The organism is Prescottella defluvii (genome assembly GCF_000738775.1).
GTDB lineage: Bacteria > Actinomycetota > Actinomycetes > Mycobacteriales > Mycobacteriaceae > Prescottella > Prescottella defluvii.
In genome coordinates, this window is record NZ_JPOC01000040.1 from 57,672 (window position 1) to 112,187 (window position 54,516).

Consider the following 54,516-nt stretch of genomic DNA (forward strand, 5'->3'; position numbering starts at 1 on the left):
CGTGAATCCGCGCGGGTTGGTGCAGGCCGAACTGGCCGCCGCGGTCGCCCAGGGCGCCGTGCTGGTCCGCGACGTGGTCGACAGCGTCGAACGCACGGAGCAGGGGGTTCGCGTCGTCTCCCGGTCGGGACCAGCCTGGCGTGCCGGAAAAGTGGTCATCGCAACGGGTGCCGCGACCAACGTCGGTGGTCTCCTTCCGAAGTCGCTGGACATGCGGACCTACGGTGCGACGGTCGTCCTCGTCGAGGTGTCGGATCCGGCCGAGTTCGACATTCCAGCCATGATGTACCTGAAGGCATCCGGTGAGGAGATGGTCTTCGGCGGAATCGTCATGTCGCCGCTGCAGTATCCGGATGGCCGGTGGTATCTGAAGTGTTCCGGTAGAAGCCTTCTCGACAACCCGCTCGATTCCGCCGAGGCGATCGCGCGCTGGGTGCGCACCGGCGGCCGCCGGCAGGACATCGACGAATCACTGGATCTGCTCGCCGAACTGCTCCCGGGAAAGACCCTCGGTGCCGCCCGTACGCGGCCGTGCATGGTGTGCGAGACGCCGACCGGACTGCCCTACATCGATCTGGTGGACGAGCGCACGGTTGTGGCGATCGAGGGCGAGCGGGGTGCAATGGCCGCCGACGAAATCGGCCGACTCACTGCAGGTCTCGCGATCGACGGGGCATGGACCGACGGGATACCGCACGCGGCCTTCCAGGCTCGGTGGGCAACGGACGTCGTGTCCCCGCTGCGGGAGGTCGCCACGGCCTGACCCGGTCAATGTACCCACCTAGAAAAGGACCCCCAGATGTTGTCTTCGAACGGCCCAATCGTGCCTCCGGAGTTGGACCACGTATACCGGCACTGGCATATCGCTCCTGCCGTCCGAGCCGGGGACTTCGTCATTTGCTCAGGAGTGCTCGGGCAGCATCCCGACGGCACCATCCCGAATGACCCCTCGACGCAGTTCACGCTGGCTTTCGAAAACCTCGAACGTATCCTCGCTGCCGCCGGCGCCGTGCTGGCCCATGTGGTCGAACTGGTGACCTTTCACACGGACCTGGAAGGCGACCTGCGCGCCTTCACGGCGGTCAAGGAACGGTTCATTCGCGAGCCGTACCCGGCGTGGACCGCGGTCGGAGTAGCCCATCTCGGAGCCGGCTCGGCCGGGAACCCGCGAGTCGAGATGAAGGCCACCGCCTATCTCGCAGACGCCTCCTGACTGCTCGAGCCTTCCACTTCTCGGCGATGCTCCACCGCCTCTCTGTGCCGGCACGCGTACCGGCACAGAGGGGAGGTCGCTGACTGCCCTTGTGCAGCAGTAATTGTCGGCGAACGATCCATGATTTCGCGATCGCGCCTACCCGCGCCTACCGATCTCTGATCGGCGGTTCCATCGCTCTGTCCCACGCTCGTGCCTTCCTGCACGAGTGGGGTTGCACCGATCCCTCATCAAGGTTGAAAGGCCCGCTTATGGATCCCGCATTCCACGGTGGTGACACTATCGTCGCGACCGGACACCCCGCAGCTTCCGGCATCGGAAGCTGGACACCACGACTCGTGCTCTCGTTCGTCTCCATGGTGCTGGTACTGGAGATGCTCGCCTGTAGCTACTTGATGGTTTCTGTTGCACTGCCGCAGATTTCGTCGCACTTCCACACCACGCAGGGGGTGTGGATCATCACGGCCTTCCTGTTGGTCGGGGCCGTGGCGTCGCCGCTGCTCGGAAAGCTGGCCGATACCCACGGGAAACGGAAGGTGCTGCTCGCCTGCGTTCTGCTCGCGGCTGTCGGTGCGCTGGTCGCCGCGGTGGCTCCGACGCTTCCGATTCTCGTGCTGGGCTGGGCCCTGACCGGACTCCTCAGCCCGTGCCTGTTCCTGGTGTATGCGCTGATCCGGGACGTGTACCCGCCGCGGACGGTCACGATGGCGGTGAGCATCTCCACCACCGGTATGGGACTGATCGCGGTACCTGCGCCCTTCCTCGCCGGTTGGATCATCGACAACTTCGGATTTCGTGGCGTCTTCTGGTTCTTCGTCATCGGGCTCTCGCTGTTGGCGGTGATCATCCGAGCCACCACGGAGGAGTCGCCGATCAGGCTTCCGGCGCGAATCGATTTGATCGGAGCGATGCTCCTCGGGATCGGCCTCGCCGGACTGCTGCTCGGCATCAGCTTCGGACCCGACTGGGGGTGGACCGCACCCGCCACGCTGGCCTGGCTGGCCGTCGGACTGATGTTCATGCTCGCCTGGTACATATCCGCCGGTAAGCTCCGCGACCCAATCATCGATCTCTCGATCCTGTCGCAGCGCCCCGTCGCGCTGACCTCGCTCAGCTCGGGTCTGTGCTGGGCCGCCATCGCAGCCTTCGTCATGTTGCTCCCGATGATGGTCATGACGCCGGGCGACATCGGTCTCGGCTACGGATTCGGCGCCGACGCAGGAGAATACGCGTGGTTCCACGCTCCCGAAGCAGCGATGACCTTGGTGGGTGGATTCATCGTCGGTGCTCTGGTCCCGCGAGTTCGCCCCAAATCGATGATGGTCACCGGACTCGTCCTGATCACTGCGGGAAGCGTGCTCCTCGCGGTCACGCACGACTCCAAGACCATTGTCATCCTGCTCGCCGCAGCCGTCGGGCTGGGTGGAGGGATGGGATACGCGGCCACCCCGAATCTGCTCATCGAGGCTGTCCCACCACAGCTTCTGGCCACGGCCGGCGCCATCTCGTCCACCGCGGGCAACCTGCTTCCCGCGATCCTGCCGGTACTCGTCTTCGCGATGTTGAACTCGCACATCGCGATCGCTGCCGAAGACGGCGTGCTGTACTCGAACGCCGGCATCTCCATCGGATTCGCGATGGTCGCCGGTGCGGCGCTACTCGGCGCCCTGGCTGCCATCGCGATTCCCCGATCGATCCGGCAGGCGGACGCGCCGTCTGCAGCCGTGGCCGACTGACCGCTAGCGTGGAGGTGCTCTGTCGGTAGAGGGGGTCGGCCGTGTCATCGTGGGACGGTCGAGACTGCGTCACAGGAGGCTGTCATGGGGTTCTATACCGATCGGATCGTCCCGCACCTGGTGGAGGCCTCGTGTGGGATGTCGCTGACCGAATCGTCGCGGAAGCGGGCGTGCGCGGGCCTGCACGGCCGCGTGCTCGAGATCGGTTTCGGGTCGGGACTCAACGTCCCGTTCTACCCGGCCGCCGTCGACTCGGTCAGCGCCGTCGAGCCGGCCGACGAGGCCTGGAAACTCGCCGGCCGGCGACTCGCCCGATCCGGTGTCCCTGTCGAGCGGTCCGGCCTCGACGGGCAGTCGCTGCCGTTCCCCGACAACACGTTCGACACCGCCCTGTCGACCTGGACGATGTGCACGATCCCCGACGTGGATGCTGCGCTGCACGAGGTGCGTCGAGTCCTGAAACCCGGGGGCACCCTGCACTTCGTCGAACACGGGCTCGCGCCGCATTCCAAGGTGCAGCGTTGGCAGCGCAGGTTCGAGCCGATCCAGAAGACTGTCGCCGGTGGCTGCCACCTGACCCGCGACATCCCTGCCCTGGTTCGCGCCGCAGGCTTCGAGATCGCCGATCTCGACAGCTTCTACGAGAAGGGCGCGCCGAAGATCATGGGCGCCCTCTCACTCGGTGTCACAGCGCCCGTTCCGGGCTGATCCGAAGCGTCGCGGCGGGGCCTCCGCCCTGCCGCGGCACTGCTGCGCGATGCCGATGCGTCGGCACTTCATCCGAAAGGTGTGAGTTCTCGGTCCGATTCAGCGCTTACGGTGCTGACAGGGCCGATCCGGCTCAAAACCTCGAGGAGATGATCATGGCAGGAACATTGACTGTCTGGAAGTTCGCATCCCCGACCGGAGCGGACACGGCGATCGCGACGTTGGAGGACCTGCAGAAGCAGGCATTGATCATCGTCCACGACGCGGCGGTCGTGAGCTGGCCGGAAGGGAAGAAGAAGCCGAGAACCCGCCAGCTCACCAACCTCGCCGGCGCGGGTGCCCTCGGCGGTGCCTTCTGGGGGTTGCTGTTCGGCATCCTGTTCTTCATCCCGCTGATCGGGGTTGCCGTCGGCGCCGCGGTCGGTGCGCTGAGTGGGGCACTGACCGACGTCGGAATCGACGACGACTTCATCAAGCGGCTGAAGGAACAGATCACCCCTGGTACGTCGGCGCTGTTCGTGCTCACCTCCGACGCGACCCTCGACCGGGTCCATGACGAGTTCCACGGTCAGCACGGGGAACTGATCTCCACGAACCTGTCCCACGAGCAGGAAGCGCACCTTCGTGAGGTGTTCGCGGACTGATAGGCAGCGGAATCTGCTCCGGGAGGAACGATGACGGGATCACACGAATTGCGAGCCGACCGGGTCACACCCGTGGTGCCGGTGCCTACGTTGACACCAGCACCCTGGGCGATACCCCGAGGCCTGATCGTGTTGCTCGCGGGTGCAGGGGCGGTGGTGTCGATCGCGGGGATCAAGGTCTTCGCCGGAATCCTCGGTCCGGTGTTCCTCGCGCTCATGCTCACCATCGCGGTGCAGCCGATTCAGTCCTGGGTGCAGCGTCGCAGGCTTCCCGCGTGGACCGGGATGATCACCGCACTGATCGTGGTGTACCTGATTCTCATCGGGCTGATCGGGGCGCTGGCGTTGTCTGCGGCGCAACTCGCCACCCAACTGCCGCAGTATGCCGACACCGTCGACGATCTCCTGGACGGTCTCCGGTCGGTGCTGGCCGGCGCGGGCGTGAGTTCCGAGCAGATCCACAACGCGCTCAGCAGCATCGACGTCGGCAAGGTCGTCGGGCTGATCGAATCCGCACTGCAGAGTCTTCTCGGGGTGTTCTCCAACCTCTTCTTCATCCTCGCTCTGCTGTTGTTCATGGCGTTCGACGGGATGAGTATCGGCAAGAAGATGCAGATCGTTGCGCGTAGCAGGCCCGAGATCGCCTATGCGCTTACGACTTTCGCCGCAGGAACACGTAAGTACCTGGTCGTGTCCACCGTGTTCGGCCTCATCGTTGCGGTACTCGACGGTGGCGCCCTGTGGCTGATGGGGGTGCCGCTGCCGGTGCTGTGGGCGCTGTTGTCGTTCATCACGAACTACATTCCCAACATCGGTTTCGTGATCGGGGTGATCCCGCCCGCGCTGCTCGCGCTGCTCGACGGCGGACCGGTCCTCATGATGTGGGTCATCGTGGTCTACTGCGTGATCAACTTCGTCATCCAGTCGATCATCCAGCCGAAGTTCGTCGGCGACGCCGTCGGTATCAGCGTGACGATGACCTTCCTGGCACTGGTGTTCTGGGCCTGGGTGCTCGGTCCGCTGGGTGCGCTGCTGGCGATTCCGATGACCCTGCTCGTCAAGGCGATGCTGCTCGACATCGACCCGGCCACTCGCTGGGTGAACGTCCTCATCGGCGAGAAGGCGGAGGACGTGCCGGATCCACCGGAGGTCGACATTCCGCCTCCCACGCCGGAAGCCGTCGACCGGAGTCCGGCACCGGAACCCGTCGTGCCGGCCACGTGAGACCCGGGGTGTCATCGCGGTGGTCCGGGTTCATCCCGAACGGGTGATGTGGAAGGCAGACGAAGGGCGCAGCCTGATCTCACACGGACGGAACGACATACGGAGCGAACAAGGAGATTTGTGATGCCGGATTCGAAGCCGAACATTCTGGTGATCTGGGGAGACGACATCGGGATCACCAATCTCAGTTGCTACAGCGACGGATTGATGGGTTACCGGACCCCGAACATCGACCGGCTCGCCGAGGAAGGCATGAAGTTCACCGACTCGTACGGCGAGCAGAGCTGCACCGCCGGCCGCGCGTCGTTCATCACCGGTCAGAGCGTGTACCGGACCGGCATGAGCAAGGTCGGGTTTCCCGGCGCCGACATCGGATTGTCCGCCGAGGACCCCACCATCGCGGAACTACTCAAGCCACTCGGCTACGCGACCGGGCAGTTCGGCAAGAACCACCTCGGTGATCTGAACAAGCACCTGCCGACCGTCCATGGGTTCGACGAATTCTTCGGTAACCTCTACCACCTCAACGTCGAGGAGGAGCCCGAGCTGCCGGATTACCCGCACGAGGAGCAGTTTCCACGGTTGTACAACCTCCAGAAGCCTCGTGGGGTCCTTCGTTCGTGGGCCACCGACGAGGACGATTCCGCCGAGGACCCGAAGTTCGGCCGGGTGGGACGACAGAGGATCGAGGACACCGGTCCGCTGACGAAGAAGCGGATGGAGACCGTCGACGACGAGATCGCCGATGCAGCTGTCGATTTCATCCGTCGCAAGCATGCCGAGGACGCGCCGTTCTTCATGTGGGTGAACTTCACCCACATGCACCTGCGCACGCATACCAAGCCCGAGAGCCTGGGGCAGTCGGGCATCTGGCAGTCGCCGTACCACGACACGATGATCGACCACGACAAGAACGTCGGCCAGGTCCTCGACGTCCTCGACGAACTCGGCCTGGCCGAGAACACGATCGTCATCTACAGCACCGACAACGGGCCGCACGCCAACACGTGGCCGGACGGGGCGACCACGCCGTTCCGCAGTGAGAAGGACACCAACTGGGAGGGCGCATTCCGGGTTCCGCAGGTGATCCGATGGCCCGGCAGGATCCCGGCGGGAGCGGTCTCCAACGACATCGTCCAGCATCACGACTGGCTGCCCACGTTCCTCGCCGCAGCCGGCGACGCGGACATCGTGGACAAGCTGAAGGCCGGGCACACCGTCGACGACAAGACGTTCAAGGTGCACATCGACGGCTACAACCTGCTGCCGTACCTCACCGGCGAGGTCGACACGAGCCCACGCCGCGGGATGGTCTACTTCTCCGACGACTGTGATGTCCTCGGCATCAGGTTCGAGAACTGGAAGATCGTCTTCATGGAGCAGCGGGCCCAGGGAACCCTCGGTATCTGGGCGGAGCCGTTCACTCAACTACGCGTCCCCAAGCTGTTCAACCTGCGAACCGATCCGTACGAGCGCGCCGACGCCACCTCGAACACCTACTGGGACTGGTTCCTCGACCACGACTACATCGCCTTCTACGGAACCGCGATCACCACCGCATTCCTCGAGACGTTCAAGGAATTCCCGCCCCGGCAGGAAGCGGCCAGCTTCACGATCGATCATGCAGTGAAGAAGCTGCACACCTTCCTCACTCGGGACTGAACGCAATGGCAGACTTTCTTGCGTCCTGGTCCGACGGGAAAACCCGCACCGCGATAGTGGATTTCGTCGAACGGGTCGTCGACCCGGCCGGACCCGACTATGTGGAACCCGAAGGCCGCGTTGCCGTGTTCGACAACGACGGCACCCTGTGGTGCGAGAAGCCCATGCCGATCCAGCTCGACTTCACCATCCGACGGTTGGCGGAGATGGCGGAGGGTGACGCGTCACTGCGGTCGCAACAGCCGTGGAAGGCGGCGTACGAGAACGACATGCAGTGGCTCGGTGCCGCGATGGTCAAGCACTATCACGGCGACGACGGCGATCTGAAGTTGTTGATGGGAGCGATCACTCAGGCATTCGGAGAGGTCACGGTCGAGGATTACGACGCCCGGGTGACGGCGTTCTTCGGTGACGCCGACCATCCGACGCTGGCCCGGCCGTACCGCGGGTGCGGTTACCCCCCGATGGTCGAGTTGCTGCGCTACCTCGAGGCGAACGGATTCACCACCTACATCGCGTCCGGTGGCGACCGGGACTTCATGCGTCCGGTCGCCGGGCAGCTGTACGGGGTTCCGCCGGAGCGGATCATCGGCAGTGCCCTGGGGCTCGAGTACCGGGAGGGGGAGGGCGCGACCGACCTGCTCTACAAGGCCGCGATGGACTTCTTCGACGACGGCCCGGAGAAGCCGATCCGGATCTGGAGCCGGATCGGACGCCGGCCGATCCTGTCCGTCGGCAACTCCAACGGAGACCTTCCGATGCTCTCGTTCTCCGGGCAACCCGACCGCGCGTCCCTGCGGATGCTGCTCCTGCACGACGACGGGGAGCGAGAGTTCGACTACGTCGCCGGCGCGGAGGACGTCCTCGAACACGCGCGTCGAAACGACTGGACCGTGGTGAGCATGAAGGATGATTGGCTCGAGGTGTTCGCGCCCGGCACCGCCTGAGCAGGAAGGAATCTCGTGACGACCGGTACCGTCATCCTGACCGAACTCCGAAACATCCCCGCCCAGACCTTCACGATGGGCTCCGACACCCACTATCCGGAGGAGCGGCCGGCGCATCGCGTCGAGGTCGAGGCGTTCGCCATCGAGACCCGGCAGGTCACCAACGCCCAGTACGCGTCCTTCGTCGCGGGCACCGGGTACCGGACGGTCGCCGAACGTCCCCTGGACCCCGCAGACTTCCCGGGCGCACCCGCCGAGAACCTGCAGCCGGGGTCGATGGTGTTCGTGGGGACGCCGGGCCCGGTCGATCTCCGCCACATCGACCAGTGGTGGCGGTGGACGCCGGGGGCGTCGTGGCGCCGGCCGGAGGGTCCGCGGTCCACGCTCACCGGTCGCGGCGAGCACCCCGTTGTGCACATCGCGCACGAGGATGCGCAGGCTTACGCCGAGTGGGCCGGGCGGGCGCTGCCCACCGAGGCCCAGTGGGAGGCGGCGGCCCGCGGTGGGCTCGATCATGTCGAGTTCACGTGGGGTGGCGAACCCGAACCTGCCGGCGAGCGCCTGGCGAACTTCTGGCACGGCGACTTCCCCTGGCGCGCGGCACCGGGATACGGCAGCACGACGCCGGTCGCGTCGTACCCGCCGAATCCGTACGGGCTGTACGACATGGCCGGCAACGTCTGGGAATGGACCGACGACTGGTACGCCGACGGGCACGACACCGGACACTCGTGCTGCGCGCCGCGGAACCCGCGCGGCCCCGGCATCGAGGACAGCTACGATCCGCGGCAACCGCAGTTCCGGGTGCCCCGCAAGGTGATCAAGGGCGGCTCGTTCCTGTGCGCCGACAGCTACTGCCGCCGCTACCGGCCCGCCGCCCGCCGGCCGCACATGGTCGACACGGGCATGAGCCACATCGGGTTTCGGTGCATCGCGCGGTGAAAGCGTGCGGGGTGCAGACGACGCTCGTGCGCCTCGACGCGGTGTAGGCCGCCCTATACTCGGCGGGTGGACAACGCAGGGCACGAGTCCGACTTCACCGGCCGGCTGACGTTCCGGACCGTGTACGGAGGCCCGGACATACCGGGGGAGTGGATTGCCGCCGTCACCAGGGTGAAGCGCCGGCTGGGCGTGCTCCGTTTCGCCTACGATCTCGACGTGCTGCTGCACGTCGGGGGATCCATCTCGTCGACGGACGGGCCGCCCGGATTGCGGCACCCGCGCGTGTCGGTCGCGAAACGCTCCATGACCGCGCAGATCCACATCGGTCGCGCCGATGTCCGGACGGCGTCGGATCCCGATGCGTTCGTGCGCGAGACGATCACGCGTGCGGTCCGCCAGATGATCGAGCGCATCGCAGCCAAGGATCGCGGGGTGGATGCGGCGACGGAGGACTCGAAGCTGGGAATCGTGTTCGAGGCCGAGGAGGCGTAGCCCGCCCGGTGGCGGCCTGTGGGCCTGCGCGTCGACCGGTTCAGCGAGTCGGCACGTGCTCGTCGAGGAACTGCTGCGTCGACTCGGCGATCGCCGCCGCGTGGGCGTGGAACAGGTAGTGATGACCCTCCATGACCGTGACCTCCTGGATCTCCGGGTTGCTGATCGCGGCGCGGTGCGAGGGCTCCCATTCCGGTTCCACTTCGAGTGACGACGCGGCGAGGATCGACAGGGCCGGCAGGTTCGGCGGGAACACGGCGCCCTCGGCCGCCTGCACGTTTTGTGCCCCGCGGGCCATCTCGTCGAGCACGGTCGGGTTCAGCACCCACGAGTACGCACGCAGGTAGAGATCCTGCTGGTCGGAGGTGTATTCGGCGGCGTCGCCGAGACTCTGTCGGTAGTCGGCGACAAGTCCCAGGTAGTCGGTGCTCTCGTCCAGTGCGATGAGGTCTCGGGTGCCCCCGACGGCGTTGACGATCGCCATCCAACTCGGCCAGTCCGGGGAGCCCTGGGCGCCGTCGTCGGTATAGCGCTCGTCGTCGAGTCCCACCACGGCGGCGACCTCCTGCGGGTGGTGAGTGGTCCACCACATCGCATACAGGCCCGAAACGGAATGCGGCATGAGGACGTACGGGCCCTCGATGCCCAGTGTCGCCAGCGCGGTGCGGATCTCGCCGACGATCGCCTCGCTGGTGCGGGGGGAGTCGGTGCCGTCGCTGAGGCCCAGCCCGAAGGGTTCGACGGTGACGACCGTGTTCTGCTCTGCCAGACGTCCTGCGAGAGGAGCGAAGCCGAGGATCGGCTCCGGCGTGGCCAGGCCGGGCACCAGGACGATGGTCCGCGGTCCCGAACCTTGCACCGCCACGCTCATCCGGTGCCCGTCCACCTCGACATACCGGTGTTCGGCGCCGATCAGTTGTTCGATGGCCTGCTTGTCGTGTGGCGTCTTCCACCAGTGGTAGGCCGCCGAAAATGATACTGCCGCAACGAGACCGGCGGAAATCCATCGCACCGCGCGAAGCAGCCGGCACCGCGGCTTCCGGGTCTGCGATTCGCCTGTTCCGCTTGGTGGTTCACTGTCGCTCCGCCCGTCTGGTGCCCCGCCCACGGTAATCGGACCAGTCCTCCCCGGTGTCCCCATGAGGTCAACCTATCCCTCGTCGGTCTCACGGCGGAGTCTTTTTACTACATTGCGTAGTAGTGGGGCGCCGGCGACCGGCTCGCACACCGGGTGCCAGTACGTGCCACAACGGCAGATCGTGTCATCCTGCTACTGTGCGCCAGGACACATTCAGGGGTGGCTGGCGGAACGCCTCCGGTACGGGTCGGCCGAGTGGCCGCGCTGTCGGTGCGGCGCCTGGATGTCGACCGAAATGCTTGATTATCAAGAACATCGGAAGAAACTCGAAGGTAGAAACGGAGACACGCATGACCCGGTCACTCGTACGCAGCATCGTCGTCGCGGCCGACGCGGACAGCGTCTGGTCCCACATCGGCGACTTCGACGGCCTGGGCGCCTGGCATCCCAGCGTCCCGCCGTCCGAAATCGAGGGCGACCCGACGCATGTCGGCTCGATTCGTACCTTCTCGGTCGACGGCCGCGTCGTCGCGCGGGAGGAACTCGTCGCCCGCGATCCCGCGGCCCGCAGCTACAGCTACGAGGTGCTCGACCCGATGCTGCCGATCCGCGACTACGTCGCCACCCTCGCGGTGACCCCGCAGGGCGACAAGTCCGAGATCCTCTGGAGCGCACGGTACGAATCCGAGGACGACGCGGTCGCCACCGTGGAACAGATCTTCGGCGACGGCGTCTACGTCGCGGGCCTGCAAGCGGTGCAGGCGCGCTTCGCCTGACCTGCCCCGGCCATCAGCTGAAGGGTCCCTTCACGCGCTGACAGCGCATGAAGGGACCCTTCAGCTCTACTCGGGGTCCGGGGCGGCGGCGGGAATCGGCATGCAGAGGAACGGGACGAGGGCCCGGTTCGCCGGATCGGCGTAGGGGTCGGGTTGGATCCAGTGGACGCGGCCGCGGGTGCGGGTGTCGAGGTTCACCGATTCGCGTGTGCCGCTGGGGGATTGTGCGGTGAGCCCGCCGTGGGCGATCCATTCCGTGCCGCCGGCGCCACGGGCGATGTCGGCGCGGGTGGCGGCGGCACGTACCCGTGCGACGGTGGTGGGATCGTCGACCGGGATCAGTCGGCGCGCGTCGTCGAGCACGCGGACGGGATGGGGTGGTGGGTCGACGCGCACCGTCCCGTACCGGCGGTCGTGTCGCATGTGCGGCTCGGTCGTGTCGAGTAGATACAGGTGTCCGTCGTCGACGACGCTGCGCCCGCCCTCGGTGCACAGGCGCTCGACGGTCACCGACCCATCCGCGCCCAGATCGCAGCGGAACACGTCGTGCTCGGACGTGATCCAGCAGCCGTTCGCGTCGGCGTGGACGGCGCGGGTCCAGTGGTCACGCGGCCGCTCGGCGGTCATCGGCAGCAGGTATTCGACCACCCGCGGCGGTATGGCCGCGGTATCGGCATGCAGCAGAACGGGATCGGCTCGGTCCATCACCCACACGTCGGTCCCGGAGATCGACACCGCACCCGCCACGAACTCGGAATCGGTTGCGGGGACGTCGTCGAGGTCCAGGTCGACGAGTACGCCCGTCAAGACGTACGGGTCGTCCTCCGATGCGGGCTCCTGGCTCGACCAGAAGATGCGCGGCGTCGCCTCGACGTCGGTCAGGCGCTCGCTGCCGTGGACGAGGCGGGTGCCGGTCGGTGTCCGTTCCCGTCGGTGGCTCACTACGCGCACCCGCCGTACACGTCCGCGCACCGGCAGGGGATCGCCGGATCCCATATCGAAATCGGCGAAGAGGGCCCCGTGGACCTCGACCCGGCTGGTGGTCGGCCGATCCGCGTACCACTTCGCGGCCCAGCCGTCACCGGACAACTCGTGCAGCCAGTGCAGGCCGCTCTCCGGATCGCCTCCGGGCATGTGTCCGTACGCCGGACGCGCGGTGGCGCGGAAGGTCTGCGCATACGACGCGGGTGGGGTCTCCGCCTCGCCGAACGTGAGGTGCGTTTCGACGAGGTCGCCCACTGCCGGCGGGGCGAGGGAACGGTCGTCGAGGATCCAGCCGGGAACGAACATGGTGAGCGTGCGATGGGCCGATGCGGTTGTCATCGAAAGAACCCCGCGCACTCGGAAGACCGACGGGCGACGCCGTCGGGCGCGGGGCTACCTTGCGTGCGAGCGTAGCGGAACGGTGGTCTCTCCGAAACCCGTCACGGGCGGCGGCCCGAGCAGTCGATGCACGTCGTGGCGGCGGGGAGTGCGTCCAGGCGTGCCTCGGCGATCGGTGTCCCGCAGTGCACGCAGACTCCGTAGGCGCCGTCCTCGAGGCGCTGCGCCGCCTCCGCCAGGTCGTCCAGATCTCGTCGAGCCTCCGCGAGCAGCGCCGAGACCTGGGCCCGCTCGAAGGCGATGGTCGACCCTTCTGGGTCGTGCTCGTCGTCGTCCGTCGTGAACTCGGACCCCTCCACTATTCCGGTGAACCGCGCGGTGAGCGCCGCGATCCGGCGCTGGGTGTCGGCGCGTTCCCGGTCGATCCGGGCGCGGTGCCGGACAGCACTCGCTTCGGCGTCCGATTCCGGGGTGGTGTCGTCCTTCATGGGAGCCCATCTATCTGGATCTCATCGTTCTTTTGACTTATTCCAGAAAAGTGGCATGCTGGAGCCATGCAACAAGGAGAGCACGACTTCGACCCCCGCGCCCGGCTACGGGACGCGGGTCTGCGGGTCACGGCTCCACGCGTTGCGGTCCTGAACACCGTTGCCGCCAATCCGCATTCGGGTGCGGACGAGATCGCCACCGAGGTGCGCCGTCAGCTCGGGGCGGTCTCGACCCAGGCGATCTACGACGTGCTCGGGGCCTGCGTCCGGGTGGGGTTGCTGCGCCGGATCGAGCCTGCGGGCTCGCCGGCGCGGTACGAGACCCGCACCGCGGACAACCATCACCACCTGGTGTGCCGCTCGTGCGGCACGGTCGTCGACGTCGACTGCGTCGTCGGCCACGCTCCCTGCCTGGAGCCCTCGAGCAGCCACGGCTTCGAGATCGACGAGGCCGAGGTCGTGTTCTGGGGTTTGTGTCCCGATTGCCGAGACGATTCGGCGAAAACCGGGGCGCAGGCCGTTACCAGCTCACAGAATCAAGACGATGTGCCCGGATCGGGTGGGTCGATCACTTCGAAGACAGCCACAGCCCAGTAGTGCCAAGGAGGCTTCGCAAAATGACGTCCGCACAATCACGTCCGACGACGAACAACTTCGGAATCCCCGTTGCCAGTGACGACGAGTCGCTCACCGCGGGGACGCAGGGCCCGATTCTTCTGCACGACCACTACCTGATCGAGAAGCTCGCGCAGTTCAACCGCGAGCGGGTGCCGGAGCGGATCGTGCACGCCAAGGGCGGTGGCGCGTTCGGCGAACTGGTCATCACCGGCGACGTCAGCAAGTACACCAAGGCGAAGTTCCTGCAGCCCGGCAAGAAGACCGAGTCGCTGGTGCGCTTCTCCACCGTCGCCGGCGAGCAGGGCAGCCCCGACACCTGGCGCGACCCGCGCGGTTTCGCGATGAAGTTCTACACCGAGGAAGGCAACTACGACCTCGTCGGCAACAACACGCCGATCTTCTTCATCAAGGACCCCATCAAGTTCCCCGACTTCATCCGCTCGCAGAAGCGGCTCCCGGGCTCGGGCCTGCGCGACCACGACATGCAGTGGGACTTCTGGACGCTGCGTCCGGAGACCGCGCACCAGGTGACGTGGCTGATGGGTGACCGCGGCATCCCGAAGACGTGGCGTCACATGGACGGTTTCGGCTCGCACACCTACCAGTGGGTGAACGCGGCCGGTGAGCGCTTCTGGGTCAAGTACCACTTCAAGACCGACCAGGGCATCGAGTTCCTCACCCAGTCCGAGGCCGACACCCTCGCCGGCACCGACCCGGACTACCACCGCGCCGATCTGTACGACGCGATCGACCGCGGCGAGTTCCCGAGCTGGACCATGAAGGTTCAGGTCATGCCGGTCGCGGAGGCGGAGGGCTACCGCTTCAACCCGTTCGACCTGACGAAGGTGTGGTCGCAGAAGGACTACCCGCTCATCGAGGTCGGCAAGTGGACGCTCAACCGCAATCCGGAGAACTTCTTCGCGCAGATCGAGCAGGCGTCGTTCGAGCCGTCGAACGTGGTGCCCGGCATCGGGTTCAGCCCCGACAAGATGCTGCTGGGCCGCGTCTTCTCGTACGCCGACGCCCACCGCTACCGCATCGGCACCAACTACGCCGATCTGCCGGTGAACGCGCCGAAGTGCCCCGTGAACTCCTACTCCAAGGAGGGCGCGATGCGGTACAGCTTCAACTCCGCCGACACCCCGGTGTACGCGCCCAACTCGTACGGCGGTCCGCACGCGGATCCGTCGGCCGCCGGCGACGAGGGCCTGTGGGCGTTCGACGGCGAGGCGGTGCGAGCCGGGTACATCCAGCACCCGGAGGACGGCGACTTCACGCAGGCCGGAACCCTGGTCCGCGAGGTGCTCGACGACGCAGCCCGCGAGCGTCTGGTGAGCAACATCGTCGGCCACGCGCTCGGCGGTGTCAGTGAGCCCGTGCTGCAGCGGGTGTTCGAGTACTGGAAGAACGTGGACGCCGAACTCGGCAAGAAGGTCGAGGTAGGCGTGCGCGCCGGCCAGAAGTAGCCCGACGCACCCGATGGGCCCGTTCCGGACAATTCCGGAACGGGCCCATCGGCATTGGCGAACCTGCCGGCGTCACCGACTCGTCAGGGGAGCAGGCCCCACCAGTAGATGACCGTTGCTGCCAGCCATAGAAGCACCGTGTCCATAACCGCCTCCCAAGCACTCGAGGACTGCCTTCATCATGCCCCTCGGCGTCGGGTCTGAACAAACACGGCAAAGCCGTACACGCGTGGGCCGTCGGGCGACACCCCGCTGGTGCTCGGCCTGCCGTGCGCGACGCTGTGCGGGTGACGGTCACGGCTCGAGGAACCGTGCCAGGAACTCGATCAGCAGTCGTTGGGCGACCGCCGCCGGCAACGCCTCGATCAGGGCGAGGACGTCCGCCTGGGGGCCCGTCAGCCCGGCCTTCGGGTCGAGTCCGGCGAGCCCGAGGACGGCGGCGCTGACCTCGCTGGTGAGGTCGGCGGGATCGATCTGTGCGGCGGCCGCGACCAGGTCGGCGGGGGCCTGCGCGCCCGGGACCCCGCGGGTGTGGTCCGCCGCCTTCTCCAGCGCCGCGATCAGGTCGTCGACGACCCGTTCGGTCACCGGCGTGATCGTCAGGTGCGTGGTGCGCGGCAGCACGGTGCCGTCCGACTGGGTGTGCTGGGGCTGCGGTTGCAGCGCCCACCCGTCGTTGCTCGCGGCGTCGGACCAGCGGTGCGGGTCGACGCGGCGCTCCGGGGGTACCGCACCGTCCGCCGCGATCGCCAGCAGTGGGCCGACGGGATCGCCGACGACCCGCAACCCCTCGATGCCCGCGACCGCGTCACGGATCCGAGCGGTCGCCCGCGCGATCGGCCCGACCAGTTCCGCGAACCCCTCCTCGCCGAGGGCCTGCGTCACCGCCCAACCGGCCGCGATCGGCATGACGCTGCGCGAGCCCAGCAGCGTCGGATTGACCACCGAGTAGCCGGGCCACGACGTGGTGGCGAACCAGTGCGCGCGGTGCCGGTCCCGGTCGCGGTAGAGCAGCAGAGACACCCCCTTGGGGGCGTACCCGTACTTGTGCAGGTCCACCGACAGGCTGGCCACTCCCGGCACCGTCAGGTCCCACGGCGGCGTCGGTCCCGGCCACCACGGCAGCACCCAGCCGCCGATGCAGCCGTCCACGTGCAGCGGGACGTCCTGGGCTGCACACAGTTCGGCGATCTGCGCGACGGGATCGAGGGCTCCGTGCGCATACGACGGCGTGCTCGCGACGACCAGTGCCACGTCGGGCGACAGGGCCGCCGCGACATCCTCGGGACGCAGGCGCGCGGTGACGGGATCCACCGGCAGCACCTCGAGTCGCAGATCCAGGTGCTGGGCCGCCTTGTGGAAGGCCGCGTGCGCCGTCGCGCCGATCAGCAGCGTCGGACGATGCTCGGCCCCGGTTCGCCGTCGCCACGTGTCCCGCGCGGATTTCACCGCGAGCATGCAACTTTCGGTGCCACCGCTCGTGACGGAGCCGACGACGTCGGGATCGCCGCCCGCGAGCACACGGCGGCCCAGGTCGACGAGATCACGCTCCATCGCCGCGATCGACGGAAACGTGGTGGGGTCCAGACCGTTCAGTGACTGCACCCGCAGCGCCGCGGCCCCCGCCAGGTCCGCGAGTTCGGCGACACCCGGGTCGTACACGTACGACAGCAGGCGCCCGCCCGACGTCGGGGCGTCGGCTGCGCGGAGGGCGTCGAGGCGTGCGAGGACGTCGGCGGGATCGTGGCGGAACTGCATCAGTGGCTTCCGTTCTGGGAGTTGGTGGTCTCGGCGGCGAGGCGGTACCGCGCGAGCGCGACGATGCTCAGTGCGGTGAGGATCGCCGGGGCCGCCGAGATCGCCAGCGCGATACCGTCGATCGCGGTCTGGGACTGCGTCACCTGCGTGTCACCGGTGGACGAGACGAAGCCGGTGAGCGCGAGGATCGCGAGCACGAGAGCAGGACCGAGAGCCAGGCCGATGGTCTCGACGGCCGTCCACACCCCGCTGAACGCTCCGGCGCGAACGGTGCCGCCCTCGCGCCGCTCGTGGTCGCTGATGACGTCGGGCAGCATCGACATGCCCAGCATCTGCATGCCCGCGTAGCCGACGCCGGCCACCGCGACCACCGCGTACACCCACCACCCGGTACCCACCAGCAGGCTCAGCAGTGCGACGTTCGCGGCGAGGAACAGGCTCGACGCCAGCAGGTAGGCGCGTCGCTTGCCCCATGCCCGGACCGAGCGCGACCACAACGGCATCACCGCGACGGCCGGACCGACCAGCGCGGCGAACAGGATCGACACCGACCGCTCGTTGCCGAGTACGTAGGTGGCGGCGTACTGCGCGGCAGCCAGCATCGTGCCTGTCGCGAAGGCCTGCAGGGCCGACGCCGTCAGCAGCATCCGGAACGGACGGCTGGACCGGACGACACGCAACGACGCCGCGAACGACGTGTCCTCACCGAGCGACGGTTCCGACACGGGTCGGCGCGGGGCTACGCGGGACGCCGCGAACATGCCCAGTCCCAGCAACGCGCCGGCGACGACGCCCATCACGAGATAGCCCCAGCGGCCGCCGCCGCCCAGTTCACGCAGTTCCGGTCCGCCCGCCCCGAAGAGGAGGATCGCGATGCCGAGAACCGCGACACGCCACGCCATCAGGCGTGCCCGCTCGTGGTAGTCGTCGGTGAGTTCGGCGGGCATCGCGATGTACGGAACCTGGAACATGCTGAACGCCATCGCGGACGCGATGAACGCGATCGCGACCCACACCGCACCGCCCGCGGCACCGACACCGTTGGGCACCGCGAAGGTGAGGGCGAAGAATATCGGCAGCAGCACGGCGCCGACAGTGAGGAACCGCCGTCGGCTCCCGGTCCGCCGGGCCCAGGAGTCGCTCCACGAGCCGATCGCCGGATTGAGCACCACGTCCAGTGCCTTCGGCGCGAACACCACGAAGGTGGCCACGGCCGCGGCGACCCCCAGCGTGTCGGTCAGGTAGTAGGCGAGCACCAGCCCCGGCAGGGTGGAGAAGCCGCCGGTTCCGACCGAGCCCAGCGCGTAGCCCCGAATGGTGGCGGCGCTGAGCCGGCCCGGCACGGTGGACGAGACATTCGTGGCCGTCATGCGCGTCAATCTAGGCCAGCCCCGGGCCGATGGTGGGCCGGTCGCGGTCGCCGGAGCGGCGTGTCGGAGGTCGTTGCTAGCGTTCCCGGCAAGGGGTCCGAGGCTGCCGCCTCGGGCCCCTTCGCTGTCGGTGACCTGCTGTACTGCTCGAAAGGTGCTGTATCCCATGGTTATGGGTGCTACCCATGCAATGTCCGGTGCCGTCGTCGGCCTCGCCGTCGCGGACCTGCTCCCGACCGACTGGGGTGGACCCACGTCCACCGCGGAGACCTTTGCGTTCGCGGGCGTGTGCGCCGGGGCCGCGCTGCTGCCGGACCTGGACACCAACCAGTCCACCGTCGCGCGGTCGTTCGGTCCGATCAGCAGAACCCTCGCCGCGGGCGTCGACGCCCTGTCCGTCGGGGTGTACCGGGTGACGAAGGGGCGCAAGGACCCCAACCGGCGCGGTGGGCACCGCACCCTCACCCACACCGCCCTGTTCGCGGTGGGTCTGGGCATGGGGATATCGGCGTTGGTCGGACAGTTCGGCCGGCCCGCCATCATCGTCACGTTGTTCTTCACGCTCGGGTTGGCACTGCGTGGCCTGGTGGGGGACTGGGCGCGGGACAAGGGATGGCTCGTCGTCACCGGCGTGGCGGCGTTCCTGTCGATCCTGACGTGGCAGTTCTTCCCGGACCAGGTGGGGTCGACCGGACTCGGCGTCGCGGTCGCCCTCGGCTGCGCCACGCACTGCCTCGGCGACATGATCACCAAGGAGGGGGTGCCGTTCCTCGCACCGTTCGTGCCGTGGCGGGGGCGGAGATGGTGGGAGTTGCGATTGCCGTCGTTCCTCGCGATCCGCGCGGGCGGTGGTTTCGAGAAGGCCGTGCTGGGCCCGGCGCTGACGATCCTGGCCGTCGGTCTCGCGGTCTGGTCGGTCGACGGGGCGCCCGAGGCGATCACCGATGCGTTGCGGACGTCGGTGCAGATGACCGAGAAGTAGCGGCACCCACCCATGTTCCCCGCAGCCGGAATTAGGGAACCACTGGCATCGGAACGCGATTTGTTCTAGTTTGACTCGAGATCGTGCGCGGCGGAGTCGGCGGAGTCGGCGGTGCCGTCACCCCGACGAGTGGATCGGAGCCGAACCGGTGAGTGTGGACGATGATGCGAAGGCTGCGGATCGATCGCGTAACGACATGTCGCGCAGAGGGTTCCTCGGCAGGGCCGCCGGGGCGGCGGCAGGTGCCGCCGCGCTGACGGGCATGGGTTGGTCCCCGGCGTTCGCACTACCGGCAGCGGGCTCGACCGGTTCCGGTGGCGGCCCGGTGTCGCCCCTGCCGGTACCGCCCGCGTTCCCTCAGGACATTCCGCTGGCCCAGCAGGGCTACGTCAACTGGGCGAAGGACATCCGCTTCGACGCCGTCTGGACCGCGACCGCGCGCACCCCCGACGACGTGGTCCGGATCGCGAACTGGGCCAAGGACAACGGCTATCGCGTCCGTGCGAAGGGCACCATGCACGGCTGGAGTCCGCTCACCGTCGTGCCCGGCGAGAACATCGAGAAGATGCTGCTGGTCGACACGATGACGCACCTGAATGCGGTGAGCGTCGACCCGAACGGCACGCCGGCCACGGTGACCGCCGGTGGCGGTGCGAGCCTCGAGGCGATCCTGACCGCACTGCAACAGCAGGGTCTCGGGTGGGCGAACTCGCCGGCGATCGGTGACCTCTCCATCGCCGGGGTCCTCGCGATCGGCGCGCACGGCGCTACCTACCCGGCGGCGGGGGAGACGGTCACCCCCGGTCAGTCGTTCGGATCGCTGTCGAATCTCGTGACCGCGATGACGGCCGTGGTGTGGGACGGCGCCACCGACCGGTTCGTGCTGCAGGACTTCACTCGCGCCGATCCCGAGATCACCGCGCTGCTCACCCATCTGGGCCGCAGCTTCGTCATCTCGGTGACGCTCCAGGCCGGCGCCAACGCCCGCCTGCGCTGCCAGAGCATCATGGACATCCCGTGGCAGGAAATGTTCGCGCCCACCGGATCCCCCGGCCGGACGTACGAACGATTCGTCGAGCAGTCGGGCCGCGTCGAGGCGATCTGGTTCCCGTTCACCGACAAGCCGTGGCTCAAGATCTGGAGCCCGACGCCGGTGAAGCCGGCGGAATCCCGGGAAGTGTTCGGGCCCTACAACTACTTCTTCACCGACAACCTCCCCGAGCCGCTCACCGACCTGCTGGGCCAGGTGGCGGGCGGTATCCAGGGTGCCACGCCGGCATTCGGCGTCGGACAGTTGGCGGCGGTGCAGGCCGGACTCGCGCTCACCGACACCGACGACCTCTGGGGCTGGTCCAAGGACGTGCTGTTCTACCTGCGGCACACCACGATGCGGGTCACCGCGGGCGGTGGTGTCGTCGTCACGAAGCGGTCGAACATTCAGCGGGTGATCAACGAGTTCACGACGTGGCACAACGGACGCATGTCCGAACTGGCCGCGCAGGGCCAGTATCCGATCAACGGGCCCTTCGAGGTCCGCATGTGCAAGGTCGACGACGACGCCGAGGTGCTCGTCGAATCGGCCGGCCCGCCGAACCTGTCCGCGGTGCGCCCGCGCCCCGACCATCCCGAGTGGGACACCTGCATCTGGATGAACGTCGTGACCCTGCCCGGCACCCACGGGGCTGCGGAGTACTTCCGCGAGATGGAACGCTGGATGGCGCAGCACTATTCGGGCGACTACGCGACGTTCCGCTCCGAGTGGGCCAAGGGTTGGGGCTTCACCGACCAGGGCGGCTACCGCGATCCCGAGTGGCTCGACCAGACCCTCCCGGCCACCTACACCACCGGGATCCCGGCGTCGGGCAACTTCGCGGCGGCGAAGGCGTCCCTCAACGCGCACGACCCGCACCGCGTCTTCGCCAACAGCTTCCACGACCGTTTCCTGCCGTAGTCCGCTGTCGCGCAGAACAACTGAAGAACGGGCATGCCGACGTCCACCACGGACGTCGGCATGCCCCACGTTGTCGGCAGGGCGCGGGCCGGCTCCCGAGTGTCCACGAAACGGCATTTCCGAATCCACCGGCATCGAAATGCTCCGTGGGCTACGTTGACTGCCGGGCGGGAACCGTCCTGCCGCTTGTTTGATTCCCGTCGACATGATCGGAGCTCGATTCGTGGAACCACGCGATAACAGACTGTCCCGCAGGGGATTTCTCGCCGCGACGGCCGGCGCCGCCGCACTGGCCGCGACCGGATGGACCCCCGCTCTCGCCCTGCCGGCGGGGGATCCGCGGGTCACCATCGCGTTGCCGCCGGCCTTCCCTCAGGACATCCCGCTGTCGCAGCAGGGCTACGTCAACTGGGCCAAGGACATCACCTTCGACGCCGTCTGGACCGCGACGGCGCGCACCCCCGACGACGTGGTCCGGATCGCGAACTGGGCCAAGGACAACGGCTATCGCGTCCGTGCGAAGGGCACCATGCACGGCTGGAGTCCGCTCACCGTCGTGCCCGGCGAGAACATCGAGAAGATGCTGCTGGTCGACACGATGACGCACCTGAATGCGGTGAGCGTCGACCCGAACGGCACGCCGGCCACGGTGACCGCCGGTGGCGGTGCGAGCCTCGAGGCGATCCTGACCGCACTGCAACAGCAGGGTCTCGGGTGGGCGAACTCGCCGGCGATCGGTGACCTCTCGATCGCCGGGGTCCTCGCGATCGGCGCGCACGGCGCTACCTACCCGGCGGCGGGGGAGACGGTCACCCCCGGTCAGTCGTTCGGATCGTTGTCGAATCTCGTGACCGCGATGACGGCCGTGGTGTGGGACGGCGCCACCGACCGGTTCGTGCTGCGTGAGTTCACCCGGGCGGATCCCGAGATCACCGCACTGCTCACCCATCTGGGCCGCAGCTTCGTCACCTCGGTGACGCTCCAGGCCGGCGCCGACACCCGGTTGCGGTGCCAGAGCTTCCTCGACATTCCCGCACGGGAGATGTTCGGGACGCCGGGATCGCGGGGCCGCACCTACGAGAGTTTCGTCGAGCAGTCGGGCCGCGTCGAGGCGATCTGGTTCCCGTTCACCGAGCACCCGTGGCTGAAGGTGTGGACCCCGACACCGGTGAAGCCGTCCCAGTCTCGGGAGGTGACCGGGCCCTACAACTACTCGTTCTCCGACACCATCCCCGAATCGATCACCAAGCTGCTCGGAAAGGGTGCGGCGGGATTGGGGGTCGGGACGCCGGGATTCGGGATCGCACAGTTGACGGCCGTCTCCGCGGGCCTGGCGGCCACCGACACCGACGACCTGTGGGGCTGGTCGAAGGACCTGCTCTTCTACCTCCGTGCCTCGACCTTGCGAGTGACCGCCGGCGGTGGCGTCGTCGTCACCAAGCGCTCCAACATTCAGCGCGTGATCAACGAGTTCACGACGTGGCACCGCAAGCGCATGAGCGACCTGGCCTGGCGCGGCAAGTATCCGATCAACGGGCCCTTCGAAGTCCGCATGTGCAAGATCGACGATCAGGCGGAAGTGCTGGTCGAGTCGGCCGGCCCGCCGAATCTGTCCGCGGTGCGTCCGCGCCCCGACCATCCCGAGTGGGACACCTGCATCTGGATGAACGTCGTGACGCTGCCCGGCACGCCCGGGGCTGCGGAGTACTTCCGCGAGATGGAACGTTGGATGGCGCAGCACTATTCGGGTGACTACGCGACGTTCCGCTCGGAGTGGGCCAAGGGTTGGGGATTCGACCGTCAGGGAGGCCACCGCGATCCCGAGTGGCTCGGGCAGACCCTGCCCGCCGCCTACACGACCGGAATCCCGGCCTCGGGGAACTGGGAGGCGGCGCGGGCGTCCCTCAACGCGCACGACCCGCACCGCGTCTTCGCCAACAGCTTCCACGACCGACTGCTGCCGTAGCGGGGCGTCCGGTAGCTTCGGGCGGGGGAAAATTCGCTTGGAGTTGTCGTGGTTTCTGATGCCGTCCACCCGGACGTCGCGCATGTGATCGGTCTCGTCGACGGTCTCGGCTGGAGGTGCTCACCCGCCCTGGCCGAGCCCGACAACGCCGACTACGGGGCGGCGGTGTCCGATGTCGGCCGAACGGCGATCCGGTTCCGGGTCGGCAAGCTCACCCCGACGAAGGTGGGGCTGTTCGTCTCCGTGTGGCGTCGCGCTGTCGGCGGGTCGACCGAACCGTTCCCGGCGGAGGATGGCGTGGGCGGCCTGGTCGTCACGGCCCGGGAGGGGGAGCGCTTCGGGGCGTTCGCCTTCCCGGCCGGCGTTCTCGCGAGCCGCGGCATCGTGTCGGTCGACGGTGTCGGCGGCAAGCGTGGATTTCGGGTGTATCCACTCTGGTCGGCCACGAGCAATCCACAGGCGAAGCGGTCCCAGGCCTGGCAGTGCGACTGGTTCCTCGACCTGAGCGACGAAGATGCCGTCGATCTGCAGCGGGCCGGTCGGTTCCTCGAGGTGATCGAGAAGCCCGGCGCGGGTTCGAGCAACCGCTAGACGTCGCCGACATCGAGTCGGTGCGCGCCCCATCCGTCCGCTACGGAACGCGCGCACTGCGCAGGTTCGTCGCCCGCGTCGATCAACAGCGCGGTCAACATCGTCGCGCCGTAGTCGAGCACATCCCCTGAGAGAGGTCCGGTCGCAACCAACGAGGTCAGCCCATGGCCGATGATCCAACACTGGGTCGCGAGGTCGGACGCAACGACCGCATCGGACAAACGTCCGGCGAGCTTTGCTCGTTCCACAGCACGTACGAGATACCTCAAGGTTTCATCTGCGGCCAGGGGATCCGCGAGTTCGATGGTGTCGTCGAACATGACGCGATAGAGGTCAGGATTCGCCAGCGCATTGGATACGTAGGCGGAACCCAGGGCAACCAAGTCCCGAACGGGATCGTCGGAGACCTGGGACTCCTCGAGAATTGCCGCCAGGCGTGTGAATCCTTCCTGTCGTACCGCCATCCACAGGCCGTCCATGCCGCCGAAGTACGTGTAGACGGCCATCGTGGATACGCCGGTCCCGGCAACGAGAGCGCGAATCGTGATCGGCTCCCGACCGCGGAGCATCCGGGCCGCTCGCTCCACCAACAGTTCCCGGACCGCTGGATCCTTCGCTCTAACCACGACGAAACCATATATAACGCTGCTATGTTTTCTCGTGACCGCCCGCCCGATCCGGACAGAGACGAGAGCTGACATGCCAGTTACCTTGATCAACCCGGAGGGCCTGCCGAAGCCTGACGCCTACCGGCAACTGTCAATCTCGACGGGCTCGCGGATCGTTTTCCTCGCAGGACAGGTCGCTCGTGATGCGGACGGAAGGCCGGTCGGTGAGGGCGACTTCGCCGCACAGGTCGAGCAGGCGTACCTCAACATCGGAACGGCCCTAACCGAGATCGGCGGGTCGTTCGCCGACGTGGCGAAGCTGACCATCTACGTTGTCGACTGGACCCCGGACAAGATGCCACTTCTGGGTGAGGGGGTGACTCGGGCGGCCGAGAAGATGGGGATCGATCCGGTCAAGCCGATCACTCTCCTGGGAGTCGCGTCCCTGGGGGAACCGGATCTCATGGTCGAGGTCGAAGCGACCGCAGTACTTCCCTAGCCTGCCGGATTCGGCGTCGCAGGGAGCTTCTCGGAAGGAAGGCGGACCGGCGGCTCGGTCGCCTCACGGCGAAAGGCGCAACGCAGCTCCAGCCGAACGGAACTCTGCGGAGGCGGTGAAATTGAGCCCGGGGGACACGGAGCCGCCGATCCGAACCATTCAACCACGACCCTGCCGAGGTTATTCCGGGGCCATCCCAAGGAGGTCCCGGGCCCGTTCCAGCTCCATGTCGAGCAGGTCGTCGACATCGAGTTCCGGGGCTTCCCGCAGTGCGGACTCTAGGAGCGCGGTCGCCTTGTCTGCCCGTCCCAGCTGGTGCAGAAGGTCGCCGTAGACGACGAGCGCGCGTATCCGGACCACGCCGGGCTGGGAGCGCTCGAGCAGCTCACGCAGCGTGACCTCCGCCTTCTCGACCCGACCGTGGTCGAGCTGGAGCAGGGCCTTCTGCAGGGTCAGCGACTCGTCCATGCGGCCACGATAACCGCGAGGCCCGGCACCGAATCGGTGCCGGGCCTCGCCGCGGGTCGGAGGTCTACTGCTTGCCGCCGAGCAGGTTGTCCAGGTCGTCGAGCACGATCATCGCGCCCGTCGGGCCCAGCGCCAGGAACCACGTCTCGTCGGACACCGGCACGGCCTGGCCGTTCTTCACCGCGCTCATGCTCGACCACAGCGGGCCGCCCAGCACCTGGCCCTCGGCGGTGGTGTCGGGCTTGCCGTACGTGGAGTAGAAGATCCAGTCGCCGTCGGCCTGCGTGATGGTCTCGGGGCTGACCTCGACGGCCAGTTCCTCGATGTTCTGGATGTCGGGGCGACGCAGTCCGACGTCCTGCAGGATCACGCCGATGAACGACAGGTTGCCGTACAGACGGGTCTTGCCGGACATGAAGCGCACCAGCGAGATCGACGGATCGCCCTGGATGCTGTCGCGGACCTCGTCGGCGCGGGTCTGGTAGTCGTTGAGCACCGACTCGGCCTTCGTCTCCTCGCCGACCGCGTCGGCTACGAGCAGGAAGTTCTCTTTCCACGGGAAGCCGGGACGGATGCTGAACACCGTCGGCGCGATCTCCGCCAGACGCGGGTACGTCTTGTCGGCACGCAGCTTGCTGCCCAGGATCAGATCGGGCTGCAGCGCGACGATGGCCTCGAGGTTGAGGTTGTTGGTGGTGCCCACGTCGGGGACGCCCGCCAGCTTGTCCGCCAGGTACGACGGCTGCCCTGCGGCGCCCTCGGGGCTCGCGATGCCGACCGGCGTGATGCCGAGCGACAGGACGTCGTCGAGCTCGCCGCCGTCGAGCACGACGACGCGCTCCGGCTTCTTCTCGATGACGGTCTCGCCCAGAGCATGCGTGACGGTGCGCGGGAACTGACCGGGCTGCGCGTCGCTGCCGAGTGCGGCGGTCGCGGTGTCGGCGGTGGCGAACAGGCGGCCACCGGTTGCGACGTCGGTGTTGCCGGCCGGGGCGTCGGTGGCGCCGTCGGAGGAGCCGCACGCGGTGGCGGCGAACACGGTCGCGAGGGCGACCATCGCGACGCGGACGGAGGTCCGCTTACGCAGAGACGATCGTATGAACATTAGGTCAGGCTAGCCTGCAGATTCGGCCGGTTCGATGGCGGGGCCACCCGGGCGGGTGCCGGGATTCGAAGTCCCCGTCGAGTGCTAATTTTTGTGACGACGTGTCGTCATAAAAGGAGACTGCTGTGGAACCATCGAGGTCAACCCCTGTCCCGTCCATGACCTACGACCCGCTCACGGCGGGCCGGCGGGCGGCCACCGTGGGAATGGGAGTGTCGGCGCTGGTCGCCGCAGCGGTCGGTGCCGCGCAACTCGTCGTCGCCGGTTCGGTGTCGATCACCTCGGAGACGCTGTCGATGCTCGGCTACACCGCCCAGTTCGCGGTGCTGACCCTGCTGGCGCTCGTGCTCGTCGCCCGCCCGGCAGGGCACGTGGTCGGATGGTCGACGGCACTGTTCGCGGCGACGATGTTCATGCCGGTGTTGCACAAGCACAGCGCCGGCATCCCACTGGTCGGTGCGACCTATGTGGCGAACATGTTGCTCGTGACCGTCCTCGCGCTCGCCGTGGTGAGGGCCGCGTCCGCTCGGCTGCGCGGAGCGGAGCTCTGACCGTGCAACCGCCGCGGCGGGGAGTCGCCGCCGCGGTGCGCGGAGAGTCGGCCCGACTGGTCGCGGCGGAGATGGACCGATTGTCGCGGCGGGCGCAGTTGACGGAGCGCGAACAGGCCGAGGTGGCCGAGACGCTGAGCAGGCTGTCGTCCCTGCTGGTGCTCGAGCCTCTGGCCGAGTGGCAGGGTGATCCTCGGGTGGTGGCCGAACTGTTCGGCCTGCCGCCGAGTCGAGCACCGCGAGAGGACAACGCATGCCCAAGCTGACCGGGGGCGCCACGCTGGCCGAACACAAGGCCGCCACCCGAGAGGCGATGCTCGACGCCTTCGCCGTCGAACTGCACGAGAAGGCATGGCAGGACCTGAAACTGCAGTCGATCGCCGAGAAGGCGGGCGTCGCGCGCACCGCGGTCTACAACTACTTCCCCGACAAGACCGCCCTGCTGCTGGCGTGGTCGGAGCGGGAGATGACGCGCTTCATCGCATTGGCGCACCGCGAACTGGGCGACCGCACCGACCCGGTCGATCGATTGCAGGTGCTGATCAAGCTGGTGCTCATCGAGTTCTCCCTGCAGCGAGTGGCCGGCGCGTCCGTCGCTGCGGTCCTACCTCCCGAGGATCGCGCAGAGTTCTTCGCGCACATCGCCCCGCTCGCCGAACTGGTGGAACAACTGCTGCAGGACGGAATGGATGCCGGCGCATTCGCCGTCGCCGACCCGGCCGCAACCGGACAACTGGTGATGGCGTGCCTGGAGTCGCAGCGGCCCGCGCTGATCGCCGGGGACCGCACGGACGCCGCCGTCGCCCGCACCCTGCCGTTCGTCCTGCGTGCGCTCAGCGCCACCGCCTGATGTGAGCCGTCGGCGCGACGAGCTGTGACTTGCACCGTCGGAGGCAGGCAAAGAAAAAGACCCGGTCCGAGTGAATCGGACCGGGTCTTTCTGTTCTTCACTGTCGGGGTGGCGGGATTTGAACCCACGACCTCTTCGTCCCGAACGAAGCGCGCTACCAAGCTGCGCCACACCCCGTGTTGAACCTCGGTTAGCTTACATGACCGATTCGTCAGGGGTTAAATCGCCTGGTCAACGCCCCAAAACGGCACTTTCCACGGCGGCTGATCCGCGTGCTTCCGTCGTCGTGTCACGCGGTGCGGGGACGAGGGTGAGCAGTGTCGCCTCGGGGCGGCAGCAGAACCGGGCCGGCGCGTACGGTGACGTGCCGACGCCCGCCGACACGTGCAGCTGGGTGTGCGCACCCCAGCGCGACGGACCCTTGACCCGGGACCGGTCCAGCTGGCAGTTGGTGACCAGGGCGCCGTAGAACGGCAGGCACAACTGGCCGCCGTGCGTGTGCCCGGCGAGGACCAGGTCGTAGCCGTCGTCGGCGAAGCGATCCAGCACGCGCGGCTCCGGGGAGTGCGTGATGCCGAGCTTGAGGTGGGCGAGGGGGTTCGGCGGGCCCGCGATGGTGTCGTACCGGTCGCGCTTGAGGTGCGGGTCATCGACACCGGCCGCGGCGATCCGCACGCCCCCGACCTCGAGTTCGCGATGCACGTGGGTGGCGTCCAGCCAGCCACGCTCGGTGAACGCCGCCCGCAGATCGGCCCACGGCAACGGATCCCCGAGCACCCGCCGGTGCTCCTTCTTGAAGTACTTGAACGGGTTCTTCGGCTTGGGCGCGAAGTAGTCGTTGCTGCCGAAGACGAACAGGCCCGGGCGGGCCAGTAGGCCGCCCATCGACTGCACCACGGCCGGCACCGACTTCTGGTGCGAGAGGTTGTCGCCGGTGTTGACCACCAGATCCGGCTCGAGCCGATCGAGCTCCCGCAACCAGTTCTGCTTGAGCTTCTGGTTCGGCATCATGTGCAGATCGCTGATGTGCAGCACCCGCAGCGTCGACGATCCCGGCGCCAGGACCGGCATCGTCGCCTCTCTCAGTGCGAACGCGTTGCGCTCGATCAGGGAGGCGTAACCGACGCCCAGCGCGGCGGCGCCGGCGGTGGCCAGCGCGGCCCGGTTCAGGGTGCTGCGGTTCGGGAAGTGGCGAGAGGGGTCAGACACCATTTCAGAATACGGGTGTGCGCAATGAAGGTGCAGGACACCGCGTCGGGCGCGTACCGTTCGGCGCATGGCCGATTCCGCACCCACGCTCAAGTCCAGGCTCCGTACCGACCTCACCGCCGCGATGAAGGCCAAGGATCCGCTGCGCCTGTCCACGCTGCGGATGCTCCTGGCCGCGGTACAGACGGAGGAGACGTCCGGTAAGGAGGCCCGCGAACTCACCGACGACGAGGTCGTCAAGGTGCTGGCCAAGGAATCGAAGAAGCGCGGCGAGGCCGCCGAGGTCTACACCGAGGCCGGCCGTGGCGAGCTGGCCGCCAACGAGCGCGCCGAGGCCCAGGTCATCGACGAGTACCTGCCCACCCCGCTCACCGATGCCGAACTCGCCGACGTCGCCGACACCGCGATCGCGCAGGTCGCCGAGGAGATCGGCGAGCGCCCCGGCATGCGGCAGATGGGACAGGTCATGAAGGCTGCCACCGCGCTCGCCGCCGGCAAGGCCGACGGATCCCGCGTCTCCAAGGCCGTCAAGGACCGCCTGTAGGCGTCGACGGATCCCCGTTCGGTCGTTTCTGTCCGTAACGACCGAATCCCCGTGCAAGATCAACTCCATGTCGAGGGCTGCAAAGCCCTCCACCGGGAGGAGATCGGCATGGGGTGGATCGGTTCGAGGACGGCACGTTCGCTCGCGGTGGCGTTCGGGGTGGCCGCCGCCGTCGCGGTGGCCACACCGGCGACCGCGTCGGCCACCGTGGTTCCCGGTGAGCTGGTCCAGATCGACTGGCTCGCCACCAACGGCGGCACCAAGGGCATCTCCGAGTTCGCGTTCCCGCTGACGATCGACGAGATCGGCGTGACCGGTCCGGGGCAACCCCTCTCGGTCGGACAGCACTTCCGATACCAGAACTGGCAGACCGGCTACATCGGACTCGAGATCGAACGTCCGACCGCCGACGGCCCCCTCGTCGCCCGCACCGTCCTCAGCTACTTCGGCCCCGATGTGCAGCAGGCCGGATGCGGCCCCATCTTTCCCGGCACCGGCGGGATGACCTGTCGCGGTGAGATCTTCGACTTCGCACTCGGCAGGACCTACACGATGCGGGTCGAACAGACTGGATCGAACTACTGGCACGCCTACGCCGAGGACGGCACCGTCCAGCGGTCGATCGGTGGCGTGTCGATCAAGAACGAACTGCGCCGGATGATGCCGTTCGGGCACCAGTCGGTCGGGTACTACGGCCCGGCGGGATCGTGCGCGGAGGTTCCGTACGCCCGCGTCCGGCTCGGCACGCCGATGGCATATTCGACGCCGGTCGACCACACGGGCGCACCGGTCCTCGTCGCGCCGCGCCGGCCGAACCTCACGTGCTTCGGCGGCATCGTCAACGACGCCGTCGCCGTGCCGGGGGGTGTCGCGGTGACCGTCGGCCGCGGGTAGCCCCGCCGGTCACGGATGCTCGCGCCGGTGCAGTCCGATGTGCGCCAGATGGCCGTTCGTGGATTCCGGTTCGACACTGGCGTCGACCTCGGCGAGAACCGGGTCGAACGCCGGGCCGTCGTTGGCCGGGGTCATCGCCAAGCCGGCGCCCTGCCCGAAGACGAGGTGCCCGCCGAGCGCGCCGCCCGCACCGACCGCGCCGAGAGCGGCCACGGAAAGTCCCATCGCCAGCGCGTCGGACGCGGCGGGATCGTGCCGGCGACGACGGAACGACGCCAGCATCAACGTGATCCCGACCGCGTTGGCCCCGGCATGAAGCAGTCCGACCCGACGCTGCCGGACATCGCGTTCGCTCCAGTCCGCCCAACCGCTCGCCAGGGCCGGGGGAAGAGCGAGCAACCCGACACCGATGAGGCGGCGCGCGCTCCGGTGGTCACGCAGCACCGTGTCGAAGATCAGCGAACTGGTCCAGGCCCCGATCGGAATCGCGACCAGCCCGGGATGCAGTGGATGCCCGAGCCAGTCGCCCCGTAATCGGTCGCCGACCGGCGTGCGACCCAGCCCGTCCTGCAGTCGGTGCTGCAGCGCGGCGCTGACACCGTCGAGGAACGACGCGGACTCGGCCTTGTTGTACAGATGACGAAGGTTCATCCCGCCCGGCTACCCGGGAAGCGGGACCGGCAAACCCGGGACCTTGGGGAGCGGTCGGTCAGTACCAGTAGCGCCGACCGCCGACGGCACGCCCGGTCGCCCCCAGAATCGCCAGGATCACGCCGACCACCAGCAGGACGATCCCGATGGTCCACAGGATCGAGATGCCTGTCAGGAAGCCGATCAGCAGCAGAATCAAGCCGAGAACGATCATGGCGGAACCTCGATCCGGTCGAGGGGACTCGGAGGGCCCCCGCGCACTCCGGTTACCCGGTGCGCGGGGAGCGCAAACAGTCGCCGTGCCGGCCGCTCAGCCGCCCGGAGTCGGCCGCGGCGCCGCAGTGCCGGGTGCCGCCCCCTTCACCGAGCCGTCGCTGACGTAGATCGTCACCGCGGAGCCGGGTACCGCCAGTCCCGCCGGCGCACTGCCGGTGACACTGCCCTGGGGCGCGTCCGACTTGGTGCCGACCGCGTTCACGGTGAAACCGGCCGCCTTCAGGGCCGCCGTGGCGGCGTCCTGGGTCATGCCGGCGACGTCGGGCACCTGCGCGTTCTGTGATCCCTTGACGTACTTGTCGTCGACGGGCGGCAGTGTCGTGGGACCGAAGTTCCCGACGACGGGCATCATCGCCTGGAACCACGTCCGGGCCGGTTCGGTACCGCCGTACAGGTTGCCGTCACCGCACGGGCGCAGCGGCGCCGAGCAGATCTCGCCCGGCGTCGTCGAGTCGCCGTAGACCAGGACGCTGGCCGCGAGGCTGTTGGTGAAGCCGAGGAATCCCGACGACATGTGGGACTCCGTGGTGCCGGTCTTGCCCGACATCGGCAGCTTCCAGCCCGCCGCGTTGGCGGCACCGAAGGACGTACCGCCCGGCGCGTCGTCCTTGCTCATCGCGACGGACAGGGTGTCGGCCAGACCCGGCGCGACCACCTGCTCGCACGCGTCCTGCGTGATGGAGACCGGCTTGCCCTCCCGGTCGGTGATCGAGTCGATCGGCGTCGGCGGGCACCACTTGCCGCTCGACGCGAGGGTCGCGGCGACGTTCGCGAGTTCGAGCGGATTGACCCAGGTGGGGCCGAGGGTGAAGGAGCCGAGGTTCTGCGACTTCTGCATCTCCGCCATGCTCTGGTCACCGAAGCCGGACGACCCGGTTGCGGTGTAGGAGCGCAGGCCCAGTCGGACCGCCATGTCCACCGTCGGCGTGACGCCGGTGGATTCGATCAGCTTGACGAATGCGGTGTTCGGAGACTGCGCGAGCGCATCGGTCACCGACATCTTCGCCGGGTAGTTGTTGCTGGCGTTCTCGACGCAGTAGGTGGCGGCGGGACAGCCCCGTGCGCCGCCGTTACCCATGCCGCGTGCCTCGAACCGTTGTGGGACGTCGAGGACCGCGTTGGTGCCGAGTCCCTGTTCCATCGCCGCGGCCGTCGTGAAGATCTTGAAGATCGAGCCGGCGCCGTGGCCGACGAGGGTGTAGGGCTGCGGCTGCACGGTCTGCTCCGCCGAGGCGTCCAGGCCGTAGTTGCGGCTCGACCCCATCGCCAGGACACGATGCTGGTCCTGGCCGGGCTGGACCACGTTCATGACGTTCGCGATGCCGTCGAGCTTGGGATCGGCGTTCGCCACCAGCGCGGAATGGACCGAGTTCTGGACGACGGGGTCGAGCGTCGTCTTGATCGTGTAGCCGCCCTTGTTGATCTGCTCGCGGCTGATACCGGCCTTGGCGAGGTACTGCAGCGCGTAGTCGCAGAAGAAGCCACGGTCGCCGGCCGCGATGCAGCCACGCGGCAGCGCCTGGGGCTCGGGCAGCACCCCGAGCGGCGTGTCCTTGGCCGCCCGGATCTCGTTCGCCCGATCCGGGATGTTGGCGATCATCGTGTCGAGGACCGTGTTCCGGCGCTCGAGGACGCCCTCCTCGTTGGTGTACGGATTGAGCGCCGAACTGGACTGCACCATGCCCGCGAGCATCGCGGCCTGCGTCAGGCTCAGGTCCTTGGCGTCGACGCCGAAGTAGGTCTGCGCGGCGTCCTGCACACCGAACGAGCCGTTCCCGAACGGCACCAGGTTGAGGTACCGGGTGAGGATCTCGTCCTTCGTGAGCTTCTTGTCCAGCGTCAGCGCCATCCGGATCTCCCGGATCTTGCGGGCCGGCGTGGTCTCGATCGCGGCGCGGCGCTCGGCGTCGTTCCGGGCGACGACCAGGAGTTGGTAGTTCTTCACGTACTGCTGGTCGATCGTCGACGCGCCCTGCTGGACCTCACCGCTGGTCGTGTTCGTCATGAACGCGCGCAGCGTGCCCTGCCAGTCGACACCGTGATGATCGGCGAAGCGCTTGTCCTCGATCGAGACGATCGCCAACTTCATCTCGTTGGAGATCTGATCGCTGGGTACCTCGAACCGGCGTTGCTCGTAGAGCCACGCGATCGGATTGCCGGCGACGTCGGTCATCGTCGAGACGGCGGGAACAGTGCCCTCCACCAGTTCCGCCGAGACGTTGTTGACGGCGTCCGCGGCGCGGTTGGACGCGAATCCGAAGCCTCCTGCCAGCGGAAACATCAATCCGGCGAGCAGGACACCTGCGAGCGCGGAGCACCCCGCGAGCTTGGCGATCGTTTTGGCTCTCGACACGCCCTACAGAGTACGTCGAACGAACCGATTGCCCCGGTGGGCGGCCGCTCGGTCGCAGGAGTCGTGGGGTGAAGCCGCAGATCGACTCGGGCAATTGCGGCGAAGCATGCACGGTCGTACCAGAAATTTGGTAGCTGATCTTGCGCACGGCGCGTTCTTTACCTAAATTGGCTGAAGTCAGTGTGATACAGCTAACACTGGATTAGGAATGTGGTGCAGTCCTCGCGTGCTACCGAGAGCGATTGCGTGAACATCCTGGACGCCGTGGGGAACGGCGTTCGGACTGAAGGGGAACCGAATGCAGATGACCGCCACAGCCACACGGCTCGACTACGAGGAAGCAGAAGCCCGTATCCAGTGGGTCGCACAGGCCCGATGCCGCGAGGTGGACCCCGATCAGCTCTTCGTTCGTGGCGCAGCGCAGCGCAAAGCGGCCACCATCTGCCGCCACTGCCCGGTCCTCATGCAATGCGGTGCCGACGCGCTCGACAATCGTGTCGAGTTCGGTGTGTGGGGTGGCATGACCGAGCGTCAGCGGCGCGCACTGCTCAAGCAGCATCCCGAGGTCGAGTCGTGGGCCGACTTCTTCGAGGCGCAGCGCCAGCACCAGTCGGCGGTCTGATCCTCCGCCCTAGCAGTTCGGTCCTCGTCGGGGAGTAGGTCCGATCCGTCACCACTACTCGTTCGCGAGCAGCGGCCCCTGGACGCCGCTGCTCGCATCTGTCTGTACCGAGTTCTGACTGGATCGGGTCCGATCCGGTTCTGTCAGCCCTGTCGCGCGAGTTGATCGCCGACAGCGCGCAGTGCCTCGAGATCGGACACCTCGAACGGCAGTGACGGCACCCCGACGATCGGCACCCGAGGATGCGCTGCGGTGAATCGGCCCAGCAACCGGATCTCCCGCTTCGCCGTCACGGCACGATGCGCGTGCACCCGCAGGACGGCCGAGGTCAGTTCGTTCGCCGGCTCGACGGGCTCGACGTCGTCCAGCAGATCGGCGCCGGTGAGGGCGTGATCGGACGGCAGCGAGCACAACGTCGGATGCGTCCGGTTCAACACCAGGCCCGCGAGCGGCATGTCGTCGCCGGACAGGCGGTCGACGAAGAAGGCCGCCTCCCGCAATGCGTCCGGTTCCGCAGCGGCGATCACCACGAACTGGGTGCCCTCCTGGCGCAGCAGTTCGTACGTGCGGCTCGCACGTTCCCGGAAGCCCCCGAACATCGAATCGAGAGACTGCACGAACGCGGACGCGTCGGACAGCATCTGACTACCCACGACCGTCGACACGCCCTTGAGTGCCAGGCCCATCGCGCCCGTGACGAGACGGCCGATGCCGCGCCCCGGCGCCGTGAGCAGCCGGATCATCCGGCCGTCGAGGAATGCACCCAACCGCTGCGGGGCATCCAGGAAGTCCAGAGCATTGCGCGACGGCGGGGTGTCCACGATCACCAGGTCCCACCGGTCGTCGGCGGCCAGCTGGCCCAGCTTCTCCATCGCCATGTACTCCTGCGTTCCCGAGAACGAGGTCGCGACGGTCTGATAGAAGGGATTCGCCAGGATCTGCTGCGCCTTGTCCGGGGCGGAATGCTCGAGCACCATCTCGTCGAACGTGCGGCGCATGTTCAGCATCATCGCGTGCAACTCGCCCGTCGAGCCGGGCGCGAGCTGCACCAGCTGGGGCTCGTTGTCGAGGTCCTGCACCCCGAGCGCCTGGGCGAGACGTCGTGCAGGATCGATCGTCAGCACGGCCACCCGGCGGCCCTGTTCGGCGGCCCGCAACGCCATCGACGCGGCCGTCGTGGTCTTGCCGACACCGCCGGCGCCGCAGCAGACCACGATCCGGGTCTTCGGATCGGTCAGGACGCCGGCTAGGTCGAGGGCCGGGGCCGTCCGCGGCGGGGTCATCGCACACCCTGCTCGGTGAGGCACTCGGACAGCTCGTAGAGCCCACCGAGGTCGACGCCGTCCACCAGCGCGGGCAGATACATGCGGGTCACCTTCACCTCGTCGAGTTGGGCGGCGCTCTCGTCCTGCGCGGCCAGCGTGGCCGCGTGCTCGATGGTCTCGGTCAGCAGCCCGGCGAAGTCGTCCTCGGACAGGTCGATGCCGGCCTTCGCCAGCCCGCTGCGGATCGCGTCCGCGTCGATCCGGCCCTTCGCGGCGTCGGCGAGAGCGTCGTCCGGCAGGAACTGGGTGTTGGTGCGATTGACGATGACGGTCCCCAGATGCAGGTCCGCGGCCTCCAACTCGGCGACCGCGTCCGCGGTCTCCTGCACCGGCAACGCCTCGAGCAGCGTCACCAGATGCACCACCGTCTCCTCCGAGTGCAGCAACCGCACCACACCCTGACTCTGCGAGTGGATGGGCCCGCCCTTCGCCAGATCCGACATCGCGCGGGTCACGTCGAGGAACTTCCCGATCCGTCCGGTGGGCGGGGCGTCGACCACGACCGCGTCGTACACGCGCCGACCGGACTTGTCGGTGCGGACCACGCACTCCTTGATCTTGCCGGTGAGCAGGACGTCGCGTAGGCCCGGCGCCAGAGTGGTCGCGAACTCGACCGCCCCGATCTTCTTCATCGCGCGCCCCGCGAACCCGAGGTTGTAGAACATGTCGAGGTACTCGAGGAACGCCGTCTCCAGGTCGATCGCGAGCGCCACGACCTCGCCGCCGCCGTCCGCGGTCGCGATCTTGGTTTCCTGCGGCGGCAACGGTGGCACGTCGAACAGCTGCGCGATGCCCTGCCGGCCCTCGACCTCGATCAGCAGCACGCGTCGTCCGCCGGCTGCCAGCGAGAGCGCCAGAGCGGCAGCGACGGTGGACTTGCCGGTGCCGCCCTTGCCGGAGACGAAGTGCAGGCGTGCCGTCTCGGCACTGGGAGGCCATCCCGGCTCGCCGGGGTGCGACCGCTCCTGCGCGGCTGTGTCTGTCGGTGCTGCCACGGCACGAGCCTATATATCGAGGAGCCCGTACGTGCGGGGGATAGGCTCACCGGTATGAGTGAATTGACTACCTGGGAGTACGCGACCGTGCCGCTGCTCACGCACGCGACCAAGGCGATCCTCGACCAGTGGGGTGGCGACGGCTGGGAGCTGGTGTCGGTCCTGCCCGGTCCGACGGGTGAGCAGCACGTCGCGTACCTCAAGCGTCCGAAGGGCTGAGTCCCGTGGCAGAGACCGCACAGTCCTGGACCGCGCGCCTGGCCGAGCTCGGTATCGAGCTGCCTCCGGTCGCCGCTCCCGTCGCGGCGTACGTGCCGGCCGTCCGCACCGGCGACCACGTCTACACCTCGGGTCAGTTGCCGTTCGTGGACGGAGCGCTGCCGCTCACCGGCAAGCTGGGGGCGGACGTGTCCGACGCGGATGCGAAGGCGGCCGCCCGCACGTGCGCCCTCAACGCGCTCGCCGCGATCGATGCGCTCGTCGGTCTCGACTCGATCGTGCGGATCGTCAAGGTCGTCGGCTTCGTGGCCTCGGCCGAGGGATTCACCGGTCAGCCGGGCGTGATCAACGGTGCGTCGGAGTTCCTCGGTGAGGTCTTCGGCGACGCCGGCATCCACGCCCGCTCGGCCGTCGGCGTGGCGGAACTGCCGCTGGGCGCACCCGTCGAGGTGGAACTCATCGCCGAGGTGCGCTGACCACCTCCCGTGCCCACTGAGCCGCATCCCGGAAAGGGGATGCGGCTCAGTCGTTTCCGGCCGCGAGCGCGGGGTGGTCGAGCAGCGTGCGCATGCACCGCTCGGCGAGTTCGGCGGGACCGCCCGGACCGGTCGTGGGCGCATCCGTCGCCGCCCACGTCTCGACGGCGATCCGCATCGCCGCATTCACGGACGCGGCCGTGAGCCGGACGATCATCGGGTCGGCGTCCGGGCCCATCAACGACGCAAGGGCGTCGACGAGACCTTCCTCCGAATCGTGTTGCACCCGAAGCCACACCGCGAGCAGGCCCGGTTCGTCGCGCACGGTCCGCAGCAGCCCGCGTGTTCGGCCCAGCTTCTCCCCGGCGACGCCGTCGGTCGGTGTGAGTGCGCGCCGGGTGGCATGTTCGATGGCGTCGCGCACCGACGTTCCGGGCGCGGAGACCGGGACCTCGGTGAGATACGCGATCCACTCGGTGACCCCGCCCGCGAGCATCGGGGCGACCGCTTCCTCCTTGGTGCGGAAGTAGCGGTAGAAGGTGCGCAGCCCGATCCCGGCCGCGGCCGCGATCTCCTCGGCGGTCACCGCCGAGGCGCCCCGCGCCGAGAAGAGTTCGGCCGCGCGCCGGGAGATCTCGAGTTGTGTCTCCGCCTTCCGACGCTCGGTCAGTGACGTGACGGGCTGTGCGCCGGGCATGTTCTGGGCTCCTCCGCTGATGTCGGATCGCAGACTACCGCCCACATTTCCGGAAAATGCGTGACACAACGTGCCATCTAGGCCTACTGTGCCGGGAGAGCTACATCACAACCGTATGCGAACAGGAGAGTTCATGAAGCGATTCGACGGACGCCGAGTACTCGTCACCGGCGCCGGATCCGGTATCGGACAGGCCACGGTCGCCCGCATCCTCGAGGAGGGTGGCATCGTCGTCGCCGCCGACGTGTCCGAAGCCGGACTCGACGTGACGCGTGAACGGGCCACCGAGGCCGGCACCGCGGACCGGCTGACCACCACCGTCGTGGACATCTCCGACGAGAACTCGGTCCGCGAGAACATCGGCGGCGCGATCGAGGGCCTCGGCGGCCTCGACGTGCTCGTCAACGCCGCCGGCATCCTCCGGTCGTCGCACACCGACAAGACCACGCTGGAGTTCTGGAACACCGTGATCGGGGTCAACCTGACCGGCACGTTCCTGGTCACCCGCGAGGCGCTGCCGGCGCTGCTCGAGTCGGGCAAGGGTGTCGTGGTGAACTTCAGTTCCACCTCCGCGCACTTCGCGCATCCCTACATGGCCGCGTACGCCGCCAGCAAGGGCGGCATCCGTTCGTTCACCCACGCGATCGCGCTCGAGTACGCCAAGCAGGGCCTGCGCGCCGTCGCCGTCGAACCGGGCAGCATCGCCTCCGGTATGACCAGCGCCCCGGGCTTCCCGGAGGGTGTCGACCCGAGCCTGATCGGCAAGCTCTACCCGTGGATCGGCGAGGGCTTCGCGCCGCCGGAGGACGTGGCCGGTGTGATCGCGATGCTCGCGTCCGACGACGGCAAGTTCGTCACCGGCACCGAGATCCGCATCGACGGCGGCACCCACATGTGAGTGCGGTTGCCGCGCAGCAGGTGTCATCCGGGACGACCGCGGTGCGGTGGGAGTCGTACAGTGATGCTCGGTCTCCCCGAACACGCTGTCGGCCCGTCAGGAAGGTGCGTCGATGACGCTTCAGCACCCCGCGTACGCCCAGTTGCGCCAGGTCACGCCCGTCGCGGCGGTGATGCTCGAGAACAACCCGGGCATGTACTCGCTCGACGGCACCAACACCTGGATCCTGCGGGCACCCGGTCGCGACGACTGCATCGTCGTCGACCCGGGTGACGACGACCCCGAGCACCTGGCGCGGGTGGCGGGCGTCGGGTCGGTGGCGCTGACGCTCGTCTCGCACCGCCACCACGACCACACCGGTGGCCTCGATCGGTTCTTCGAACTGACCGGAGCCCCGGTGCGCGCCGTGCGCGAGGAGTTCCGTCGCGGCGGTGGCGGCGGCCTCGACCACGACGAACTGATCGAGGCTGCCGGGCTGACACTGCGGGTGCTGCGCACCCCGGGGCACACCGCGGACTCGGTGTCGTTCGTGATCGAGGGGGAGGGATCGGTGCTCACCGCCGACACCATCCTCGGCCGCGGCACCACCGTCCTCGATGCCGCAGACGGCAACCTGCGCGACTACCTGGAGTCGATGCGGACCCTCATCGCACTCGGTCCCGGCCGGACGGTCCTGCCCGGGCACGGACCCGAACTGCCCGACCTCGAGACCGTGGCGCGCTACTACCTGGCGCACCGCGAGGAACGGCTCGCGCAGGTGCGCGGGGCTCTCGCGCTGCTCGGCGCCGACGCCGACGTCCGCGCCGTGGTCGAGCACGTCTACACCGACGTCGACGAGATCCTGTGGCCCGCCGCGGAGCAGTCGGTGCGGGTGCAGTTGGAGTACCTGCGCGGCTGACGATTCGCCGGGAAGCCTCTCACTCGGCGCCGCAGCGGCACTGAGCGACTCCGAGTGGTGGCAGGTGCTGCAGTCTGAACGGCCGCTGCGCCGGTCGTATGCCCGTGAGGGCATGGGGGGAAGCTATTTTGGCATTTGTTCGGCATGGATCGGGGCTCGACCATTGATCCATGACTTCTACCCTCGACGGCTGGATCCGTAACTTCGTCGACGGCGCATTCGTCGATCCCGACCCGCAACGCGGCTTCGACAAAGTCGACCCCGCGACCGGGCGGGTCCTCGCCCAGGTGCACGAGGCTGATCAGGTGCTGGTCGACCGGGCCGTGACGGCTGCCCGTCGCGCGCTCGACAACGGCTGGGCCGACACCCCGGTCCGGGAGCGGACGGCACTGCTGCGCCGGGCCGCGGACCGCATCGAGGAGCGCTTCGAGGAATTCGTCGCCGCCGAGATGGCCGATACCGGGAAGCCGATCACGCAGGCCCGTGAGCTGGACGTCGCCCGGGCGCTCACCAACTTCCGGACCTTCGCCGACGTCGCGGCCGCCGCCGGTCAGGAATCGTTCATGACCGACCTCGCGGGCGGTCGACAGGCGCTCAACTACGCGGTGCGCAAGCCGCTCGGCGTGGTCGCGGTGATCGTGCCGTGGAACCTGCCGCTGCTGCTGCTCACCTGGAAGGTGGCGCCCGCGCTGGCGTGCGGCAACGCCGTGGTGGTCAAGCCCAGTGAGGAGACGCCCGCGACGGCGACGCTGCTGGCCGAGGTGCTCGCCGAGGTGGGTCTGCCCGCCGGCGTGTACAACGTGGTGCACGGCTTCGGCGGCAACTCGGCCGGCGAGTACCTCACCACCCACCCTGGCATCGACGGCGTCACCTTCACCGGGTCCTCCGCGACCGGCTCGCACGTCATGAAAACCGTTGCGCCGCGAGTTCGTCCGGTCTCGTTCGAACTCGGCGGCAAGAACGCTGCGATCGTGTTCGACGACGTCGACCTCGACGAGGCGCTCACCGGGCTCACCAAGTCGGTGTTCACCAACACCGGGCAGGTGTGCCTGTGCACCGAGCGGGTGTATGTGCACCGCAACATCTTCGACGATATCGCCTCCGGTCTGGCCGAACGCGCGGAACAGTTGCGTCTGGGTGACCCGACCGACCCGGCCACCACCACCGGGCCGCTGATCTCGCAGGGGCATCGCGACAAGGTGATGAGCTTCTTCAGGATGGCCGAACAGTCCGGCGCCAAGGTCCTCACCGGCGGCGGGATCCCGGACCTGGGTCAGGAGTTCGCCTTCGGTTCGTGGGTGGAGCCCACGTTGTGGACCGGACTGACCCACGACGATCCCGTCCTCCGCGAAGAGATCTTCGGGCCCGTGGCGGCGCTGGTGCCGTTCGATACCGAAGCGGAAGCGATCGCGCTCGCCAACGACACCAAGTACGGCCTGGCCGCGTCGGTGTGGACCAACGACCTGCGCCGCGGGCACCGAGTCGCGCAGAAGATGAACGTCGGCATCTCGTGGGTCAACACGTGGTTCACCCGCGAACTGCGTTCGCCCTTCGGTGGTGTCGGACTCTCCGGCATCGGGCGCGAAGGCGGCGAATCCTCGTTGCACTTCTACACCGAGCCGACCAACGTGTGCGTGGCGCTGTAACCCCTCAGGAGCGAGAACCGTGACATCGAAGACATTGAGTGACAACGAGATCGAGGCGCTCGCGCAGCGACTCGACGAGGCACAGACGGGGGTGCACGACATCCTCAGCCTCGCCGACGAAATCGAGGTGGACATCGACGACGCATACCGCATCCAGGAGACGCTCGTCGGACGTCGCCTGGACCGCGGCGAGACGCTCGTCGGCGTCAAGCTCGGCTTCACGAGCAAGGCGAAGATGGCACAGATGGGAGTCTCCGACGTGATCGTCGGCCGGCTCACCGACGCGATGTGCGTCGCGGACGGTGGAGGCGTGGACCTGCGCCGGTTCATCCACCCCAAGATCGAACCGGAGGTCGCATATCGCCTGTCGCGGGATGTGGACCTCGACGATCCGACCGTCGACATCGAATCCTGCATCGACGCGGTCGCCCCCGCGATGGAGATCATCGACTCCCGCTACCGGGACTTCCGCTTCACCTACACCGACGTGGTCGCCGACAACACGTCCGCGGCTGCGTACGTGATCGGACCGTGGCAGCCCATGCGGGGTGTCGGCGATCTCGCGGTTCACCTCGAGGCGGGCGGGCAGACCGTCGACGGCTCGACCGCCGCGATCCTCGACGATCCCGTCAACGCCCTGCACGCACTGCTCGACATGAGCCGACGCCGCCGGATCCCGCTACGGGCTGGTGACGTCGTCCTTGCGGGCGCCGCGACGGCGGCGATCCCGCTCACCCCGGGGGTCGCACGGTGCGACATCGACGGTCTGGGCAGTGTGACGGTGGAGGGAATCGCATGAGCGACAACGCAGCCAAGGTGATCGAGCGCCTCGCGACCCCGCGCGGACGTTTCCCGCACGTGAAGAAGGCGGGCGACTTCGTGTACGTCTCGGGCACCAGTTCGCGGAGGCCGGACAACACGTTCGTCGGCGTCGAGGTGGACGAGATGGGCACCACCACGCTTGACATCCGGGCGCAGACCCGCGCGGTGATCGAGAACATCGCGGCGATCCTCGCCGAGGTCGGCGCCGAGCTGAGCGACCTCGTCCAGGTCACCTCGTACCTGGTGTCGATGAACGACTTCGGCGGATACAACGAGGTGTACGCCGAGATGTTCGACGAGACCGGGCCTACTCGCACCACCGTTGCGGTGCATCAGCTTCCGCATCCGCACCTGCTGATCGAAATTCAGGGTGTGGCGTACCTGCCCGCCGACCGACGCACGAACTCTGCCGACACGAAGGATCACTCATGACCAGTATCCCGCCCGTCATCGACTTCCAGAAGTGGATCGCCGAGAACCGACACCTGCTGGCGCCGCCGGTGAACAACCAGACGATGGCGCTCGGCGACGACTTCATCGTCCAGGTCGTCGGCGGACCCAACCAGCGCACCGATTACCACCTCGACCCGTACGAGGAGTGGTTCTACCAGCTCGAGGGCGACATCTACGTCGATGTCATGACCGAGGACGGCCCTCAGCGGGTCCACATCCGTGAGGGCGAGACGTGGCTGCTCCCCGGCAATCTGCCGCACTCGCCGCAGCGGCCAATCGCGGGCTCGATCGGTCTGGTCATCGAACGAGTGCGTCGCGAGGGCACCCTCGAGCAGTTCCAGTGGTACTGCCTCGACTGCAATCACCTCATCCATGAAATCGAACTGCAGGTGCGCGACATCGTCGCCGACCTGCCGCCGGTGTTCGTGCAGTTCTACGAGGACGAGCAGGCGCGTACGTGCGACAACTGCGGCGCCCTGCACCCCGGAAAGGGCTGACGTGAGCGGCATCATCGACATACACACCCACTACGTGCCCAAGGGCTGGCCCGATCTCACCGCGGACGCTGGGCCGGAGGCGCCGTGGCTGCGGGTCGAGAGCGAGTCGGAGGCCGTCATCATGATGGGCTCCAAGGAGTTCCGTCGTATCCAGGCCGACGCCTGGGATGCGGAGACCCGGCTGCGGGACATGGACGCCGACGGTGTCCGGACCCAGGTGGTCTCCCCGACCCCGGCCTTCTTCAACTACGGCCGCACCGGCGACCAGGCCACCCGCATCTCGCGGATCTTCAACGACCTCGCGCTCGACATCGTCGCCCCCGCCCCGGACCGGCTGATCCCGTTCTGTCAGGTGCCGCTGCAGGACGCCGACGCGGCCTGTCGTGAGGTGGAACGCTGCGTCGCCAATGGGCATCGCGGCGTCGAGATCGGCAACCACGTCGGTGACCGCGACCTCGACAGCGAGGGTGTGGTGACGTTCCTGCAGCACTGCGCGTCGCTCGACGTCCCGGTGTTCGTGCATCCCTGGGACATGGACTCGTCGCCGCGCCTGGACCGGTGGATGGCGCAGTGGCTCACCGCGATGCCGGCCGAGACACACCTGTCGATCCTCGCCCTGATCCTCGGCGGCGTCTTCGACCGGATCGACGACCGGCTGAAGATCGGGTTCGCCCACGGCGGTGGATCGTTCGCGTTCTGGCTCGGCAGGATGGAGAACGCCTGGCACCGGCGCAACGACATCATCGGTACCTCCGAGATGCCGCCGTCGCACTACCTCGGCCGGTTCTACGTGGACTCCGTCGTTTTCGACGACCGCGCACTGCGCCTGCTGGTCGACACCGTCGGCGCGGACCGCGTCATGGTGGGCAGCGACTACCCGTACCCGCTGGGAGAGCGCCCGGTCGGGGAGGTCGTGCGCAAGAGCGAGTTCCTGGACGCGTCCGCACGGGATCTGATCCAGCGCGGGAATGCTGTGCGGTTCCTCGGGCTCGACTGACAAGAGTGGACACGAGACGTCTCCCTCCGGAGTTATGTCGTAAAGGTATGGCACAGAAGGGAACAGGCATTTGTGTGTAATACGTCACTCCGGTCACGCTTGTATCCAGTAGTCGCCGGAATTCCTTTCCGGCGTCGGAGTACTTGCTACCGAATCAGTGAGGAAATGGTATGAGCACTACAACGAGTCAACCGCCGGCGTTGCGAGTTCGCTGGATGGTAATTCTTGCGGGATTTCTAGCCGTGCTGGTCGACGGATTCGACACGGCGGCTCTCGCAGCCACGGTCCCCGCTCTGGCCAAGGAATGGGGCCTGCCGTCGGCCGAGTTCACACTTCCGCTCGTGCTGACGAACGCGGGAGTGGTTGCGGGATATATGTCGGCGGGTTCTCTGGGGGCTCGGTATTCTCCGCGCAGGGTTCTGGTGGCCGGGGTCGCGGGTACGTCGATCTTCTCCCTGCTCAGCGCCGCTGTTCTCGCCACCCAGTCGATTCCGCTCCTCGGCATCGTCCGGCTGGCCACGGGAATCGCGATCGGAATCGTGCTGCCCGTCGCGGTGTCCCTGACGACGAGTCTGAACCCGGAACGCATCCGTCAGAGGATCTCGGTGGGTGTCACATTGGGGTTGGCCGCGGGCCTGACCCTGGGTGGTGTGTTCGGTCGGTACCTCATCGAGAACGCGGGGACCGGAGGAATGCTCTGGGCCGGCGGTCTCGCGGCGATCCCGGTGGCCGTCCTCGTCGCGTCGGCGATGAATGGGCAGGCCGAGCCCGGGGCCCCGGCGGACACTGCGGCCTCCGCGAAGGTCTCGCGACTCTTCGATGAGCGCGTCCGTCCGAAGACGATCTACCTGTGGTGCTTCTCCTTCCTCGTTTTCATCGCCGCCTACACTCTCACCTCGTGGACCCCCACCCTTCTGGTCGAATTCGGTTTCGATGCCTCGGAGGCCCCGATCGGGTTGGCATTCATGAGCTTCGGAGGAATCATCGGTGGGCTCGTACTGCTGCCCCTCACTGCTCGGGTCGGTATTGCCCGGGCGCTGATGGTGATGCCTGTCATCGGGGTTGTCTGCACTGCGGCGATTGCGTTCTCCGACCCGGGTCGGATGATGGTTCTCTTCCTTCTGCTGGGGGCAGGCGCCGGAATCACATCCGGCCAGATCGGACAACTCACGATGGCTGTTTCGGTGTATCCGGCCGGTTCGCGCACGACGGGGGTCGGATGGTCGGCAGCTATCGGACGAATCGGGTCCATCGTCGGCCCCGCTATCGCCGGCGTCCTGATTTCTCTCGCGGTGTCCGCTCAGAACATCGTGCTGTTCCTCGCCGCGGTCCCCGTGCTGGTCGCAGTGTTCTGCGCAGCGGCCCTCGACCGGTCGAGTAAGGCGTCCGAGGCGGCCTCCACCATTCGTTCCACGAGCGCGGACGGCGACGTGAAGGTCGGCCAGTGACCGACACTGGGCCTGCCCGGAAGACTCTCATGACCTGGAGTGGACTCGACGATGTGTAATTTCCCCGACCGACATACGCCGTCTTCGCGGTCCGCGCCTGCCAACCTGAACCCGCACTGGTTGGACCTCGGTGATGTGGTCGTCGTGCCGCTGGTGGAGAACCCCAGGCTCCTGATCGACGTCGAGGAGTTCTTCCCCGGACTGGATCTGCCCCGTTCCGTTTGGTGCTTCGAAGACCAGTGGTTCGACGCGCAGACAAGGCAGTTGATCTACGCGATCCAGGCCTTCCTGGTCGTCACGCCGGACGAGGTGGTGTTGGTCGACGGTTGCGTGGGATCGGGCAAGGACCGGGCCCGGCGCCAGTTCGACCACCTCGACGAGTCGTGGTTCGGTGAGTTCGCTGCCACCGGCTTCGCCCCGCAAGACGTCTCGACGGTGGTGCTCTCCCATCTGCACGTGGACCACGTCGGGTGGACGACGCGGCCCGCGGAGGGGGAATGGGCGCCGGTGTTCGATCGGGCGCGACATCTCGTCTCGAAGCGGGAGCTGGACTATTGGTCCGGTCCGGACGGGCAGGCCGCCATGACGCGGACCGGCGACTACCTTCGCGACAGCGTTCACCCGCTGGTCGCACACGATCTCCTCGAGTTCGCCCACGGTGGGCGCAAGATCGGCAGGTACATCGAGCTCGTCGATGCGCCTGGACACACCCCGGGAAACCTGTGTGTGCGGGTCCTGGGGAGGAATGTCGAGCTGCTCCTCGCCGGCGACCTGCTGCACCACCCACTCCAGCTGGTGTCTCCCGAGACGAGTACGCGCTATTGCGTCGACCCGGCGCGCGCGGCCGCCACCCGGCAGCAGATTCTCACGGATGTGGTGGATCGGGGTGTGGTCCTGCAAACGGCGCACTTCGCCGGAACATCGGCGAGCCGGGTATCCCGGCGCGGCTCGCGGTACTCGCTTGATCCGGCCTCCGACGTCGTGCGCTCGGGCCGGTACCGTCGCGACTGACCGGGAGCCCCCGAACTGTATCGGGAAACGGGAGCCGTCCACCATCTCGGTGGGCGGCTCCGGCTCGTTCCAAGTCAGGTCCGGTCGGGCGCGATCTCGGACGCGAACTCGGCGAGGAAATCCACCAGCGCGGACGTGGACGGACTGAGGGTGCGCCCCGCCGAGAGCGTTATGCCGACGCTGTGCCCGATCGGATCCAGCGTGATCGGCAGCGTGGTGAGCCGGGCGTCGTCCCGCGGGATCAGGCTGGGGAGCACCGCGACCATGTCGGTCTCGAGCAGCAATTGGCGCACCGTCAGGAACGATGTGGCCTCCACACGGTTCTCGGGCAGTGCGAGGCTGTTGCGGGCGAAGAACTCCTCGAGTTCACGGCGCAGCGCCGTCTCGACACCGGGGAGGATCCACGGGTACTCCGTGAGATCGCTCAGTTGGATTCCGCTGCGGTCCGCGAGCGGGTGTCCCCGCCGTGTTACGAGTTCCACCGATTCGGCGTACAGCGTGCGCCGCACGGCCATGTCGTCGGTGGGGGAGGTGAGCCTGCCGACGATGAGATCGATGCGCCCGGACTGCAGTTCGGTGAGCAGCATCTCGGGCGTGCCCTCTCGGACCACGACGGTCAACAGCGGTCGCTCGGCTTTGAGTCGGGCGATGGCGCCGGGTAGAAGAACGTTCGAGCCGGCGAGATGTGTTCCTACGACGACCGTTCCGCGGTCGGCGTCCGCGAGTTCGACGACGTGCCGACCGGCCTGCGTGAGCTGCGCGATCACCGCGCGGGCATGTGCGGTGAACGCCTCGCCGAAGATCGTCGGAGTGATTCCACGAGGCCCCCGGTCGTACAGGGAGACGCCGAGAATGGACTCGATGTCGTGCAGGCTCCGCGTCGCGACCGGCTGGGTGACATGGAGTGCCGCGGCCGCGGCGACGACGCTGCCCTGACTGGTCAGTGCGTCGACGAGGAGCAGGTGGCGGAGCTTGAGGCGCCCGTCCAGCAGTTTGGGCATGTCCATGAGGGAATCCTAGCGACGTCCCTGTCCCGCGTATACCGTCAGCGATTTGGTGGTTGCGATGCGCAACTGTATTGCGGTGAAGCAGCTTTCGCGTACCGCCATCGTGTCAGGACGGGTCGTCGAGACCGGCGAACAACCCCAGCAGTGCGCGACTGAGTGCAGAGTCCGGTTCGGCGAGATCGAGGAAGATGTCGTAGTGGTTGCGGTCGGGCACAACCAGCAGTTCGCTCTCCGACCGACGCGCCCACGCGCCGTGGAACATCCGGCTCTGCTCGAGGAAGCCGACGCCGTCGTGCTCCGCGACCGCGATCACCGCGCGCGGGCCCACACGATCGGTCTGCAGCATCGGGCTCAGGGCGCTCGCACGGGCGTCGTCCAGACCCAGCCACTCGTTGGCGAACGAGTTCACGAGCGGGCGGATGTCGAACAGTCCACTGATCGGCATCGCGGCGCGCACGACGTCGTCGGGCAGTCCGAAATCGGCCTGCCACCCGGACACCATCGTGGTGGCGGTCAGGTGACCGCCGGCGGAGCTGCCCCCCACCACGATCCGGTCCCGGTCGAGTCCGTGCTCGGCACCGTGGTGGTACACCCAGGCGACCGCCGCCCGGACCTGCCGGACGATCTCCTCGAGCGGCGTGTGGGGTGCTAGTCCGTAGTCGACCGCGACGGTGGCGATCCCGGCGTCGTCGAGCATGCGCGCCATGAACGCGGTGTGGTGCCGCGACAGCGCCCGCCAGTACCCGCCGTGGACGGCCACGAACACCGGACGAAGTCCCGGTCCGGTTCCCCAGACGTCGAGGCGTTCGGTGCTGTCGGGATCGAAGCGAAGATCGGCGAATCCGTCGAGTCCGTCGACGGTCTCCCGCGAGCGCCGTCGATACTCCTCCACGGTCGCGTCGAACAGTTGAGGGGAGACGGTGTTGCGGACGTTGTAGTCCGCGTCGATCTGCGGGTCGGTCACCGTCCCATCCTCGGGCGCGTGCGAATGCCTGTCGAATGCGAAATCGGACTCGAGATATGTCCTTCCTGCTATATCGGACGTGGCCGGGAAGCAGCGAAGCCGCCCTGTCCGGTGTGGGACAGGGCGGCTTCGATTGTTCAGGTGCCGACGCCGGAGGCGATCAGCGAGCGCGACGCGCCAGACGCTCCGAGTCGGAGATCAGGACGCTCTTGCCCTCGAGGCGCAGCCAGCCGCGGTGCGCGAAGTCGGCCAGGGCCTTGTTCACGGTCTCGCGGGAGGCGCCGACGAGCTGGGCGATCTCTTCCTGCGTCAGGTCGTGCGTGACGCGGAGCGAACCGGCCTCCTGGGTGCCGAAGCGCTGCGCGAGCTGCAGCAGTGCCTTCGCGACACGACCGGGGACGTCGGTGAAGATCAGGTCCGCGAGGTTGTTGTTGGTCCGACGCAGGCGACGCGCGAGGACGCGCAGCAGCTGCTCCGCGATCTCCGGGCGCTGGTCGATCCACGACTTGAGGGCGTCGCGGTCCATGCTCACGGCGCGAACCTCGGTGACCGTGGTCGCGGTCGACGTGCGCGGGCCCGGGTCGAAGATCGACAGCTCGCCGAACATGTCCGACGGACCCATGATCGTCAGCAGGTTCTCGCGGCCGTCCGGGGAACGGCGTCCGAGCTTCACCTTGCCGGAAACGATGATGTAGAGGCGATCGCCGGGCTCGCCCTCGTTGAAGATGACGTGCCCGCGCGGGAAATCGACAGGCTGGAGCTGCTTGACCAGCGCAGCCACCGCCGAGGGCTCGACTCCTTGGAAGATGCCGGCTCTGGCCAGGACCTCGTCCACGTGCGCTCCTTTGGAAAAACTGTTCATCAATGCAAATTGCTGCACGTCGACGGGAGTCTCATGCAACGAGTACGAGTACAAAGTCTACTTGCCATCGCTGTGGGACGAGTCACGGACACCACGTAGAGTTCTACAACTTTGCGAAAATCCCGTCCCGCACTGTTCACGGAGGGGCTCTCGAATAGGAATCGGACCGGTCGTCCGGCGTGGGGATCAGCTGGCGCGGCGGGTGCTCTCCGTGTTCTCCAACTCGTCCGTGTCGTCGGCGGCGTCGCCGTCGGCTCGGCCGCCCCGCTTCCGGCGACGGTTGAACCGGGCCAACGCGTGCGGGAACCCCTCGTTCGCCAGGGTCGCCACCTCGTCCTGGCTGGCCTGGTCGAGGAACTCCTCGACCTCCTGCTCGCGGACGGTGAGACGTCGGAGCCGGAACTCGACGCGCTCCATCGCCAATGCGAACAACATGAGCAGCACCGGGAACAGCACCACAGCCAGACCTTGCATACCGGGAAGTAAACACTGCGAAGGTCTCAGAATCGACACAGTCCGGAATCCGATCGAATGCCGGGTACGTAGAGTTGTCGAGGTGCATGCGACCTCAACTGACGACCCGGATCAGGGCACGGGTGCCGCCGCGACGGGCGAGTCCCGGCTCGCCCTCGTGCGCCGCGCACGGCGGATGAACCGTCGTCTGAAGGTGGCGTTTCCGCACGTCTACTGCGAGCTCGACTTCACGACCCCGCTCGAGCTGACGGTCGCGACGATCCTGTCGGCCCAGTGCACGGATGTGCGGGTCAACCAGGTCACTCCCGCGTTGTTCGCGCGCTACCCGGACGCCCGCGCCTACGCCGAGGCCGACCGGATCGAGCTCGAGGAGTACATCCGGTCGACCGGTTTCTATCGCAACAAAGCGAACTCGATCATCGGCCTCGGACAGGCGCTGCTCGAGCGCTACGACGGCGAGGTTCCCGATAAGTTGAAGGACCTCGTGACGCTGCCGGGGATCGGCCGCAAGACGGCCAACGTCGTCCTCGGGAACGCGTTCGGCGTGCCGGGAATCACAGTCGATACGCACTTCGGACGCCTCGTCCGGCGATGGAAGTGGACCGAGGAGACCGACCCGGTGAAGGTCGAGCACGCGGTCGGGGCCCTCTTCGAACGCAAGGAGTGGACCGATCTGTCGCACCGCGTGATCTTCCACGGGCGCCGGGTCTGTCACTCGCGCAAACCCGCGTGCGGTGTGTGCGTGCTCGCGAAGGACTGCCCGTCCTTCGGTGCCGGTCCCACGGATCCGGTGGCGGCGGCCGCACTGGTGAAGGGGCCCGAGACCGAGCACCTTCTGGAACTGGCAGGTATGTGAGCAGTATGCGGATCTCGAATGCCGCGCGGTGGAGCCTCGCCGCGCTCGTGGTGGTGGCGGCGCTCATCGTGGCGATCTGGCCACGCGGGGGCAACGACGAGCAGCAGATCGGGGACTACCCCGGTGCGAATCGTCCGGCCACGCAGCAGGAGCGTCGGAGTGCAGACACCCCCGAGGCCCTCGCCCCCCTCCGCGCCGAGGCCGCACTCGCGGCGTGCCCCACAGCCACCGGTCCCGCACCGGACGGTTCCGTCCTGAAGGGCATCACACTCGAGTGCCTCGGTGACGGCAGTCGCGTCGACCTCGGCGGCGCACTCGCCGGCAAGCCCGTGTTGCTGAACATCTGGGCCTACTGGTGCGGGCCGTGCCGGGAGGAACTGCCGTATCTCCAGCAATATGCGGACCGCGCGGGCGACGCGGTTACCGTTCTGACGGTGCACACCGATTCCAACGAGGCCAACGCGCTCGCACGACTCGCCGAATACGACGTGCACCTGCCCGGCGTCCAGGACGGCGCGGTGCGGGTGCAGGCGGCCGTCGGCTCCCCGGCCGTGCTGCCGGTGTCCGTACTGATCCGACCGGACGGCACCGTCGCGAAGATCCTGCCCCAGCCGTTCCGGAGCACCGATGAGATCGCCGACGTCGTCGAGCAGTACCTCGGCGTCGCCGCATGAGCCCGAGTTCCCTGAGCCCGCAGCCCGGTGCGGCACCCGAATGGCTCCGCGCGGTGACCAGCACCCTCCCCGCCGACCCCAACCGCGTCAACCCGATCCTGAACCGGCGAGCGCCGAAGGGCGCGCCGGTGCGGCCCGCGGCGGTGCTGGTGCTGTTCGGCGGTTCGCACGAGTCCGATCCGCTCGCCGTGGGCGGGTTGCCCGCCGACGCCGACGTCCTGCTCACCCAGCGGGCGTCGACCATGCGGCAGCACAGCGGGCAGGTCGCGTTCCCCGGTGGTGCGGCCGACCCGGAGGACGACGGCCCCGTCGACACCGCGCTGCGGGAGGCGGAGGAGGAGACCGGCCTCGTGCGCAGCGGCGTCCAACCGCTCGCGATGCTGCCGGAGATCTTCATCCCGCCGTCCGGGTTCGACGTCACCCCCGTGCTCGCCTTCTGGCGTGACCCCAGCCCCGTCGGTGTCGTCGACCCCGCCGAGGCCGAGCGGGTGGTGCGGGTGCCGGTGCGGGACCTGATCGACCCGGACAACCGGTTCCAGGTCCGGCACCGCGCCGGCTACCAGGGTCCCGCGTTCGAGGTCGACGGAATGCTCGTGTGGGGATTCACTGCGGGCGTGCTCGCCGGACTCCTGGCCGTGTCCGGCTGGGAACTCGAGTGGGACCATCGCGACATCCGAGACCTCGATGCCACGCTCACTCAGGTGGACAGCGGGCTGGACAACACCGATCCCGGGCATCTCCGTCCGGGGCGAGGAATGGGGGAGCGTTGAGCGGGTCGGGTTGGATCGATCTGGCCGTGATCCTGGTGGCGCTGCTTGCGGCGTCGTCGGGGTGGCGGCAGGGTGCGGTCGCGTCGGCGCTCGCGTTCCTCGGCGTCGTGCTCGGTGCCGTGGCCGGCATCCTCATCGCCCCACACGTCCTGGTCCACGTGGACGAGGGCCGGATGCGGGTCCTGGCCGGCATCGCGCTGATCGTCGCGCTCGTCGTGATCGGCGAGGTCGCGGGCATGGTGCTGGGGCGGGCGGCCCGCAGCGGCATGCACAGCCCCGTCGCCCGGTCGGTGGACAGTTTCGTCGGTGCCGGCCTGCAGCTGACGGCGGTGCTGGTCGCGGCCTGGCTGCTCGCGATCCCGCTCACGTCGTCGAACCAGTCCAACGTCGCCGGCGCGGTCCGCGGATCGAAGGTGCTCACCGCCGTCGACGACGTCGCCCCGGACTGGCTGCGCCAGGTCCCCAGCGAGTTCTCGGCACTGCTCGACACCTCCGGTCTGCCCGACGTCATCGGTCCGTTCGGCCGTACACCGATCACGAACGTCGAGCCGCCGGACGCGAGTGTGCTCGCGAGCCCGGTGGCGCAGCGCCTGCAGTCGAGTGTGCTGCGGATCCGGGGTGTCGCACCGAGCTGCCAGAAGGCGCTCGAAGGTTCCGGATTCGTGGTGGGCCCCGAGCGGGTCATGACCAACGCGCACGTCGTCGCCGGAACGTCGGCGGTCACCGTCGACACCGTCGACGGGCCCCTCGACGCCAGCGTCGTGGTGTTCGATCCGGCAGTGGACGTCGCGGTCCTCGACGTGCCCGGGCTGCGCGCCGCGCCGCTCACCTTCGCTCCGGAGCAGGCGCGGACCGGCGACAGCGCCATCGTCCTCGGCTACCCGGGAGGTGGGCCGTACACCGCCAGCGCCGCCCGGATCCGTGAGGTCCTGGATCTGCGCGGGCCCGACATCTACCGGTCCGGCACCGTCGAGCGCGAGGTCTACACCGTGCGTGGGTCGATCCGGCAGGGCAACTCGGGTGGCCCGCTGGTCGACGAGCAGGGGCAGGTCCTGGGTGTGGTGTTCGGTGCCGCCGTCGACGACAGCGACACCGGGTTCGTGCTCACCGCCGACGAGGTGTCCCGTCAGCTCGAGCAGGCGAACGGATCGACCGCCGCGGTCGGGACCGGGGTGTGCATCGTCTGAGACCGGTGGCGGGAGCCGCCGGTCTCAGCGGGTCGCGAGCGCGAAACGTGTCAGTTCCGCGGTGACCTCGTCGGGGCACTCCTGGTGGGCGAAGTGGCCGGCGTCCGCGATGCGGTGCAACTGCTGGCCGGGTGCGTGGTCGGTGGAGCGTTCGACGGTCCGGGCGAGGACGTAGGGGTCGAGGGCGCCGTGGATCTGCAGGACCGGGATCTCCACCTGCTGATCCATCGCCGCCATGAAGCGGTGGCCGTCGGGGCGGAACTGGCTGCGGAAGGCCCACCGCTGGTACTCCAGCGCCGAATGCGCGACCCGGGGGATCTGGATCGCGGATCGGAGGCGTCGGGCGACGTCGGGGAACTCGTCCGACTGCGGCCACGCCGGACCGGATCGGGCACGCAGGAGACGTTCGACCTCGGCGCCGTCGTCGCGGACCAGTCGCCGCTCCGGGCGCCACGGCACCTGGTAGTCGAGGAATGTCGGCAGCAACGCCGACCGCTGGCGCCGGTCCTTCCGGACGGACTGCTCGAGCGCGATCGGGTGTGGCGAGCTGATCAGGCCGATCGACCGCACGAGCCGCGGATGCAGCAGGGCGGTGGCCCAGCAGACCAGTCCACCGTCGGCGTGGCCGATGAGGGTGGCGTCGGTGTGGCCCATCGCCCGGATCAGTCCCGCGATGTCCCCGGCGAGGGTCCAGCCGTCGTATCCGCGGGGAGGGGTGTCGGTGTCGCCGTAGCCACGCAGGTCGACCGCGACGGTGCGGAAACCGGCGTCGGCG

The 54,516-nt window shown here is 68.0% G+C and carries 59 protein-coding genes and 1 tRNA gene (1 of these 60 cut by a window edge); 39 read left to right on the forward strand and 21 right to left on the reverse strand.

Annotation, left to right across the window (positions count from 1 at the left end):
- From IJ15_RS0115480 to IJ15_RS0115525, 10 genes are all read left to right on the forward strand, one after another.
- Window positions 1-763 carry the 3' portion of an NAD(P)/FAD-dependent oxidoreductase gene (locus IJ15_RS0115480; protein ID WP_031939256.1) on the forward strand. 482 nt of this gene lie to the left of the window's left edge, so only the last 763 of its 1,245 coding nucleotides appear in the window; the start codon falls outside the window, past its left edge; the stop codon is at window positions 761-763.
- A gap of 36 nt (window positions 764-799) precedes the next feature.
- Window positions 800-1,213, forward strand: a complete 414-nt coding sequence (locus IJ15_RS0115485; RefSeq protein ID WP_081880757.1) for a RidA family protein — start codon at window positions 800-802, stop codon at window positions 1,211-1,213.
- 251 nt (window positions 1,214-1,464) lie between these two features.
- On the forward strand, window positions 1,465-2,949 hold the full coding sequence (locus tag IJ15_RS0115490) for an MFS transporter (protein ID WP_081880758.1): 1,485 nt from the start codon (window positions 1,465-1,467) through the stop codon (window positions 2,947-2,949).
- 84 nt (window positions 2,950-3,033) lie between these two features.
- Entirely contained in the window at window positions 3,034-3,657 is a 624-nt protein-coding gene (locus IJ15_RS0115495; RefSeq protein WP_031939259.1) for a class I SAM-dependent methyltransferase, read from the forward strand.
- Window positions 3,658-3,812: 155 nt separating this feature from the next.
- Window positions 3,813-4,301, forward strand: coding sequence for a DUF1269 domain-containing protein (locus IJ15_RS0115500; RefSeq protein WP_031939260.1), 489 nt, complete (start codon window positions 3,813-3,815; stop codon window positions 4,299-4,301).
- Window positions 4,302-4,331: 30 nt separating this feature from the next.
- Window positions 4,332-5,525: an AI-2E family transporter gene (locus tag IJ15_RS0115505; RefSeq protein WP_081880759.1), complete on the forward strand. Its 1,194-nt coding sequence runs from the start codon at window positions 4,332-4,334 to the stop codon at window positions 5,523-5,525.
- Between the two features lie 123 nt (window positions 5,526-5,648).
- The gene (locus tag IJ15_RS0115510; protein ID WP_031939262.1) at window positions 5,649-7,187 is read left to right on the forward strand and encodes an arylsulfatase; all 1,539 of its coding nucleotides are present in this window, start codon (window positions 5,649-5,651) and stop codon (window positions 7,185-7,187) included.
- 5 nt (window positions 7,188-7,192) lie between these two features.
- Window positions 7,193-8,134 (forward strand): HAD family hydrolase, encoded by a 942-nt coding sequence (locus IJ15_RS0115515; protein WP_031939263.1) that lies wholly within the window; start codon window positions 7,193-7,195, stop codon window positions 8,132-8,134.
- A gap of 33 nt (window positions 8,135-8,167) precedes the next feature.
- Window positions 8,168-9,076, forward strand: coding sequence for a formylglycine-generating enzyme family protein (locus IJ15_RS0115520; protein WP_156112123.1), 909 nt, complete (start codon window positions 8,168-8,170; stop codon window positions 9,074-9,076).
- A gap of 66 nt (window positions 9,077-9,142) precedes the next feature.
- Window positions 9,143-9,568, forward strand: a complete 426-nt coding sequence (locus IJ15_RS0115525) for a hypothetical protein (protein WP_031939265.1) — start codon at window positions 9,143-9,145, stop codon at window positions 9,566-9,568.
- A gap of 40 nt (window positions 9,569-9,608) precedes the next feature.
- Here IJ15_RS0115525 and IJ15_RS0115530 read toward each other — a convergent pair whose 3' ends face one another.
- Window positions 9,609-10,580 carry an alpha/beta fold hydrolase gene (locus IJ15_RS0115530; RefSeq protein ID WP_231569549.1) on the reverse strand — a complete coding sequence of 324 codons (972 nt, stop codon included), beginning with the start codon at window positions 10,578-10,580 and terminating at the stop codon, window positions 9,609-9,611.
- Between the two features lie 416 nt (window positions 10,581-10,996).
- On the opposite strand from IJ15_RS0115530, the gene IJ15_RS0115535 reads away from it, so the two are divergent.
- On the forward strand, window positions 10,997-11,422 hold the full coding sequence (locus IJ15_RS0115535) for an SRPBCC family protein (protein WP_031939267.1): 426 nt from the start codon (window positions 10,997-10,999) through the stop codon (window positions 11,420-11,422).
- A 66-nt stretch (window positions 11,423-11,488) separates the two neighbouring features.
- Here IJ15_RS0115535 and IJ15_RS0115540 read toward each other — a convergent pair whose 3' ends face one another.
- Window positions 11,489-12,745, reverse strand: a complete 1,257-nt coding sequence (locus IJ15_RS0115540; protein ID WP_156112117.1) for a hypothetical protein — start codon at window positions 12,743-12,745, stop codon at window positions 11,489-11,491.
- A 101-nt stretch (window positions 12,746-12,846) separates the two neighbouring features.
- Entirely contained in the window at window positions 12,847-13,233 is a 387-nt protein-coding gene (locus IJ15_RS0115545; RefSeq protein ID WP_051918963.1) for a TraR/DksA family transcriptional regulator, read from the reverse strand.
- A 66-nt stretch (window positions 13,234-13,299) separates the two neighbouring features.
- Between IJ15_RS0115545 and IJ15_RS0115550 the strand changes: the two genes are divergently transcribed.
- Window positions 13,300-13,830, forward strand: coding sequence for a Fur family transcriptional regulator (locus IJ15_RS0115550; RefSeq protein WP_031939270.1), 531 nt, complete (start codon window positions 13,300-13,302; stop codon window positions 13,828-13,830).
- A 20-nt stretch (window positions 13,831-13,850) separates the two neighbouring features.
- A complete protein-coding gene (locus IJ15_RS0115555) occupies window positions 13,851-15,317 on the forward strand; it encodes a catalase (protein ID WP_031939271.1) in 1,467 nt (488 codons plus the stop codon).
- A gap of 294 nt (window positions 15,318-15,611) precedes the next feature.
- Here IJ15_RS0115555 and IJ15_RS0115560 read toward each other — a convergent pair whose 3' ends face one another.
- A complete protein-coding gene (locus IJ15_RS0115560; RefSeq protein ID WP_031939272.1) occupies window positions 15,612-17,075 on the reverse strand; it encodes a pyridoxal phosphate-dependent decarboxylase family protein in 1,464 nt (487 codons plus the stop codon).
- Window positions 17,075-18,445 (reverse strand): MFS transporter, encoded by a 1,371-nt coding sequence (locus tag IJ15_RS0115565; RefSeq protein ID WP_031939273.1) that lies wholly within the window; start codon window positions 18,443-18,445, stop codon window positions 17,075-17,077. Before IJ15_RS0115565 ends, IJ15_RS0115560 begins: the two co-directional genes overlap by 1 nt.
- 166 nt (window positions 18,446-18,611) lie before the next feature.
- On the opposite strand from IJ15_RS0115565, the gene IJ15_RS0115570 reads away from it, so the two are divergent.
- From IJ15_RS0115570 to IJ15_RS0115585, 4 genes are all read left to right on the forward strand, one after another.
- Window positions 18,612-19,427: a metal-dependent hydrolase gene (locus IJ15_RS0115570; RefSeq protein WP_031939274.1), complete on the forward strand. Its 816-nt coding sequence runs from the start codon at window positions 18,612-18,614 to the stop codon at window positions 19,425-19,427.
- A gap of 196 nt (window positions 19,428-19,623) precedes the next feature.
- A complete protein-coding gene (locus tag IJ15_RS0115575; RefSeq protein ID WP_031939275.1) occupies window positions 19,624-21,378 on the forward strand; it encodes a cholesterol oxidase substrate-binding domain-containing protein in 1,755 nt (584 codons plus the stop codon).
- A gap of 205 nt (window positions 21,379-21,583) precedes the next feature.
- Window positions 21,584-23,344 (forward strand): cholesterol oxidase substrate-binding domain-containing protein, encoded by a 1,761-nt coding sequence (locus tag IJ15_RS0115580; protein ID WP_051918966.1) that lies wholly within the window; start codon window positions 21,584-21,586, stop codon window positions 23,342-23,344.
- A 48-nt stretch (window positions 23,345-23,392) separates the two neighbouring features.
- Window positions 23,393-23,935, forward strand: a complete 543-nt coding sequence (locus IJ15_RS0115585) for a MepB family protein (RefSeq protein ID WP_081880760.1) — start codon at window positions 23,393-23,395, stop codon at window positions 23,933-23,935.
- Here the strand turns inward: IJ15_RS0115585 and IJ15_RS0115590 are convergent.
- A complete protein-coding gene (locus IJ15_RS0115590; protein WP_231569550.1) occupies window positions 23,932-24,636 on the reverse strand; it encodes a TetR/AcrR family transcriptional regulator in 705 nt (234 codons plus the stop codon). The two genes, IJ15_RS0115585 and IJ15_RS0115590, sit on opposite strands and share 4 nt — an antisense overlap.
- On the opposite strand from IJ15_RS0115590, the gene IJ15_RS0115595 reads away from it, so the two are divergent.
- Complete coding sequence (locus IJ15_RS0115595) at window positions 24,635-25,042, forward strand: RidA family protein (protein ID WP_031939279.1); 408 nt, start codon at window positions 24,635-24,637, stop codon at window positions 25,040-25,042. The genes IJ15_RS0115590 and IJ15_RS0115595 overlap by 2 nt on opposite strands.
- 180 nt (window positions 25,043-25,222) lie before the next feature.
- On the opposite strand, the gene IJ15_RS0115600 is transcribed toward IJ15_RS0115595, so the two are convergent.
- On the reverse strand, window positions 25,223-25,510 hold the full coding sequence (locus tag IJ15_RS0115600) for a tetratricopeptide repeat protein (protein ID WP_031939280.1): 288 nt from the start codon (window positions 25,508-25,510) through the stop codon (window positions 25,223-25,225).
- A 64-nt stretch (window positions 25,511-25,574) separates the two neighbouring features.
- Entirely contained in the window at window positions 25,575-26,615 is a 1,041-nt protein-coding gene (locus IJ15_RS0115605; protein WP_031939281.1) for an ABC transporter substrate-binding protein, read from the reverse strand.
- Window positions 26,616-26,773: 158 nt separating this feature from the next.
- Here IJ15_RS0115605 and IJ15_RS26075 point away from each other — a divergent pair, with 158 nt between their 5' ends.
- The 3 genes from IJ15_RS26075 to IJ15_RS0115620 are packed head-to-tail and all read left to right on the forward strand — an operon-like array spanning window position 26,774 to window position 28,016.
- Window positions 26,774-27,166 carry a hypothetical protein gene (locus tag IJ15_RS26075; RefSeq protein ID WP_156112118.1) on the forward strand — a complete coding sequence of 131 codons (393 nt, stop codon included), beginning with the start codon at window positions 26,774-26,776 and terminating at the stop codon, window positions 27,164-27,166.
- A gap of 2 nt (window positions 27,167-27,168) precedes the next feature.
- A complete protein-coding gene (locus IJ15_RS0115615; RefSeq protein ID WP_231569551.1) occupies window positions 27,169-27,432 on the forward strand; it encodes an XRE family transcriptional regulator in 264 nt (87 codons plus the stop codon).
- Window positions 27,420-28,016 carry a TetR/AcrR family transcriptional regulator gene (locus tag IJ15_RS0115620; protein WP_031939284.1) on the forward strand — a complete coding sequence of 199 codons (597 nt, stop codon included), beginning with the start codon at window positions 27,420-27,422 and terminating at the stop codon, window positions 28,014-28,016. The genes IJ15_RS0115615 and IJ15_RS0115620 overlap by 13 nt, the downstream gene beginning before the upstream one ends.
- Before the next feature lie 103 nt (window positions 28,017-28,119).
- Here IJ15_RS0115620 and IJ15_RS0115625 read toward each other — a convergent pair.
- Window positions 28,120-28,193 (reverse strand) — tRNA-Pro (locus tag IJ15_RS0115625).
- Window positions 28,194-28,247: 54 nt separating this feature from the next.
- Window positions 28,248-29,228 carry a metallophosphoesterase gene (locus tag IJ15_RS0115630; RefSeq protein WP_031939285.1) on the reverse strand — a complete coding sequence of 327 codons (981 nt, stop codon included), beginning with the start codon at window positions 29,226-29,228 and terminating at the stop codon, window positions 28,248-28,250.
- A gap of 64 nt (window positions 29,229-29,292) precedes the next feature.
- On the opposite strand from IJ15_RS0115630, the gene IJ15_RS0115635 reads away from it, so the two are divergent.
- Both IJ15_RS0115635 and IJ15_RS0115640 read left to right on the forward strand, forming a co-directional pair.
- Complete coding sequence (locus tag IJ15_RS0115635) at window positions 29,293-29,769, forward strand: GatB/YqeY domain-containing protein (RefSeq protein WP_031939286.1); 477 nt, start codon at window positions 29,293-29,295, stop codon at window positions 29,767-29,769.
- A gap of 108 nt (window positions 29,770-29,877) precedes the next feature.
- Entirely contained in the window at window positions 29,878-30,663 is a 786-nt protein-coding gene (locus tag IJ15_RS0115640) for a hypothetical protein (protein WP_031939287.1), read from the forward strand.
- Between the two features lie 9 nt (window positions 30,664-30,672).
- Here IJ15_RS0115640 and IJ15_RS0115645 read toward each other — a convergent pair whose 3' ends face one another.
- The 3 genes from IJ15_RS0115645 to IJ15_RS0115655 form a co-directional block, all read right to left on the reverse strand.
- The gene (locus IJ15_RS0115645) at window positions 30,673-31,314 is read right to left on the reverse strand and encodes a DUF2231 domain-containing protein (protein WP_031939288.1); all 642 of its coding nucleotides are present in this window, start codon (window positions 31,312-31,314) and stop codon (window positions 30,673-30,675) included.
- Between the two features lie 58 nt (window positions 31,315-31,372).
- A complete protein-coding gene (locus IJ15_RS26445) occupies window positions 31,373-31,528 on the reverse strand; it encodes a DUF6131 family protein (RefSeq protein ID WP_197059840.1) in 156 nt (51 codons plus the stop codon).
- A gap of 96 nt (window positions 31,529-31,624) precedes the next feature.
- Window positions 31,625-33,925: a transglycosylase domain-containing protein gene (locus tag IJ15_RS0115655; RefSeq protein ID WP_051918995.1), complete on the reverse strand. Its 2,301-nt coding sequence runs from the start codon at window positions 33,923-33,925 to the stop codon at window positions 31,625-31,627.
- A gap of 322 nt (window positions 33,926-34,247) precedes the next feature.
- Between IJ15_RS0115655 and IJ15_RS0115660 the strand changes: the two genes are divergently transcribed.
- On the forward strand, window positions 34,248-34,565 hold the full coding sequence (locus tag IJ15_RS0115660) for a WhiB family transcriptional regulator (RefSeq protein WP_156112119.1): 318 nt from the start codon (window positions 34,248-34,250) through the stop codon (window positions 34,563-34,565).
- Window positions 34,566-34,708: 143 nt separating this feature from the next.
- On the opposite strand, the gene IJ15_RS0115665 is transcribed toward IJ15_RS0115660, so the two are convergent.
- Window positions 34,709-35,848, reverse strand: a complete 1,140-nt coding sequence (locus tag IJ15_RS0115665; RefSeq protein ID WP_031939291.1) for an ArsA family ATPase — start codon at window positions 35,846-35,848, stop codon at window positions 34,709-34,711.
- Complete coding sequence (locus IJ15_RS0115670; RefSeq protein ID WP_031939292.1) at window positions 35,845-36,885, reverse strand: ArsA-related P-loop ATPase; 1,041 nt, start codon at window positions 36,883-36,885, stop codon at window positions 35,845-35,847. The genes IJ15_RS0115665 and IJ15_RS0115670 overlap by 4 nt, the downstream gene beginning before the upstream one ends.
- A 54-nt stretch (window positions 36,886-36,939) precedes the next feature.
- Here IJ15_RS0115670 and IJ15_RS26080 point away from each other — a divergent pair, with 54 nt between their 5' ends.
- Both IJ15_RS26080 and IJ15_RS0115680 read left to right on the forward strand, forming a co-directional pair.
- The gene (locus tag IJ15_RS26080) at window positions 36,940-37,104 is read left to right on the forward strand and encodes a DUF4177 domain-containing protein (RefSeq protein ID WP_156112120.1); all 165 of its coding nucleotides are present in this window, start codon (window positions 36,940-36,942) and stop codon (window positions 37,102-37,104) included.
- Window positions 37,105-37,109: 5 nt separating this feature from the next.
- Window positions 37,110-37,580, forward strand: a complete 471-nt coding sequence (locus tag IJ15_RS0115680) for a RidA family protein (protein WP_031939293.1) — start codon at window positions 37,110-37,112, stop codon at window positions 37,578-37,580.
- 46 nt (window positions 37,581-37,626) lie between these two features.
- Here the strand turns inward: IJ15_RS0115680 and IJ15_RS0115685 are convergent, their stop codons facing one another.
- On the reverse strand, window positions 37,627-38,277 hold the full coding sequence (locus IJ15_RS0115685) for a TetR family transcriptional regulator (RefSeq protein ID WP_031939294.1): 651 nt from the start codon (window positions 38,275-38,277) through the stop codon (window positions 37,627-37,629).
- A gap of 133 nt (window positions 38,278-38,410) precedes the next feature.
- On the opposite strand from IJ15_RS0115685, the gene IJ15_RS0115690 reads away from it, so the two are divergent.
- The 9 genes from IJ15_RS0115690 (at window position 38,411) to IJ15_RS0115730 (ending at window position 46,947) form a co-directional block, all read left to right on the forward strand.
- Entirely contained in the window at window positions 38,411-39,175 is a 765-nt protein-coding gene (locus IJ15_RS0115690) for an SDR family NAD(P)-dependent oxidoreductase (protein WP_031939295.1), read from the forward strand.
- Window positions 39,176-39,287: 112 nt separating this feature from the next.
- Entirely contained in the window at window positions 39,288-40,073 is a 786-nt protein-coding gene (locus IJ15_RS0115695; RefSeq protein WP_031939296.1) for an MBL fold metallo-hydrolase, read from the forward strand.
- A 170-nt stretch (window positions 40,074-40,243) separates the two neighbouring features.
- Window positions 40,244-41,719 carry a 2-hydroxymuconic semialdehyde dehydrogenase gene (locus IJ15_RS0115700; protein WP_031939297.1) on the forward strand — a complete coding sequence of 492 codons (1,476 nt, stop codon included), beginning with the start codon at window positions 40,244-40,246 and terminating at the stop codon, window positions 41,717-41,719.
- Between the two features lie 19 nt (window positions 41,720-41,738).
- Window positions 41,739-42,518: a 2-keto-4-pentenoate hydratase gene (locus tag IJ15_RS0115705; RefSeq protein WP_031939298.1), complete on the forward strand. Its 780-nt coding sequence runs from the start codon at window positions 41,739-41,741 to the stop codon at window positions 42,516-42,518.
- Window positions 42,515-42,973 (forward strand): RidA family protein, encoded by a 459-nt coding sequence (locus IJ15_RS0115710; protein WP_031939299.1) that lies wholly within the window; start codon window positions 42,515-42,517, stop codon window positions 42,971-42,973. Before IJ15_RS0115705 ends, IJ15_RS0115710 begins: the two co-directional genes overlap by 4 nt.
- Window positions 42,970-43,491: a 3-hydroxyanthranilate 3,4-dioxygenase gene (locus IJ15_RS0115715; protein WP_031939300.1), complete on the forward strand. Its 522-nt coding sequence runs from the start codon at window positions 42,970-42,972 to the stop codon at window positions 43,489-43,491. Before IJ15_RS0115710 ends, IJ15_RS0115715 begins: the two co-directional genes overlap by 4 nt.
- A gap of 1 nt (window position 43,492) precedes the next feature.
- Window positions 43,493-44,488 (forward strand): amidohydrolase family protein, encoded by a 996-nt coding sequence (locus IJ15_RS0115720; RefSeq protein WP_031939301.1) that lies wholly within the window; start codon window positions 43,493-43,495, stop codon window positions 44,486-44,488.
- 242 nt (window positions 44,489-44,730) lie between these two features.
- Complete coding sequence (locus IJ15_RS0115725; protein WP_051918969.1) at window positions 44,731-45,936, forward strand: MFS transporter; 1,206 nt, start codon at window positions 44,731-44,733, stop codon at window positions 45,934-45,936.
- 51 nt (window positions 45,937-45,987) lie between these two features.
- A complete protein-coding gene (locus IJ15_RS0115730) occupies window positions 45,988-46,947 on the forward strand; it encodes an MBL fold metallo-hydrolase (RefSeq protein WP_156112121.1) in 960 nt (319 codons plus the stop codon).
- A gap of 74 nt (window positions 46,948-47,021) precedes the next feature.
- Here IJ15_RS0115730 and IJ15_RS0115735 read toward each other — a convergent pair whose 3' ends face one another.
- The 4 genes from IJ15_RS0115735 to IJ15_RS0115750 form a co-directional block, all read right to left on the reverse strand.
- Window positions 47,022-47,954: a LysR substrate-binding domain-containing protein gene (locus IJ15_RS0115735; protein ID WP_031939304.1), complete on the reverse strand. Its 933-nt coding sequence runs from the start codon at window positions 47,952-47,954 to the stop codon at window positions 47,022-47,024.
- Window positions 47,955-48,060: 106 nt separating this feature from the next.
- Window positions 48,061-48,918 (reverse strand): alpha/beta hydrolase, encoded by an 858-nt coding sequence (locus IJ15_RS0115740; RefSeq protein WP_031939305.1) that lies wholly within the window; start codon window positions 48,916-48,918, stop codon window positions 48,061-48,063.
- 160 nt (window positions 48,919-49,078) lie between these two features.
- Complete coding sequence (locus IJ15_RS0115745) at window positions 49,079-49,753, reverse strand: Crp/Fnr family transcriptional regulator (protein ID WP_005515884.1); 675 nt, start codon at window positions 49,751-49,753, stop codon at window positions 49,079-49,081.
- A 213-nt stretch (window positions 49,754-49,966) separates the two neighbouring features.
- On the reverse strand, window positions 49,967-50,254 hold the full coding sequence (locus tag IJ15_RS0115750; protein ID WP_031939306.1) for a hypothetical protein: 288 nt from the start codon (window positions 50,252-50,254) through the stop codon (window positions 49,967-49,969).
- Window positions 50,255-50,429: 175 nt separating this feature from the next.
- On the opposite strand from IJ15_RS0115750, the gene nth reads away from it, so the two are divergent.
- The 4 genes from nth to marP are packed head-to-tail and all read left to right on the forward strand — an operon-like array spanning window position 50,430 to window position 53,741.
- On the forward strand, window positions 50,430-51,110 hold the full coding sequence (gene nth, locus IJ15_RS0115755; protein WP_231569554.1) for an endonuclease III: 681 nt from the start codon (window positions 50,430-50,432) through the stop codon (window positions 51,108-51,110).
- A 5-nt stretch (window positions 51,111-51,115) separates the two neighbouring features.
- Window positions 51,116-51,784: a TlpA family protein disulfide reductase gene (locus IJ15_RS0115760; RefSeq protein ID WP_031939308.1), complete on the forward strand. Its 669-nt coding sequence runs from the start codon at window positions 51,116-51,118 to the stop codon at window positions 51,782-51,784.
- Complete coding sequence (locus IJ15_RS0115765; RefSeq protein ID WP_031939309.1) at window positions 51,781-52,554, forward strand: NUDIX hydrolase; 774 nt, start codon at window positions 51,781-51,783, stop codon at window positions 52,552-52,554. The genes IJ15_RS0115760 and IJ15_RS0115765 overlap by 4 nt, the downstream gene beginning before the upstream one ends.
- Entirely contained in the window at window positions 52,551-53,741 is a 1,191-nt protein-coding gene (marP, locus tag IJ15_RS0115770) for an acid resistance serine protease MarP (protein ID WP_031939310.1), read from the forward strand. Before IJ15_RS0115765 ends, marP begins: the two co-directional genes overlap by 4 nt.
- A gap of 24 nt (window positions 53,742-53,765) precedes the next feature.
- Here the strand turns inward: marP and IJ15_RS0115775 are convergent.
- The coding region (locus tag IJ15_RS0115775; protein ID WP_031939311.1) for an alpha/beta fold hydrolase at window positions 53,766-54,516 on the reverse strand (751 nt) is incomplete at its 5' end.

Excerpts from the sequence above, each read along its gene's own strand:
- IJ15_RS0115485 (WP_081880757.1), top strand. The coding sequence starts at position 800 with ATGTTGTCTTCGAACGGCCCAATCGTGCCTCCGGAGTTGGACCACGTA.
- IJ15_RS0115490 (WP_081880758.1), top strand. The coding sequence starts at position 1,465 with ATGGATCCCGCATTCCACGGTGGTGACACTATCGTCGCGACCGGACAC.
- IJ15_RS0115495 (WP_031939259.1), top strand. The coding sequence starts at position 3,034 with ATGGGGTTCTATACCGATCGGATCGTCCCGCACCTGGTGGAGGCCTCG.
- IJ15_RS0115500 (WP_031939260.1), top strand. The coding sequence starts at position 3,813 with ATGGCAGGAACATTGACTGTCTGGAAGTTCGCATCCCCGACCGGAGCG.
- IJ15_RS0115505 (WP_081880759.1), top strand. The coding sequence starts at position 4,332 with ATGACGGGATCACACGAATTGCGAGCCGACCGGGTCACACCCGTGGTG.
- IJ15_RS0115510 (WP_031939262.1), top strand. The coding sequence starts at position 5,649 with ATGCCGGATTCGAAGCCGAACATTCTGGTGATCTGGGGAGACGACATC.
- IJ15_RS0115515 (WP_031939263.1), top strand. The coding sequence starts at position 7,193 with ATGGCAGACTTTCTTGCGTCCTGGTCCGACGGGAAAACCCGCACCGCG.
- IJ15_RS0115535 (WP_031939267.1), top strand. The coding sequence starts at position 10,997 with ATGACCCGGTCACTCGTACGCAGCATCGTCGTCGCGGCCGACGCGGAC.
- IJ15_RS0115540 (WP_156112117.1), bottom strand. The coding sequence starts at position 12,745 with ATGACAACCGCATCGGCCCATCGCACGCTCACCATGTTCGTTCCCGGC.
- IJ15_RS0115545 (WP_051918963.1), bottom strand. The coding sequence starts at position 13,233 with ATGAAGGACGACACCACCCCGGAATCGGACGCCGAAGCGAGTGCTGTC.
- IJ15_RS0115550 (WP_031939270.1), top strand. The coding sequence starts at position 13,300 with ATGCAACAAGGAGAGCACGACTTCGACCCCCGCGCCCGGCTACGGGAC.
- IJ15_RS0115555 (WP_031939271.1), top strand. The coding sequence starts at position 13,851 with ATGACGTCCGCACAATCACGTCCGACGACGAACAACTTCGGAATCCCC.
- IJ15_RS0115560 (WP_031939272.1), bottom strand. The coding sequence starts at position 17,075 with ATGCAGTTCCGCCACGATCCCGCCGACGTCCTCGCACGCCTCGACGCC.
- IJ15_RS0115565 (WP_031939273.1), bottom strand. The coding sequence starts at position 18,445 with ATGACGGCCACGAATGTCTCGTCCACCGTGCCGGGCCGGCTCAGCGCC.
- IJ15_RS0115570 (WP_031939274.1), top strand. The coding sequence starts at position 18,612 with ATGGTTATGGGTGCTACCCATGCAATGTCCGGTGCCGTCGTCGGCCTC.
- IJ15_RS0115575 (WP_031939275.1), top strand. The coding sequence starts at position 19,624 with ATGTCGCGCAGAGGGTTCCTCGGCAGGGCCGCCGGGGCGGCGGCAGGT.
- IJ15_RS0115580 (WP_051918966.1), top strand. The coding sequence starts at position 21,584 with ATGATCGGAGCTCGATTCGTGGAACCACGCGATAACAGACTGTCCCGC.
- IJ15_RS0115595 (WP_031939279.1), top strand. The coding sequence starts at position 24,635 with ATGCCAGTTACCTTGATCAACCCGGAGGGCCTGCCGAAGCCTGACGCC.
- IJ15_RS0115590 (WP_231569550.1), bottom strand. The coding sequence starts at position 24,636 with ATGTCAGCTCTCGTCTCTGTCCGGATCGGGCGGGCGGTCACGAGAAAA.
- IJ15_RS0115600 (WP_031939280.1), bottom strand. The coding sequence starts at position 25,510 with ATGGACGAGTCGCTGACCCTGCAGAAGGCCCTGCTCCAGCTCGACCAC.
- IJ15_RS0115605 (WP_031939281.1), bottom strand. The coding sequence starts at position 26,615 with ATGTTCATACGATCGTCTCTGCGTAAGCGGACCTCCGTCCGCGTCGCG.
- IJ15_RS26075 (WP_156112118.1), top strand. The coding sequence starts at position 26,774 with ATGACCTACGACCCGCTCACGGCGGGCCGGCGGGCGGCCACCGTGGGA.
- IJ15_RS0115620 (WP_031939284.1), top strand. The coding sequence starts at position 27,420 with ATGCCCAAGCTGACCGGGGGCGCCACGCTGGCCGAACACAAGGCCGCC.
- IJ15_RS0115630 (WP_031939285.1), bottom strand. The coding sequence starts at position 29,228 with ATGGTGTCTGACCCCTCTCGCCACTTCCCGAACCGCAGCACCCTGAAC.
- IJ15_RS0115635 (WP_031939286.1), top strand. The coding sequence starts at position 29,293 with ATGGCCGATTCCGCACCCACGCTCAAGTCCAGGCTCCGTACCGACCTC.
- IJ15_RS0115640 (WP_031939287.1), top strand. The coding sequence starts at position 29,878 with ATGGGGTGGATCGGTTCGAGGACGGCACGTTCGCTCGCGGTGGCGTTC.
- IJ15_RS0115645 (WP_031939288.1), bottom strand. The coding sequence starts at position 31,314 with ATGAACCTTCGTCATCTGTACAACAAGGCCGAGTCCGCGTCGTTCCTC.
- IJ15_RS26445 (WP_197059840.1), bottom strand. The coding sequence starts at position 31,528 with ATGATCGTTCTCGGCTTGATTCTGCTGCTGATCGGCTTCCTGACAGGC.
- IJ15_RS0115660 (WP_156112119.1), top strand. The coding sequence starts at position 34,248 with ATGACCGCCACAGCCACACGGCTCGACTACGAGGAAGCAGAAGCCCGT.
- IJ15_RS0115665 (WP_031939291.1), bottom strand. The coding sequence starts at position 35,848 with ATGACCCCGCCGCGGACGGCCCCGGCCCTCGACCTAGCCGGCGTCCTG.
- IJ15_RS26080 (WP_156112120.1), top strand. The coding sequence starts at position 36,940 with ATGAGTGAATTGACTACCTGGGAGTACGCGACCGTGCCGCTGCTCACG.
- IJ15_RS0115685 (WP_031939294.1), bottom strand. The coding sequence starts at position 38,277 with ATGCCCGGCGCACAGCCCGTCACGTCACTGACCGAGCGTCGGAAGGCG.
- IJ15_RS0115690 (WP_031939295.1), top strand. The coding sequence starts at position 38,411 with ATGAAGCGATTCGACGGACGCCGAGTACTCGTCACCGGCGCCGGATCC.
- IJ15_RS0115695 (WP_031939296.1), top strand. The coding sequence starts at position 39,288 with ATGACGCTTCAGCACCCCGCGTACGCCCAGTTGCGCCAGGTCACGCCC.
- IJ15_RS0115700 (WP_031939297.1), top strand. The coding sequence starts at position 40,244 with ATGACTTCTACCCTCGACGGCTGGATCCGTAACTTCGTCGACGGCGCA.
- IJ15_RS0115710 (WP_031939299.1), top strand. The coding sequence starts at position 42,515 with ATGAGCGACAACGCAGCCAAGGTGATCGAGCGCCTCGCGACCCCGCGC.
- IJ15_RS0115715 (WP_031939300.1), top strand. The coding sequence starts at position 42,970 with ATGACCAGTATCCCGCCCGTCATCGACTTCCAGAAGTGGATCGCCGAG.
- IJ15_RS0115730 (WP_156112121.1), top strand. The coding sequence starts at position 45,988 with ATGTGTAATTTCCCCGACCGACATACGCCGTCTTCGCGGTCCGCGCCT.
- IJ15_RS0115735 (WP_031939304.1), bottom strand. The coding sequence starts at position 47,954 with ATGGACATGCCCAAACTGCTGGACGGGCGCCTCAAGCTCCGCCACCTG.
- IJ15_RS0115750 (WP_031939306.1), bottom strand. The coding sequence starts at position 50,254 with ATGCAAGGTCTGGCTGTGGTGCTGTTCCCGGTGCTGCTCATGTTGTTC.
- nth (WP_231569554.1), top strand. The coding sequence starts at position 50,430 with ATGAACCGTCGTCTGAAGGTGGCGTTTCCGCACGTCTACTGCGAGCTC.
- IJ15_RS0115760 (WP_031939308.1), top strand. The coding sequence starts at position 51,116 with ATGCGGATCTCGAATGCCGCGCGGTGGAGCCTCGCCGCGCTCGTGGTG.
- IJ15_RS0115765 (WP_031939309.1), top strand. The coding sequence starts at position 51,781 with ATGAGCCCGAGTTCCCTGAGCCCGCAGCCCGGTGCGGCACCCGAATGG.